Annotated in this window: 42 protein-coding genes (1 of these 42 running past the window's edge); 12 read left to right on the top strand and 30 right to left on the bottom strand. The window is 67.9% G+C overall.

Going from position 1 to position 46,013, the window contains the following annotated elements; genetic code table 11:
* Positions 1-445: 445 nt before the first annotated feature.
* The 4 genes from tyrS to ACFVTE_RS11560 all read right to left on the bottom strand — a co-directional run bounded on the left by tyrS (position 446) and on the right by ACFVTE_RS11560 (position 5,412).
* Positions 446-1,759: a tyrosine--tRNA ligase gene (tyrS, locus tag ACFVTE_RS11575; RefSeq protein ID WP_387100489.1), complete on the bottom strand. Its 1,314-nt coding sequence runs from the start codon at positions 1,757-1,759 to the stop codon at positions 446-448.
* Positions 1,760-1,851: 92 nt separating this feature from the next.
* A complete protein-coding gene (locus tag ACFVTE_RS11570) occupies positions 1,852-4,080 on the bottom strand; it encodes a HelD family protein (RefSeq protein WP_387100486.1) in 2,229 nt (742 codons plus the stop codon).
* Positions 4,081-4,206: 126 nt separating this feature from the next.
* A complete protein-coding gene (locus ACFVTE_RS11565) occupies positions 4,207-4,764 on the bottom strand; it encodes an adenine phosphoribosyltransferase (protein ID WP_387100483.1) in 558 nt (185 codons plus the stop codon).
* 9 nt (positions 4,765-4,773) lie between these two features.
* A complete protein-coding gene (locus ACFVTE_RS11560; RefSeq protein ID WP_387100480.1) occupies positions 4,774-5,412 on the bottom strand; it encodes a DNA-3-methyladenine glycosylase in 639 nt (212 codons plus the stop codon).
* A gap of 123 nt (positions 5,413-5,535) precedes the next feature.
* Here ACFVTE_RS11560 and ACFVTE_RS11555 point away from each other — a divergent pair, with 123 nt between their 5' ends.
* A complete protein-coding gene (locus ACFVTE_RS11555) occupies positions 5,536-7,191 on the top strand; it encodes a DNA-3-methyladenine glycosylase 2 family protein (RefSeq protein ID WP_387100478.1) in 1,656 nt (551 codons plus the stop codon).
* Positions 7,188-7,697, top strand: a complete 510-nt coding sequence (locus ACFVTE_RS11550) for a methylated-DNA--[protein]-cysteine S-methyltransferase (RefSeq protein ID WP_387100475.1) — start codon at positions 7,188-7,190, stop codon at positions 7,695-7,697. Before ACFVTE_RS11555 ends, ACFVTE_RS11550 begins: the two co-directional genes overlap by 4 nt.
* Positions 7,698-7,762: 65 nt before the next feature.
* Here ACFVTE_RS11550 and ACFVTE_RS11545 read toward each other — a convergent pair whose 3' ends face one another.
* The 9 genes from ACFVTE_RS11545 to argC form a co-directional block, all read right to left on the bottom strand.
* On the bottom strand, positions 7,763-8,536 hold the full coding sequence (locus ACFVTE_RS11545; protein WP_387100471.1) for a maleylpyruvate isomerase family mycothiol-dependent enzyme: 774 nt from the start codon (positions 8,534-8,536) through the stop codon (positions 7,763-7,765).
* Between the two features lie 117 nt (positions 8,537-8,653).
* Complete coding sequence (gene argH / locus ACFVTE_RS11540; protein ID WP_387100545.1) at positions 8,654-10,117, bottom strand: argininosuccinate lyase; 1,464 nt, start codon at positions 10,115-10,117, stop codon at positions 8,654-8,656.
* 26 nt (positions 10,118-10,143) lie between these two features.
* Entirely contained in the window at positions 10,144-11,349 is a 1,206-nt protein-coding gene (locus ACFVTE_RS11535; RefSeq protein WP_387100468.1) for an argininosuccinate synthase, read from the bottom strand.
* Between the two features lie 109 nt (positions 11,350-11,458).
* On the bottom strand, positions 11,459-11,995 hold the full coding sequence (locus ACFVTE_RS11530; RefSeq protein WP_387100464.1) for an arginine repressor: 537 nt from the start codon (positions 11,993-11,995) through the stop codon (positions 11,459-11,461).
* Positions 11,995-13,002, bottom strand: a complete 1,008-nt coding sequence (gene argF / locus ACFVTE_RS11525) for an ornithine carbamoyltransferase (RefSeq protein WP_387100462.1) — start codon at positions 13,000-13,002, stop codon at positions 11,995-11,997. Before argF ends, ACFVTE_RS11530 begins: the two co-directional genes overlap by 1 nt.
* The gene (locus ACFVTE_RS11520; protein ID WP_387100459.1) at positions 12,999-14,303 is read right to left on the bottom strand and encodes an acetylornithine transaminase; all 1,305 of its coding nucleotides are present in this window, start codon (positions 14,301-14,303) and stop codon (positions 12,999-13,001) included. Before ACFVTE_RS11520 ends, argF begins: the two co-directional genes overlap by 4 nt.
* The gene (gene argB / locus ACFVTE_RS11515) at positions 14,300-15,259 is read right to left on the bottom strand and encodes an acetylglutamate kinase (protein ID WP_387100456.1); all 960 of its coding nucleotides are present in this window, start codon (positions 15,257-15,259) and stop codon (positions 14,300-14,302) included. Before argB ends, ACFVTE_RS11520 begins: the two co-directional genes overlap by 4 nt.
* A 49-nt stretch (positions 15,260-15,308) precedes the next feature.
* On the bottom strand, positions 15,309-16,475 hold the full coding sequence (argJ, locus tag ACFVTE_RS11510; protein WP_387100454.1) for a bifunctional glutamate N-acetyltransferase/amino-acid acetyltransferase ArgJ: 1,167 nt from the start codon (positions 16,473-16,475) through the stop codon (positions 15,309-15,311).
* Complete coding sequence (gene argC, locus ACFVTE_RS11505; protein WP_387100451.1) at positions 16,472-17,503, bottom strand: N-acetyl-gamma-glutamyl-phosphate reductase; 1,032 nt, start codon at positions 17,501-17,503, stop codon at positions 16,472-16,474. Before argC ends, argJ begins: the two co-directional genes overlap by 4 nt.
* Before the next feature lie 166 nt (positions 17,504-17,669).
* Here argC and ACFVTE_RS11500 point away from each other — a divergent pair, with 166 nt between their 5' ends.
* The 3 genes from ACFVTE_RS11500 (at position 17,670) to ACFVTE_RS11490 (ending at position 24,123) form a co-directional block, all read left to right on the top strand.
* A complete protein-coding gene (locus ACFVTE_RS11500; protein WP_387100448.1) occupies positions 17,670-18,635 on the top strand; it encodes a quinone oxidoreductase family protein in 966 nt (321 codons plus the stop codon).
* Between the two features lie 163 nt (positions 18,636-18,798).
* Positions 18,799-22,743 (top strand): Pls/PosA family non-ribosomal peptide synthetase, encoded by a 3,945-nt coding sequence (locus ACFVTE_RS11495; protein ID WP_387100544.1) that lies wholly within the window; start codon positions 18,799-18,801, stop codon positions 22,741-22,743.
* Between the two features lie 30 nt (positions 22,744-22,773).
* Entirely contained in the window at positions 22,774-24,123 is a 1,350-nt protein-coding gene (locus ACFVTE_RS11490; protein WP_387100445.1) for a M1 family metallopeptidase, read from the top strand.
* An 89-nt stretch (positions 24,124-24,212) separates the two neighbouring features.
* Here ACFVTE_RS11490 and pheT read toward each other — a convergent pair whose 3' ends face one another.
* On the bottom strand, positions 24,213-26,756 hold the full coding sequence (gene pheT / locus ACFVTE_RS11485; RefSeq protein ID WP_387100443.1) for a phenylalanine--tRNA ligase subunit beta: 2,544 nt from the start codon (positions 26,754-26,756) through the stop codon (positions 24,213-24,215).
* A gap of 2 nt (positions 26,757-26,758) precedes the next feature.
* A complete protein-coding gene (gene pheS / locus ACFVTE_RS11480; protein ID WP_387100439.1) occupies positions 26,759-27,820 on the bottom strand; it encodes a phenylalanine--tRNA ligase subunit alpha in 1,062 nt (353 codons plus the stop codon).
* A 263-nt stretch (positions 27,821-28,083) separates the two neighbouring features.
* Between pheS and ACFVTE_RS11475 the strand changes: the two genes are divergently transcribed.
* The gene (locus ACFVTE_RS11475; RefSeq protein ID WP_387100437.1) at positions 28,084-28,593 is read left to right on the top strand and encodes a hypothetical protein; all 510 of its coding nucleotides are present in this window, start codon (positions 28,084-28,086) and stop codon (positions 28,591-28,593) included.
* On the top strand, positions 28,586-29,296 hold the full coding sequence (locus ACFVTE_RS11470; RefSeq protein WP_387100434.1) for an SIMPL domain-containing protein: 711 nt from the start codon (positions 28,586-28,588) through the stop codon (positions 29,294-29,296). Before ACFVTE_RS11475 ends, ACFVTE_RS11470 begins: the two co-directional genes overlap by 8 nt.
* On the opposite strand, the gene pcp is transcribed toward ACFVTE_RS11470, so the two are convergent.
* Positions 29,249-29,944 carry a pyroglutamyl-peptidase I gene (pcp, locus tag ACFVTE_RS11465; protein WP_387100431.1) on the bottom strand — a complete coding sequence of 232 codons (696 nt, stop codon included), beginning with the start codon at positions 29,942-29,944 and terminating at the stop codon, positions 29,249-29,251. The genes ACFVTE_RS11470 and pcp overlap by 48 nt on opposite strands.
* 82 nt (positions 29,945-30,026) lie before the next feature.
* On the opposite strand from pcp, the gene ACFVTE_RS11460 reads away from it, so the two are divergent.
* Positions 30,027-31,151: an Rv2578c family radical SAM protein gene (locus ACFVTE_RS11460; protein WP_387100428.1), complete on the top strand. Its 1,125-nt coding sequence runs from the start codon at positions 30,027-30,029 to the stop codon at positions 31,149-31,151.
* Positions 31,152-31,198: 47 nt separating this feature from the next.
* Here ACFVTE_RS11460 and ACFVTE_RS11455 read toward each other — a convergent pair whose 3' ends face one another.
* The gene (locus ACFVTE_RS11455) at positions 31,199-31,657 is read right to left on the bottom strand and encodes a (deoxy)nucleoside triphosphate pyrophosphohydrolase (protein ID WP_387100425.1); all 459 of its coding nucleotides are present in this window, start codon (positions 31,655-31,657) and stop codon (positions 31,199-31,201) included.
* A gap of 128 nt (positions 31,658-31,785) precedes the next feature.
* On the opposite strand from ACFVTE_RS11455, the gene ACFVTE_RS11450 reads away from it, so the two are divergent.
* Complete coding sequence (locus ACFVTE_RS11450) at positions 31,786-32,991, top strand: MFS transporter (RefSeq protein ID WP_387100422.1); 1,206 nt, start codon at positions 31,786-31,788, stop codon at positions 32,989-32,991.
* A gap of 115 nt (positions 32,992-33,106) precedes the next feature.
* On the opposite strand, the gene ACFVTE_RS11445 is transcribed toward ACFVTE_RS11450, so the two are convergent.
* Positions 33,107-34,060: a cation diffusion facilitator family transporter gene (locus ACFVTE_RS11445; protein WP_387100419.1), complete on the bottom strand. Its 954-nt coding sequence runs from the start codon at positions 34,058-34,060 to the stop codon at positions 33,107-33,109.
* Between the two features lie 230 nt (positions 34,061-34,290).
* Here ACFVTE_RS11445 and ACFVTE_RS11440 point away from each other — a divergent pair, with 230 nt between their 5' ends.
* A complete protein-coding gene (locus tag ACFVTE_RS11440; RefSeq protein WP_387100416.1) occupies positions 34,291-34,566 on the top strand; it encodes a GlsB/YeaQ/YmgE family stress response membrane protein in 276 nt (91 codons plus the stop codon).
* Positions 34,567-34,809: 243 nt separating this feature from the next.
* Here the strand turns inward: ACFVTE_RS11440 and ACFVTE_RS11435 are convergent, their stop codons facing one another.
* The 4 genes from ACFVTE_RS11435 to infC all read right to left on the bottom strand — a co-directional run bounded on the left by ACFVTE_RS11435 (position 34,810) and on the right by infC (position 37,714).
* On the bottom strand, positions 34,810-35,706 hold the full coding sequence (locus ACFVTE_RS11435) for a TrmH family RNA methyltransferase (RefSeq protein ID WP_387100414.1): 897 nt from the start codon (positions 35,704-35,706) through the stop codon (positions 34,810-34,812).
* 52 nt (positions 35,707-35,758) lie between these two features.
* A complete protein-coding gene (gene rplT / locus ACFVTE_RS11430; protein ID WP_314195606.1) occupies positions 35,759-36,214 on the bottom strand; it encodes a 50S ribosomal protein L20 in 456 nt (151 codons plus the stop codon).
* A 117-nt stretch (positions 36,215-36,331) separates the two neighbouring features.
* Positions 36,332-36,526 carry a 50S ribosomal protein L35 gene (gene rpmI, locus ACFVTE_RS11425; protein ID WP_076798109.1) on the bottom strand — a complete coding sequence of 65 codons (195 nt, stop codon included), beginning with the start codon at positions 36,524-36,526 and terminating at the stop codon, positions 36,332-36,334.
* A gap of 117 nt (positions 36,527-36,643) precedes the next feature.
* On the bottom strand, positions 36,644-37,714 hold the full coding sequence (infC, locus tag ACFVTE_RS11420; protein WP_387100410.1) for a translation initiation factor IF-3: 1,071 nt from the start codon (positions 37,712-37,714) through the stop codon (positions 36,644-36,646).
* 382 nt (positions 37,715-38,096) lie between these two features.
* Between infC and ACFVTE_RS11415 the strand changes: the two genes are divergently transcribed.
* Positions 38,097-38,483 (top strand): DUF1844 domain-containing protein, encoded by a 387-nt coding sequence (locus ACFVTE_RS11415; protein WP_003798723.1) that lies wholly within the window; start codon positions 38,097-38,099, stop codon positions 38,481-38,483.
* 132 nt (positions 38,484-38,615) lie between these two features.
* Here ACFVTE_RS11415 and ACFVTE_RS11410 read toward each other — a convergent pair whose 3' ends face one another.
* From ACFVTE_RS11410 to ACFVTE_RS11375, 8 genes are all read right to left on the bottom strand, one after another.
* Positions 38,616-39,914 carry an MFS transporter gene (locus ACFVTE_RS11410; RefSeq protein WP_387100406.1) on the bottom strand — a complete coding sequence of 433 codons (1,299 nt, stop codon included), beginning with the start codon at positions 39,912-39,914 and terminating at the stop codon, positions 38,616-38,618.
* Positions 39,915-39,973: 59 nt separating this feature from the next.
* Positions 39,974-40,864, bottom strand: a complete 891-nt coding sequence (locus ACFVTE_RS11405) for an SseB family protein (protein ID WP_387100542.1) — start codon at positions 40,862-40,864, stop codon at positions 39,974-39,976.
* A gap of 45 nt (positions 40,865-40,909) precedes the next feature.
* Positions 40,910-41,656, bottom strand: coding sequence for a bifunctional 1-(5-phosphoribosyl)-5-((5-phosphoribosylamino)methylideneamino)imidazole-4-carboxamide isomerase/phosphoribosylanthranilate isomerase PriA (priA, locus tag ACFVTE_RS11400; protein WP_087873510.1), 747 nt, complete (start codon positions 41,654-41,656; stop codon positions 40,910-40,912).
* Positions 41,657-41,747: 91 nt separating this feature from the next.
* Positions 41,748-41,906 (bottom strand): hypothetical protein, encoded by a 159-nt coding sequence (locus tag ACFVTE_RS11395; RefSeq protein WP_387100402.1) that lies wholly within the window; start codon positions 41,904-41,906, stop codon positions 41,748-41,750.
* Complete coding sequence (gene hisH, locus ACFVTE_RS11390; protein ID WP_387100399.1) at positions 41,907-42,644, bottom strand: imidazole glycerol phosphate synthase subunit HisH; 738 nt, start codon at positions 42,642-42,644, stop codon at positions 41,907-41,909. It abuts the gene before it with no gap.
* Positions 42,641-43,267, bottom strand: a complete 627-nt coding sequence (gene hisB, locus ACFVTE_RS11385) for an imidazoleglycerol-phosphate dehydratase HisB (RefSeq protein WP_387100396.1) — start codon at positions 43,265-43,267, stop codon at positions 42,641-42,643. Before hisB ends, hisH begins: the two co-directional genes overlap by 4 nt.
* 59 nt (positions 43,268-43,326) lie before the next feature.
* Positions 43,327-44,445, bottom strand: a complete 1,119-nt coding sequence (locus tag ACFVTE_RS11380; RefSeq protein ID WP_387100394.1) for a histidinol-phosphate transaminase — start codon at positions 44,443-44,445, stop codon at positions 43,327-43,329.
* Positions 44,446-44,532: 87 nt separating this feature from the next.
* Positions 44,533-44,958, bottom strand: coding sequence for a LysM peptidoglycan-binding domain-containing protein (locus tag ACFVTE_RS11375; RefSeq protein WP_387100392.1), 426 nt, complete (start codon positions 44,956-44,958; stop codon positions 44,533-44,535).
* A 309-nt stretch (positions 44,959-45,267) separates the two neighbouring features.
* On the opposite strand from ACFVTE_RS11375, the gene lexA reads away from it, so the two are divergent.
* Positions 45,268-46,013: the 5' portion of a transcriptional repressor LexA gene (gene lexA, locus ACFVTE_RS11370; protein ID WP_387100389.1), read on the top strand. The gene runs 1 nt beyond the window's last position; 746 of the gene's 747 nt are visible here — the first part of the coding sequence; its start codon is at positions 45,268-45,270; its stop codon straddles the right edge of the window (only 2 of its three bases are visible, at positions 46,012-46,013).

The raw sequence follows: 46,013 nt of genomic DNA, 5'->3' as shown, positions 1-46,013 counted from the left end.
CCACGGGGGTGGCGGTCCGGCAAATTCAACCAATTTAATAAAAAATCGGTATCAACAAACTTGGCACACTATTGAGTTCTCAAACAACAGACACATTCGAATACTTCCCGAAACAATTCCCGGATTAGTCATCGGAAATTTACATTTCGTATTTCTTCGCTGCGATGTTTCTAGCTTATTTCATCCATTTTCACTTTGCAAATCCGGGTTATTCACCCGATATTCACTTCAATGAAAAATGAATCCGCCCAGCACTAAGCGAAGCTTTTCTTCGTTCATTTTCGAAGTAGAAGAATTGCTTCTCAGTGTTGGGGGTCTGTCGCCACTCAGCGGCGGCGACTCAGAAGACATTACACGCTCCCCCGCGGCCGTGCAAACCGGCTGCGGAGGAGCGTGCATTTTGCCTGTTCCGGTGCTAGGCGTTCCGGTGCTAGGCCTTCGGGTGCTAGGCGCCGGACACCTGGACCGTGGCCAGGTTCTTCTTGCCGCGGCGGAGCAGCAGGTACTTGCCGTGCAGCAGCTCGGATGGGGAGATCACCGCGTCCGGATCCGTAACCTTGGCGTTGTTGACATAGGCGCCGCCCTCGCCGACCACACGGCGCGCGGCGGACTTGCTGTCCGACAGCCCCGAGGCAACCAGCAGGTCGATGATGCCGAGGCCCGTGCCGTCCACCGAAGCGGACGGGAGTTCTGCGGTCGCCGCTGCGAGCGTCTGCTCGTCGAGCACTGAGAGATCGCCGTTCCCAAAAACAGCCGCGGAAGCAGCAATGACTTTTTCGGTCGCTTCGACTCCGTGGACCAGCGCCGTCACTTCGTAGGCGAGCTTCCGCTGGCCTTCGCGGGCGAACGGGCGCTCAGCCACAGAGACGGCAATTTCCTCAATCTCGGCCCGGGTCAGGAAAGTGAACACCTTCAGCCGGTCCACAACGTCGGCGTCGGCGGTGTTAAGCCAGAACTGGTAGAAGGTGTACGGGCTGACCATGGCCGAGTCCAGCCAGATCGCGTTGCCCTCGCTCTTGCCGAACTTGGTGCCGTCTGCGTTGGTGATGAGCGGCGTGCCCAGTGCATGGACCGTCTTACCCTCCACCTTGCGGATGAGTTCGGTGCCGCTGGTGAGGTTGCCCCACTGGTCGGATCCGCCGGTCTGCAGCATGCAGCCGTAGTCGCGGTAGAGCTGCAGGTAATCCATGCCCTGCAGGATCTGGTAGCTGAACTCCGTGTAGCTGATGCCTTCCTCGGAGCTCAGCCGGGATGCCACGGCGTCCTTGCGCAGCATCGTACCCACGCGGAAGTGCTTGCCCACCTCGCGGAGGAAGTCGATCGCACTCAGCGGCGCGGTCCAGTCGAGGTTGTTGACCATCCGGGCGGCGTTGGCGCCGTCAAAGCTGAGGAAGCGTCGGACCTGTGCCTGCAGGTAACCGACCCACTCCGAAACGGTGTCCTTCGTGTTCAGGGTGCGTTCCGCCGTCGGACGCGGATCGCCGATCAGCCCGGTGGAACCGCCCACGAGGCCCAAGGGCTTGTGGCCGGCCAGCTGGAGCCGCCTCATGAGGAGGAGCTGGACCAGGTTTCCCAGGTGGAGGCTCGGCGCCGTGGGGTCGAACCCGCAGTAATACGTGACCGGCTCCCCTGCGAGCAACTTTTCCAATTCCACTTCATCGGTGGATACGTGGACAAGGCCGCGCCATTTGAGCTCCTGCCAGATGTTGGCGAAGCTGGGGTCGTTCTGCTGGGATTCGAGGTCGTTTAGTTGTGACACGCCTTCTAAGTTAGCAGGATCAGCGCCACGCCGACCCCTGTGAAGGACAGGAGGAAGGCCCGGCCGCGATCGGCCGGGCCTGTCCGGAAACCTTAACGCTCGATGCCTGCCGGAACGTCCGCGGCCGCGATCAGCCGGAGCCGCTGGGTGGGGCGGGTCATGGCAACGTACAAATCGCCCACCCTGCCGTGCTCGTGGTTCAGCATGGCGCTCGGTTCGAGGACCACGACGCCGTCGAACTCAAGCCCCTTGGCTTCCCGCGGGCTGATGACCACCACATCCTGTTCGTAGCTGCCGGCACCCGTGCCCAGTCGGGAACCGTACTCGGCACGCAGCGCCGAGGTGGCTTCCCGCAGCAGGTCGCCGTCGGCAATCACGGCGAGCAGACCGCCGTCGAGCGCTTCGAGCTCCTCGGGCAGGACCTCCACCAGCCGGTTCACGAGGCCAGAGCGCTCCACACGGTCGATGATGGGCGACCAGCGGCCTTCGCGGACGGCCTTCGGGGCGGAAACCACCAGGCCGGCGGCGTTGGCCATGCGCGCCGCCGCTTCGGCGATCTGCGACGGCGTCCGGTAGTTGACCGTGAGCTCCTCCAACTGCCAGCGGTCGCCGAACATCGGGGCGAGGGCCCCCTGCCAGGACTTCGCGCCGGCCACGGAACTGGTCTGGGCGATGTCCCCCACGATGGTGAAGGACTTGAGCGGGCAGCGCCGGACCAGGAGCCGCCACTGCATGGGCGACAGTTCCTGGGCCTCGTCGACGACGATGTGTCCGAAGGCCCAGGTGCGGTCGCTGGTGGCGCGCTCGGCCGCCGTCAGGCGCGCCTCGCGTTCCTCGTTCTGTTCAACGAGTTCCTCGGCGGACATCAGCACATCGACGCCGGCCGACTCCATGTTGACCAGGGTCTGCCGGGCGTTGGCCAGGGCGCGGGCGCGGTCCTGCTCCTGCTGGGCGAGCCCGCGGCCTGCGGCGGGATCCAGTTCACCGAGGAGTTCGGCAGCTTCGTCGAGGAGGGGGACGTCTGCTTCGGTCCACGGGGCATCGGGGGCCCGCAGCAGCAACTCGCGTTCCCTGGCGGTGAGGCCGGGGGTGCAGGCTTCGAGGAGGGCGGGCTTGCTGAGGAGCTCACTCACGAGCTTCTCGGGCGTCATCGGCATCCAGCACAGGTTCAGCGCAATGCGCACGTCGCGGGCGGTGCGCACGTCCTCGGCGAGGTAGGAGCGGTCGGCATTGTTGCCGATGTTGCCCTCCTCGACGAGTTCGGTCATCTGCTCGGTCAGCTCGCGGAGCAGGATCTTGACGAAGGTGACGCGGGCCTCGTTGTGCGGCTTGCCGGTGGACCGTGCGCGTTCGCGGGCGCGACGGACCTGCCGGGGCGTGAGGGTCAGCTTGCGGCCGTCGACCTCCAGGATCCGGTTCTCGGCCGGAATGCGCTGCCGGTTGGCCACGGCGTTGGCGATGACCTCGGCCATCTCCAGCCTGCCCTTGATGGCGGCGACGTCCGCATCCTGCTCCGGTACCGCGTTGATCCCCGGCATGAGCCTGCCCAGGCTGGCCATGACCACACCGGTTTCACCCAGCGACGGCAGGACGCGTTCGATGTATTTCATGAACGACGACGACGGTCCCACCAGCAGCACGCCGGCGGACTTCAGCCGGTCGCGGTGGGTGTACAGCAGATAGGCGGCGCGGTGCAGGGCCACGGCGGTCTTGCCGGTGCCCGGCCCGCCCTGGACGACGAGGGCACCGGAGATGGAGGACCGGATGATGCGGTCCTGCTCGGACTGGATGGTGCCCACGATGTCCGACATGCGGCCGGTGCGCTTGGAATTCAGTGCGGCCAGCAGGGCACCCTCGCCCTGCAGGGAATCGGCGTCGGAGAGCATGTCGGCGTCCAGGACGTCGTCCTCGATGGCCTTGACCTCGCGGCCCTGCAGGATCAGGTGCCGGCGCCGGCGCACGCCCTGCCGGTCAAAGGCAGTGGCCTGGTAGAAGTGGCCGGCCTCGGGTGCGCGCCAGTCGACCATGAGCCGGACGAGGTCCTCGGTGGTGAGCCCGATGCGGCCGATGTACTGCGCCTCGCCGGAGTCCAGGTCCAGCCGGCCGAACACGAGGCGGTCGTCGACGGCGTCGAGCTGGGCGAGGCGGTCCTCGTACAGGGCCGCGAAGGCGTCACGTTCGGAGACGTTCTGCATGGTGCCGACTGCTCCCGCGCGGCGCACCTGGGCCAGCTGGGCGCGCTTTTCCTCGCGCAGTTCATCAAGCCGGGCATACAGGCCGGCTACATAGTCCCGTTCGTGGGCCAAATCGGCGTCGTGCATCGTTCCCCTATCGCAAAAGACAGACCGTCCATTCTACAACCTTTTCGGCTTCCGTGGCGGCTGTTTGAGCTGCTAAAGCAGGTTATCTGACGGCGCGGCCCCGGCGCTCACGGACAAGGCCGCTGGTCAGAGGCGCAGCAGCGACCGCACACGGTGCCCGGCCAGGGCGGAGCGGCCTCGCAGCTCGCCGAGTTCCATCACCACGCCCACGCCCGAGACGTGGACCCCGCAGCGTTCAAACAGGCGGGCGGCTGCCCCGAGGGTGCCGCCTGTGGCGAGGACGTCGTCGAGGATCAGCACCCGGCTGCCGCGCGCCAGGTCGGTGGTGTGCAGTTCCAGGGTGGCGTTGCCGTATTCGAGGGCGTAGTCCTCGGAGTAGACCTCGCGCGGCAGCTTCCCGGCCTTGCGCACTGTCACCACGCCGGTGCCGGTGGCGTAGGCCGCGGCGGCGGCGAGCAGGAACCCGCGTGCCTCGACGCCGGCCACGGCGTCGAACTGCCCCTTGAACGGCTCCACGAGCGCGTCCACGACTGCCCGGAACGCGGGGCCGTCGGCGAAGACGGGGGTCAGGTCCTTGAAGGTGATTCCGGGCTTGGGGTAGTCCGGAACTGTCGCGCAAAGGCCCGTGATGAGTTCGTCCACGGGGACGGGCCTGGGGGCAGGGGCTTGTTCGCTCTGATTCACCCGTCAAGCCTACGCCCGCGGCGCACGCGCCTTCGCCGCCTTGTAGCGCGACACGGTGGGGTCGCCGGTAAGCCAGAACCGCCATGGATAATCGTGCGTGCCGCCGTGCCCGGCGACGCCGACCCGTGGCCCGCTGCTGACGTGCGCGGCGGGTGCCGGCGGCAGAACCAGGCCAAACGGCGGACCCAGGACGTCCCGCCCGCTGTCCTCGGTGGTCAGTCCGAGTGCTGTGGCCAGCCGGGCCGGACCGCTGGCCAGATCCTTGGCGGCTTTCGACGTCGGCCGCCTGGCGAGGGCGAGTTCACTGCCCTCCACGATCTCCCCGGCGCGCAGCAGGACGGCCGAGGCATGGCCGGCCGGACCGCAGACAATGTTGGCGCAGTAGTGCATGCCATATGTGAAATAGACGTACAGGTGGCCGGCGGGACCGAACATGGGGGCGTTCCGACGGGTGGGGCCGCGGTAGGTGTGCGATCCGGGGTCAGGGTGCAGTGAATCGACCGGACCCATGTAGGCCTCGAGCTCGGTGATCCGGACGGCCACGGGACCTTCAGCGCTGTGGTGCGTCAGGACAGCGCCAAGGAGCAGCGGGGCTATTTCGCGGGCATCGCCGGACAGGAACTGCCGCACAGGGCCGCTGGTGGTCATGCCCCGACTCTACCGAAGCCCCTGTTGCCCGGCCCGGGGCCGGGCAGGCCCCTCGCAAAGCTGCTGCACGGTCATGTCCGATTTCCGCTAGCACGGCCCTCGGGCGGCTGGCAGGATGGAGTCATGGACTTCTGGCAGCGCTACCGCGCCATCGACGCGCGGGACACCCGTTTTGACGGGCAGTTCTTTACGGCGGTGCGGACCACGGGCATCTACTGCCGGCCCTCGTGCCCGGCCAGGACGCCGAAGGCGGAGAACGTCACCTTCTATGAGACCTCCGCCGCCGCCCACGAGGCCGGGTACCGCGCGTGCAAGCGCTGCCTGCCCGAGGCGGTTCCGGGCACACCAGCCTGGAACCTCCGCTCGGACATTGCCGGCCGGGCCATGCGCCTGATCAACGACGGCGTGATCAACCGCGACGGCGTTGAGGGGCTCGCCGCGCGGCTGGGCTATTCCTCCCGACAGCTGAACCGGATCCTCAGCCATGAGCTCGGCGCCGGGCCCCTGTCCCTCGCCCGGGCCAGCAGGGCCCAGACCGCGCGAACGCTGCTCGTGTCCACGGGGATGAAGCTTGCTGACGTCGCCTTCGCCGCGGGTTTCAGCAGCGTCCGCCAGTTCAATGAGACCGTGGCCGAGGTGTTCGACATGACGCCGACCGGCCTGCGCAGCACCGCCCGGCACCACCCGTCCGCTCCCGCCAGCACGTCGCTCACGCTGGCTCTGCCCTACCGCGAACCGTTCGACCCCGGTGTCTTCAGCTTCCTCGCCGTCCGCGCCGTTCCGGGGATCGAGGCCGGAACCGCAACGTCCTATGCCCGGACACTGCGGCTCCCGCACGGGGACGCACGGTTCTGTGTGGAATACACCGGCCCCGGAAACGGCACCGTTGAGGGTGGAAAAGCGTTGGGCGGAAGTTTGGGGTACGACGGCGGCACGCACCGGCGCTCCCTGGTGCTCACCATCGGCGCGGTGGACCTCCGGGACCTGCCGGCCCTGCTGAGCAGGGTCCGCCGGCTTTTTGACCTCGACGCCGATCCCGTCGCCATCGACGGCGCGCTCGGCGGCGACCGCCGTCTTGCGGCATCCGTTGCGGCGGCGCCGGGGATCCGCCTGCCCGGTGCCCTCGATCCGCAGGAACTGCTCATCCGGGCCATGGTGGGGCAGCAGATCACGGTAGCCGCAGCACGCACGGCCCTCACGCAGCTGGCCGCGGCCGGCAGTCCCAGCGCCGCCGCCGGCGATGGGCTTACCCGGCTGTTCCCGTCGCCGGCGCAGATCGCCGGGGCTGGCGGGGAGCTGCTGCGGGGCCCACGGCGCAGGATAGAGTCGCTGCTGGCCGTGGCCGCGGCACTGGCCGACAAGACGCTGAACCTTGGCTACGGGGACGATCTGCCTGGCCTGTCGGCCAAGCTGCTGCCGCAGCCAGGCATCGGGCCGTGGACCGTGGGCTATGTGGCCATGCGGGTCATCGGCGCACCGGACATCTTCCTCGCCAACGACGCCGCAGTGCGCAACGGAATCCGGGCGCTGCCCGGCGGCAGTCTGCCGGGCGGCCGCCCGCCCGGAGGGAGCCCCATAACCGGTAGCAGCGCACGTGGCACCGCACCGCCGTCGGATCTGCCGTCGTCGGACGCCCCGTTCTCTGACTTCCGCGAAGTGAGCCCGTGGCGTTCGTACGCCACCATGCACCTCTGGCGGGCGGCCGCGACCAGTTCCAGAACCGCTGCCCCGCGGGGCGCAAACAACCAAATCGATGCAATGAAAGAAGCCGCGCAATGAAAGCCCAGCTCCTGACCATGACCACGCCGGACGGGCCGTTCACGATCATCGCCCGCGACGGTGTGGTGCTCGCCTCCGGCTGGACGGCCGACCGCCATGACCTCACGGGCCAGATCCATCCGGAGCTGCTGCCGGAGGCCTACGAACCGGTGGAGCACCTCGGCCCGATTTCGGCGGCTGTGGACGCGTTCTACGCGGGTGATCCGGCGCCGGCCATGAGCGTTCCTGTCCTGCAGAAATCAGGCCCGTTCCGCGCGCATGCCTGGGATGTGCTGCGCACTGTCAGCCCGGGGGCGCCGGTCACCTACACCGAATACGCGGAGCTGTCCGGCAACGCCAAGGCAGTCCGGGCCGCCGCCAGTGCGTGTGCGTTTAACGCCGCGGCGCTGTTCGTTCCGTGCCACCGAGTGGTGCGCACGGACGGCACAATGGGCGGATTCCGCTGGGGTCTGCGTATCAAGGAGAGCCTGCTGGCCCGCGAAAAGCAGGCTCTCGCCGCGGGCTGAACCAGCAGCTGAGCCGGCACCTGAACCAGCCGGCCGGTCAGGGTGCCGTGCCCTGAACCTGGGCGCTACTTCGCCGGAACCCCGGATGGCCAGGGCAGGAGTTCCGGCAGGTCCACGTCGTCGGCAGCGGCCGAGGCGCGCAGGCTGCCCAGCGACGGTTCCCGTCCGGCGAGCCAGGCGGCGATGTCCGTGACCATTCCGCTGACCACCGTGGAGCGGCCGCCGGTCCCGATTGTCACGCGAGGCAAGCCCAGAGGCTGCAGCACCAGCTTTTGGTCCTCGGGCACGCGCGCGGCAAGGAACGTGAACAGGTGCTCGCAGAACTGCCTGCTCCACGTTTCCGGGCCGCGGCCGGTGTTGAGGTCGGACGCGTGGATCACCAGCTCGCGCCAGAGCGCGAAGCCGCCGTCCAGCACCACTCCCCCGCGGTAGGAAATGGGTGCGCGCCAGCCGCCAGCACGGGCGTCAGAGCCTGTATCCGCAGCCGCGTCCCCTTCATCCAGCGAATCGAAGGCACGCAGTGCCCGCTGCAGCGCCGAGTCGAGGTCGGCGCGGTGCTGTTCCAGCGCATGTCCGGCGCTCATTTCGATGGCCTTCGTGCGGCCGTCATAGCCGCCGTCATACAGTTCCACCGTTTCCCCGCGCGCGGCGTACTCGAGCTGCCGCGCCATCGCGTTGGAGATGCCGGAGATGTGCGCGAGGACATGCCCGCGGGTCCAGCCCGGCAGTGCCGAGGGAGCCGGGACGTCAGCCTCGGTGAGTTTGGCAGCCAGGGAGGAAACGGCGTCGGCCGCCTTGTGGAGCTCGGCGAGCAAAGCGTCAGGTGTGATCGCAGTCATGCCGCAATCCTAAACTCCCCACCGGCTCCCCGCCTTCGCAAGCTCAGGCCGGGGCCCTCGCCGGCGTGGGCCCCCGCGACGGAATCTCGCACGCCGGGGCCCACTCTTTGCGATCTGCTAGCCTGCGTACTCGCGGACGCCGTTGAGCTCGGCTTCCAGCGCGGCAAGCTGGCGTTCGACGGCGGCCGGCGCCGTGCCGCCCTGGGAGTTCCGGCTGTTCAGTGACCCTTCCGTGCTGAGGACGCTGCGGACCTCAGGCGTGAGGTGCTCCGAAATGGCGGCATACTCGTCGTCCGTCAGGTCCCACAGTTCCACGTTGCGGCTCTCCGCCTGCTTCACCGCCGCGCCGGACAGTTCGTGCGCCTCGCGGAAGGGCACGCCCTGGCGGACGAGCCATTCTGCAATATCCGTAGCCAGCGCGAAGCCCTGCGGTGCCAGCGATTCCATCCGCTCGGCATTGAACTTCAGCGTGGCGATCATGCCCGAGACAGCCGGCAGCAGCAGCTCCAGCGTGTCGGCGGCGTCGAACACCGGCTCCTTGTCCTCCTGCAGGTCGCGGTTGTACGCGAGCGGCAGGCCCTTGAGCGTGGCCAGCAGGCCGGTGAGGTTGCCGATCAGCCTGCCGGCCTTGCCGCGGGCCAGCTCGGCCACGTCCGGGTTCTTCTTCTGCGGCATGATGGACGACCCCGTGGAGTACGAATCGTGCAGCGTGACGAAGGAGAACTCCTTGGTGGCCCAGAAGATGACTTCCTCAGAGATCCGGGACAGGTCAACGCCGATCATCGCGGCCACCCAGCCGAACTCGGCAAAGACATCGCGGGCGGCGGTGCCGTCGATCGAGTTGTGGACTGCGGAGAAGAAACCCAGGTCCGCGGCCACTGCCTCGGGGTCAAGGCCCAGCGACGAGCCCGCGAGTGCACCCGAGCCGTACGGCGAAACGCCGGCGCGCTTGTCCCAGTCCTGCAGACGCTGCACGTCGCGCAGCAGCGCCCAGACGTGGGCCAGGAGGTGGTGGCTGAGCAGGACGGGCTGCGCGTGCTGCAGGTGGGTGCGGCCCGGCATCGCCACGCCGGGGTGTGCCTTGGCCTGCTCCACCAGCGCGTCGATGGTGGCGAGCACTCCACGGGCGATGATCCGGGCGTGGTCACGCAGGAACATCCGGCCCAGCGTGGCCACCTGGTCGTTGCGTGACCGCCCGGCCCGCAGCTTGCCGCCCAGCTGGGTTCCGGCGCGCTCGATCAGGCCGCGTTCCAGGGACCCGTGCACGTCCTCGTCAGATTCGGCCGGAAGGTAGGCGCCGGAGGCGACGTCCTGGTCCAGCCGTGCCAGGGCATCAAGCATGCCGTCGAGCTCGGCGTCGTCCAGCAGCCCGGCCTTGTGCAGCACGCGGGCGTGCGCCTTGGACCCGGCGATGTCGTAGCGGGCCAGCCGCCAGTCAAAGTGCGTGGACTTGCTCAGCGCCGCGAGGGCGTCAGCCGGACCGCCGGCGAACCGGCCACCCCACAGCGCACCGGTGTTGGTCCCCGAGCGCACCCCAACCTCGCTTCGCTCGGCCGGGGACCCCTGCGCTCGTGGGCCCATTTCGGACTTCTGCTCAGCCACAGGGGCTACTTTCCTGCGACGCGGATGTCGCGGCGGGCGGCAACCTTGGCGGACATGCCCCACAGCTCGATGAAACCGCGCGCCATGGACTGGTCGAAGGTGTCCCCGGTGTCGTAGGTGGCGAGGTCGAAATCGTACAGCGAGGTCTCGGAGCGGCGTCCGTTGACGACCGCCTGGCCGCCGTGCAGGACCATCCGGATGTCGCCGGAGACGTACCGCTGGGTGTCTTCGATGAACGCGTCGAGGGAGCGCTTGAGCGGGGAGAACCACTGGCCGTCGTAGACCAGCTCTGCCCAGCGCTGGCCGACGGTGGCCTTGAAGCGGGCCTGCTCGCGCTCGATGGTGATGTCTTCAAGGTGCTTGTGCGCCGTGATGAGGGCCATCGCGCCGGGGGCCTCGTAGATTTCGCGGGACTTGATGCCCACCAGGCGGTCCTCGACGACGTCGATCCGGCCCACGCCCTGGGCGCCGGCACGGCGGTTGAGTTCCTTGATGGCCTGCAGCGGGGTGACCTTGACGCCGTCGATCGCTACCGGGACGCCGGCCTCGAAGGAGATGGTGACCTCGTCCGGTGCCGGCGGGAATTCCGGCGTGGCGGTGTAGTCGTAGATGTCCTTGGTGGGGGCGTTCCAGATGTCCTCGAGGTAGCCGGTTTCGACGGCGCGTCCCCAGACGTTCTGGTCGATCGAGTAGGGGTTCTTCTTGGTGGTCTCGATCGGCAGTCCCTTTTCCTCGGCGAAGGCGATGGCCTTGTCGCGGGTCAGGGCGAGGTCGCGGACGGGGGCGATGCATTTCAGGTCCGGGCCGAGGGTCTGGATGCCAACCTCGAAGCGGACCTGATCGTTGCCCTTGCCGGTGCAGCCGTGGGCCACGGTGGTGGCGCCGAATTCGCGGGCGGCCTTAACCAGGTGCTTGACGATGACCGGGCGGGAGATGGCGGACACCAGCGGGTAGTGGCCCTGGTAGAGGGCGTTGGCCTTCAGCGTGGGGACGCAGTACTCGTTGGCGAACTCGTCGGACGCGTCGGCCACGTAGGCCTCGACGGCGCCGCAGCCCAGGGCGCGCTGGCGGATGGTCTCCAGTGATTCGCCGCCCTGTCCTACGTCGACCGCCACGGCGATGACCTCGGCGCCGGTGGCTTCGCCGATCCAGCCGATGGCTACGGAAGTATCCAGGCCACCTGAGTAGGCCAGAACAATACGCTCAGTCACGGAACATGCTCCTTAGTTGTTTGTTTCTGTTTTTTTGTTTTGTCTTGAAGGTAGCTGCCGCACCCTGCCGGGCTGGTTGCTACTGGGTTGGTTGCTATCGGGCCGGACCCTATTGGCCCGCGCCGGCTTCCTCGGCGAGCTGCAGGAACCGGGCTGCCAGTTCCGGCCCGCCCAGGGGGTCCCGGGCCACGAGCAGCACGGTGTCGTCCCCGGCGATGGTGCCCAGGATGGAGGGCATCACGGAGTGGTCGATGGCGAGGGCGAGGAAGTTCGCGGCGCCGGGCGGGGTCCGAAGCACCACGAGGTTGGCTGATGCTTCGGCCGTCACCAGAAGCTCCCCGCAGAGCCGCGCCAGCCGGGCGTCGAGGATTTCCTGGCTGACCCCGCTCTTGGCCGCCCGCTCCCCGCCTTCGCCGGGGACGGCGTACACCAGCACGCCCTCCTTGCCCCGGACGCGGACGGCGCCAAGCTCCACCAGGTCACGCGACAGCGTGGCCTGGGTGACCTGCACGCCGTCGTCCGCGAGCAGCGCCGCGAGCTCGGCCTGGGAACGCACCGATTCGCCGGTCAGGATCGCTGTGATCCGCGCCTGGCGGGCCGTCTTGGTGGCCGGGCTCGCGCCGGGGGCCGCCGGGTTGGTGGACACTAGAACGTGCTCTCCCCGGTGCCCTCAACGGGGGAAAGCCCATCGACGAATGCCAGCCCGGACTGGTGCATGAGCCAGGCCATGAGCCCCTTCTGCGCATGCAGGCGGTTCTCGGCTTCGTCCCACACGATCGACTGCGGGCCGTCAATCACGCCGGCCGAGATTTCGTAGCCGCGGTAGGCGGGAAGGCAGTGCAGCACCACGGCGTCCCCGGCGGCCTGCGCCAGCGCGGCCTCGTCCACGGAGTACTCACGGAACAGCTGCATCCGTGCCTCCTTTTCGGATTCCTGGCCCATGGAAACCCAGGTGTCGGTGGCGACGACGTCGGCTCCCTTGAGTGCCTCGGCCGCGTCTGTGGTGATGAGGACCGAACCGCCGGTTTCTGCAGCACGTTCCTGGGCGGCGGCTACGATATCGGCCGCGGGCAGGTAGCCCTCGGGACCGGCGATGCGCACGTGCATGCCGGCAGTGACGCCGGCCAGCAGGTAGGAGTTGGCCATGTTGTTGGCGGCGTCGCCGAGATAGGCCATGGTGAGGCCCTTGAGCTCGCCCTTGTGCTCCTTGACGGTCAGGAGGTCCGCCAGCAGCTGGCACGGGTGGTAGTCGTCGCACAGGGCGTTGATGACCGGGACCTTGGAGTTTTCGGCCATGGCAACGAGGCCGGAGTGCGCGCCGGTCCGCCACACGATGGTGGACACCATGCGCTCGAGGACCTTGGCGGTGTCCTCGACGGACTCCTTGTGGCCGATCTGCGCCTCGCCCGGGTTGATGATCAGGGCGTTGCCGCCCATGTCCGCCACGCCGGTGGCAAAGGAGACCCGGGTGCGTGTGGAGGTCTTGTCGAAAATCACCGCAACCGTCTTGCGGCCGCTGCCTTCGGCGGCGAACGGCTGGACGCTGTACGGTGCCGCCTTCATGCGGCCCGCGAGTTCCAGGACTTCCGCCTGTTCGGAAGGGCTGAGGTCCGTGTCCTTGAGGAAGTGGCGGATGGTGCCGGTGGAGGTCACTGTGCGTCCTTTGCGGTTTGCAGGATGGCCGGAAGGGCGGCCAGGAAACGGTCCGCCTGCTCGATGGTCAGGATGAGCGGCGGGGCCAGGCGGATGGTGCGGGGACCGGGGCTGTTGATGATGAAGCCGGCGTCCAGGGCTGCAGTCACGGCGGCGGGGGCGACCTCGGCGTCCAGGTCGAAGCCGATCAGCAGTCCCTCGCCGCGCACCTCGGTGACACCGTCGACGGCGGCCAGCGCCTGCCGCAGATGCTCACCTACGGTGCGGACATTGTCCTGCACGTGCTGGCTTTCGATGGCATGCAGCGTCGCCAGTGCCGCGGCCGTGGCCACGGGGTTGCCGCCGAACGTGGTGCCGTGCTGGCCTGCGGCCAGCAGCGTTGACGTCTTCTCGCCGAACGTGACGAGCGCGCCGATCGGGAAACCCCCGCCAAGGCCCTTGGCCAGGGTGATGGCGTCCGGCACGATCCCGGCGTCCTCGCTGGCCAGCCACTTTCCCGTACGGGCGATGCCGGTCTGCACCTCATCGAGGATCAGCAGGGCACCGGCTTCGGCGGTGAACTCGCGGGCAGCCTTCAGGTAGCCGGCCGGAAGGGGCCGGACGCCTGCCTCGCCCTGGATCGGCTCCAGGAAGACGGCAGCCACGGTGTCGTCGACGGCGTTGCGCAGGGCCTCGATGTCGCCGAACGGAATGTGCTCAACGCCTCCGGGCACGGGCTCGAACGGGGTGCGGTAGGCTTCCTTCGCCGTGAGCGCGAGTGCGCCCATCGTCCGGCCGTGGAATGCGCCTTCGAGCGCGATGATCCGGGTGCGGGGCTTCCCGCCAGCCTCCCCAGCCTCCCCGGCTTCCCCGGCGGCGGTGCCGGAGTTACGGCGGGCAAGCTTGAAGGCTGCCTCGTTGGCCTCCGTGCCGGAGTTGGTGAAGAACACCTTGGACCCGGCCGGCGCTGCAGTCAGTTCCAGCAGTTTCTCGGCCAGGGCGATCTGGGTAGGGCTGGTGAAGAAGTTGGAGACATGCCCCAGGGTGGCCAGCTGGCTCGAGATCACCGAGGTCACGAACGGGTGGGCGTGGCCCAGCGCGTTAACGGCGATGCCGCCCAGGAGGTCCAGGTATTCCTTGCCGTCGGCGTCCCAGACGAGGCAGCCCGCACCGCGGACCAGCACCCGCTGCGGTGTGCCGAAGACACCCATCAGCGACGACGAGTAGCGCGCCAGCCATTCGGAACCTGCGTGGCCGCTCGTTTCAACCAGATCGGTCACCGAGGATTGCTCAACGACTGCGGATTGTTCGAAATTGCTCATGCGTTCGTCTCCTCGTCCGGGACAACCTGCGTGCCGATGCCCGCCGTCGTAAATGTTTCCAGAAGCATTGAGTGGGGCAGCCGGCCGTCCACGATGTGGGCCCGTTCAACGCCCTCGTCGATCGCCTTGAGACAGGCGGCCATCTTGGGAATCATGCCCGATTCGAGCCTCGGCAGCATGTCACGAAGCTCGGAGGCCGTCAGAGACGAAATGAGCGAGGACTTGTCCGGCCAGTTGGCGTAGAGGCCTTCGACGTCGGTCAGGATAACCAGCTTCGAGGCGCCCAGCGCGGAGGCCACGGCCGCCGCTGCGGTGTCCGCGTTGACGTTCAGGACCTGGCCGGTGGGCTGGAAGCGGGCGGTTCCCGCCACGCCGTCACCGGCATCGGTGATCTCCGGTGCGACGGTGGAGATCACGGGGATCCGGCCGGCGTCGAGGATGTCCACGATGCCGGCGGGGTCAACGCCGACCACCTCGCCCACAAGCCCGAGGTCCACCTCCTCGCCGTCAACGACGGTGCCGGTGCGCACGGCGCGCAGCAGGCCGCCGTCTTCACCGGACATGCCGACGGCGTAGGGCCCGTGTGAGTTGATCAGCCCCACCAGCTCACGGCCCACCTGGCCGGTGAGGACCATGCGCACCACATCCATCGCCTCCGGCGTGGTGACGCGCAGTCCGCCCTTGAACTCCGATTCGATGCCGAGCCTGCCCAGCATCGCGTTGATCTGCGGGCCGCCGCCGTGCACCACCACGGGGTGGATCCCCACGTGGTGGAGGAACACGACGTCCTCGGCGAAGGCGCGGCGCAGCTCGTCGTTGACCATGGCGTTGCCGCCGTACTTGATCACCATGGTGGTTCCGGCGAAGCGCTGGATCCAGGGCAGGGCTTCGATGAGGGTGCCTGCCTTGTCCTGGGCATCACTCATGGACGTTGACTGGCGGGTCTGTGTGTTCATGCGGCTGGTTCTCCAGGGTTGCCGGCGGATCTGGCTTGAGCGGGCAGAGCTAGCTCGAGTAGGCGCTGTTCTCGTGGACGTAGTCGTGCGTGAGGTCGTTGGTCCAGATGGTGGCTTCCGCCCCGCCGGCCTGCAGGTCGATCTCCACGATCACCTCGCGCGGTTCCAGGTCCACCAGCTTGCGGTCCTGGCCGATCCCGCCGTTCTGGCAGATCTGGATCCCGTTCATGGACACGTTGAGCTGGTCCGGCTCGAACACGGCGTCGGTGGTTCCCACGGCGGACAGCACGCGGCCCCAGTTGGGGTCCTTGCCGAAGATGGCGGCCTTGAAGAGGTTGGAACGGGCCACGGCGCGGCTGACTGTTTCGGCGTCGCGCTCGGTGGCGGCATTGAACGTCCGGATGGCGATATCGTGGCTGGCGCCCTCGGCGTCGCCGATCAGCTTGCGGGCCAGCTCGGCGCACACCTGGGTGAGGCCCTGGCCGAAGGTCCCGTTGGAGGGAACAGCTTTGGAAGCGCCCGAGGCCAGGAGCACCACGGTGTCATTGGTGGACATGCAGCCATCCGAGTCGGCGCGGTCGAAGGTGACGCGCGTGGCGTCCCGGAGGGCGAGGTCGAGCAGTTCCGGCTGGACGTCGGCATCCGTGGTGAGCACCACCAGCATGGTGGCCAGCCCGGGAGCCAGCATGCCGGCGCCCTTGGCGATGCCGCCGATGGTGAATTCATTTCCTTCGCTGTCGGCGCCGGTGAAGACCGCCTGCTTGGGCACCGTGTCGGTGGTCATGATGGCCGTGGCGGCTTCGGGACCGCCGTCGGTGCTCAGGGCGGCCGCCGCGGCGTCGATGCCGGGGACAATCTTGTCCATCGGCAACTGCTCGCCGATCAGGCCGGTGGAGCAGACAATGACGTCGGTGGCGGAGAGGCCCAGCACCTCGGCCGTTTTCTCCGCCGTCGTGTGCGTGTTCTGGAAGCCCTGCGGGCCGGTGCAGGCGTTGGCGCCGCCGGAGTTGAGGATCACCGCGTCGACGCGGCCGTCCGAGACCACCTGGCGTGACCAGTGGACGGGCGCTGCGGCCACCCGGTTGGAGGTGAAGACCGCGGCTGCTGCCTTGGACGGTCCGTCATTGACCACGAGCGCGAGGTCCGGGTTGCCCGAGGCCTTGAGCCCGGCGGTGACACCGGAGGCGCGGAATCCCTTGGGGGCGGTAACGGTCACGGGGCAACTCCCTGCAGGTTGAGGCCCGCGGTCTCCGGCAGGCCAAGGGCAATGTTCATGGACTGCACCGCGCCACCGGCGGTGCCTTTGGTCAGGTTGTCGATGGCGCACGTGACAATGACGCGCCCGACATGCGGGTCGAAGGCCAGCTGCATGGCGGCGTGGTTGGAGCCCTGCACGGACTTGGTGGTGGGCCACTGGCCCTCGGGCAGCAGGTGGACGAACGGCTCGTCGTCGTACGCCTCCGCCCAGGCCCTCCGCAGCTCCTCGGCGCCGACGCCGGGCTTGACCCGAGCGGTGGCGGTGGTGAGGATGCCCCGGCTCATGGGCGCCAGGGTGGGCGTGAAGGAAACCGTTACCGGCTCACCGGAGGCGTTGGACAGTCCCTGCTCGATTTCCGGCGTGTGCCGGTGGCCGCCGCCCACGCCATAGGGGCTCATGGAGCCCATGACCTCGGAGCCGATGAGGTTGACCTTCGCTGCCTTGCCGGCTCCGGAGGTGCCGGAGGCGGCGACGATGACGACGTCGTTCCCCTCGAGCAGGCCGCCGGCGAAGCCGGGCGTGAGGGCGAGCAGCGCCGACGTCGGATAGCAGCCCGGAACGGCGATCCGGCTGGCCCCCTTGAGCTTTTCGCGCTGGCCCGGCAGTTCGGGCAGGCCGTAGGGCCACGTTCCGGCGTGGTCCGAGCCGTAGAACTTTTCCCACGCGGTGGCGGACTCGAGGCGGTGGTCGGCGCCGGCGTCGATCACCACCGTTCCTTCGGGGAGCCTGGCCGCGATCTCGGCGGACGCCCCGTGCGGGAGGGCCAGGAACACGACGTCGTGCCCGGACAGGTTTTCCACGCTGGTGTCCTCGAGAATCCTGCTCGCCAGGCCATGGAGATGCGGCTGCAGTTCGCCTAGTCTGGAACCGGCGTTGCTGTGTGCCGTGATGGCTCCGATGGTGACGTCCGGATGGCCGGCCAGGAGGCGGAGGACTTCGCCGCCGGCGTAGCCGCTGGCGCCGGAAACGGCAACAGAAATAGTCATGTAGACGACTATACAGCAAGACTATGCATAGGTCCCGATATTTATGCATGGAGCGCCCGCGCCTCCTTACGCCGGGTTCCGGCCCGACTTCGCCTCCACCACGCCGGTCCCTAGGATGAGGTGAGGAAGGGTGCCGGAGGTCCCGGCCCGGAAAAGGAGAAATCCCATGACGCACGCCATCGTCGCCCGGCAGCCGGGTGGACCGGAGGTTCTGGAACTCACGGAGATTGACCGCCCCGTCCCCGGCCCAGGCCAGCTGCTGGTGAAGGTAGCCGCAACGGGCGTCAATTTCATCGAAACCTACCAGCGCAGCGGCACCTACAAGGTGGCCTATCCATTCACCCCCGGATCCGAAGCAGCCGGCGTCATCGAGGAAATCGGCGAGGGCGTCGAGGACTTCGCGGTGGGAAGCCGGGTGGCCACGGCCGAGGGAACCGCATGCTACGCCGGGTACACCGTGCTGGACGCGGCGAAGGCCCTGCCCGTGCCGGACGGCGTGGACGACCACACCGCCGCAGCGCTCCCCCTCCAGGGTATGACGGCCCACTACCTGATCAACTCCTCGTTCCGCGTTGAGCCCGGGCACAACGTGCTGGTCCACGCAGGCGCCGGCGGGGTGGGCCTGCTGCTGATCCAGCTCCTGAAGGCCCGCGGCGCCCGCGTCATCACCACCGTTTCCACCGATGAAAAGGAGGCGCTGGCCCGGGGCGCGGGCGCAGACGAGGTGCTGCGCTACGACGGGTTCACCGACGCCGTCCGGGACCTGACCCATGGTGCAGGCGTGAACGTCGTGTACGACGGCGTGGGGAAGGACACGTTCGACGGCTCGCTGGCCAGCCTGCGCACCCGCGGTTCGCTGGTGCTCTTCGGCGCGGCGTCCGGCCCCGTGCCGCCGGTGGACCCGCAGCGGCTCAATGCCGGTGGCTCGCTGACCCTTACGCGGCCGTCGCTCGCCCATTTCCTCGGCAATCCGCAGGAACGGCACTGGCGCTCCACGGAAATCTTCGGCGCCGCGGCCGACGGCAGCCTCAATGTCCGCGTCGGTGCGATCTACCCGCTGGCCGAGGCCCGCAAGGCACACGAGGACCTCGAAGCCCGGCGCACCACCGGGAAGGTTCTGCTGGTCCCCTGACCGGTCGGCGGTCCCCTAACACTGCGGTCCCGGATTAACGCAGGGGAAACTTTGTCATCTTCCGTTCATCTTGCTGAGGGAGAATCCAGCCGTGATTGAGCCCCCGCCGAGAACCCTGGACACGACCGCACCCTCTGCCGCCGGCAGACCGGCGGCAGAGGACGTGTACCCGGCCCAGGTCTATGCAGCGCAGCTGCCCCGCGCTGCCGCCGCCCCGCCGGAGCGGACCCTGGTGGACATCCTCACGGACACCGCGGCACGTTTCCCGGATGCTTCCGCGCTCGACGACGGCCGCCGCTCGCTGAGCTACGCCCAGCTCCTGGCCGCGGTTAAGGCCGAGGGCCGGCGGCTCCACCAGGCCGGCCTGGGAGCGGGAGACAGGATCGGCGTCCGGATTCCCTCCGGAACCAACGAGCTCTACGTCGCGATCCTTGCCATCCTGCTGATCGGCGCCGCCTACGTGCCCGTGGACGCGGACGATCCGGACGAACGGGCGAAGCTGGTGTTCGGTGAGGCGCGGGTGGCCGGCATTCTCCGGGCCAACGGCGAGATCGTCACTGACCACAAGCGGCCGCACCCCCACCCCGCGCCGCGCCCGGCCGCGCCCGACGACGACGCCTGGGTCATCTTCACGTCCGGTTCCACCGGGACGCCCAAGGGTGTCGCAGTGCAGCACCGCTCGTCGGCCGCGTTCGTGGACGCTGAAGCCCGCATCTTCCTGCAGGACGAACCGGTGGGGCCGCAAGACCGCGTGCTCGCGGGACTGTCCGTGGCCTTCGACGCGTCGTGTGAAGAGATGTGGCTGGCCTGGCGCCACGGCGCGTGCCTCGTGCCTGCCCCGCGGGCCCTCGTCCGCACCGGCATGGACCTAGGGCCGTGGCTGATCAACCACGGCATCACGGTGGTCTCCACCGTTCCCACGCTTGCGGCGCTGTGGCCGGCAGAGGCGCTCGAGAACGTGCGGCTGCTGATCTTCGGCGGCGAGGCCTGCCCGCCGGAGCTGGCCGAGCGCCTGGCAGTGGACGGCCGCGAGGTGTGGAACACCTACGGACCGACCGAGGCAACGGTCGTGGCCTGTGCCGCTCCCCTGGGCCGGACCGGCCCGGTCAGGATCGGGCTCCCCCTGGACGGCTGGGACCTGGCGGTGGTCGATTCCGACGGCGTCCCGGTCGCCGAGGGCGAGGTGGGCGAGCTCATCATCGGCGGCGTGGGACTGGCCCGCTACCTCGACCCGGCGAAAGACGCGGAGAAATACGCCCCCATGCCCTCGCTGGGCTGGGACCGTGCCTACCGGTCCGGCGACCTGGTCCGCTTCGAACGGGCCGGCCTGATCTTCATGGGACGCGCCGACGAGCAGGTCAAGCTCGGCGGCCGCCGGATCGAACTCGGTGAGATCGACGCTGCCCTGCAAGCGCTCCCTGGCATTGCGGGCGCCGCCGCCGCAGTCCGCACGACGGCGGCCGGCAACCAGGTCCTCGTGGGTTACCTGGCTCCTGCCGGCGGGACGGACTCCGCGCCCGGCCGGCCCGCTTTGGATTTGGCCGCGTTCCGTGAACTGCTGTCCGCCACACTGCCCGCTCCGCTCATCCCGATGCTGACCGTCGTCGACACCCTGCCCACCAAGACCAGCGGCAAAGTCGACCGGCACGCGCTGCCCTGGCCGCTGCCTGGTGCCGGCGCCGCCGCCGCGGACGCCGCGCCGCTGAACCTGCCGGAGGATGCCCAGTGGGTGGTTGACCAGTGGCAGGCCATCCTGGGCAGCAGCGTCGCCGGCCTGGACGCGGACTTCTTCGCCCACGGCGGCGGGTCATTGGCTGCGGCCCAACTCGTCTCCGCGCTCCGGGTCCGCTACCCCACCATCACCGTGGCCGACATCTACGCCACCCCGCGCATCGGCGCGCTGATCGAGGCAGCCCGCCAGTCCCTGCCGGACGGCGTCTCCGCCGGCCCGGCTCCGGAACGTCCGGTTCGCCCCACAGCCCTGAAGTCGCAGGTCTTCCAGACCCTCATGGGCATACCGCTGCACATTCTGGCGGGCATGCGCTGGCTGACCTACCTGATGGCCGCCAACAACGTCCTGTCCGCGTTTGCCGGATTCACGGCCGCACCCACCGTGTCCTGGTGGTGGGTGGCCGCGTCCTGGCTGGTCTTCGTCAGCCCGCCCGGACGGATGGCCATCTCCGTTGCCGCCGCCCGCCTCCTGCTCCGCAACGTGCGGCCGGGGAACTACCCGCGGGCAGGCAAGGTGCACCTGCGCCTCTGGCTGGCCGAACAGATCCAGGACCTGGCCAGCGCCGTCAGCCTCGCCAGCGCCCCCTGGGTGCCCTACTACGCGAGGGCCCTTGGCGCCAAGATCGGGAGCAACATCCACCTGCACTCCCTTCCCCCGGTGACGGGCTTCCTCACCCTGGGCCGCGGCTGCAACATCGAACCCGAGGTGGACCTGTCCGGCTGGTGGATCGACGGCGACATCGTCCGCATCGGCCACATCCACGTCGGAGCCGACGCCACCGTGGGAGCCCGCAGCACCCTGATGCCTGGGGCCAGCGTCGGTGCCGGCGGCCAGGTGGAACCGGGCTCCGCCGTGCTGGGCAAGGTCAAGGCCGGCCAGCTGGTGGCCGGCTCCCCGGCACAACGGCGCGGCAAGGCCAAACAGGACTGGCCCGCCGGCCAGCCGGTCAGCTCCCTTTTCGGGAGGCTCTGGTTCACGGCCTTCGCTGGCGCGTCCGCCGTCCTCGCCCTGATTCCCTACGCTTCAGCCGTGGCCGCAGCCCTGGTGGTCTTCCTGTTCATCAGGGGCAACGACTCACTGCTCAATGCCGTGCCGCAGGTGCTGGCATCTCTCCCTCTGGCCGCCTTGACCTGGTTCCTCACCAACATCCTGCTGATCCTGGTCACCACCAGGCTGCTGGGCCTCGGCCTGAAGGAGGGCTACTACCGGGTCCGTAGCCGCGTCGGCTGGCAGGTCTGGGCCACCGAGCGGGTGCTGGACATGGCACGAGACCTCCTGTTCCCGATATACGCCAGCCTGTTCACACCGGTCTGGCTGAGGCTCCTGGGGGCGAAGGTCGGAAAGAATGTTGAGGCCTCCACCGTCCTGCTGCTGCCGCGCATGACCACGGTGGGCGAGGGTGCCTTCCTCGCCGACGACACCATGGTGGCCCCGTACGAGCTGGGTGGAGGCTGGATGCACATCGCACCCGCCAAAATCGGCAAGCGCTCCTTCCTTGGCAACTCCGGCATGACCGCCGCCGGGCGCAGCGTGCCAAAGAACTCCCTGGTCGCTGTCCTCTCGGCGACGCCGGGCAAGGCCAAGTCAGGCACGTCCTGGCTGGGCAGCCCTCCTGTCAGGCTGCGGCGCACAGCGGTGGCATCGGACAGCACCCGCACCTTCCGGCCGCCGGCGAGGCTCAAGCTGGCCAGGAGCCTCTGGGAGCTGTGCCGGTTCGTGCCGGTGACCCTGACGGTGGGCCTGGCCCTTGGCGTGCTGCTCGTCTTCGACTGGCTCGCCACCGCCCTGGGTTACGGTGCGGCAGCGGCACTCGGAGGCGTGGTCCTGCTGATCGCGGGCGGGGTGGCGGCGGCCTCCTCCGTGGCGGCGAAGTGGTTGCTCGTGGGCAGGATCAAGGCCGGCGAACACCCGCTGTGGAGCTCCTTCATCTGGCGGAACGAAGTGGTGGATACCTTCATCGAAATGGTGAGTGCCCCGTGGTTCGCCCGGTCCGCCAGCGGCACCCCGGCCCTCGTCTGGTGGCTGCGGGCCCTTGGCGCCAAGATCGGCCGGGGCACGTGGTGCGAAAGCTATTGGCTTCCCGAGGCGGACCTCGTGACCCTCGGCGCCAGCTCCACCGTCAACCGCGGCTGCGTAGTCCAGACCCACCTCTTCCACGACCGCATCATGAGCATCGACACTGTTAGTCTCGAAGACGGGGCGACGATGGGCCCGCATGGCGTGATTCTGCCGCAGGCGAGGATCGGCAAGGGCGGCACCGTTGGCCCGGCGTCCCTGGTGATGCGCGGCGAGACCGTTCCGGCCGGGACGTACTGGATGGGGAATCCGGTGAGTCCGTGGACCGGGCCCGCCGTTCCGGCGCCCCGCCTTAAGTAGCCCACCATAGCTAAGGAAGTTGCACGCAGAATGAGCTCCGGAGAATCGCCCGGCCCGGCCGCCGTCCTCTCCGCCGGCGCCACGGCCACCGGCGACCCCTACGTCCCGGGCCATGGAACGGACGCCTACCGCGTTGTGCACTATGAACTGGAGCTGGACTACAGGCTGGCTAGCAACAGGTTGTCCGGCCGCGCCGTACTGGCCGCTGTGGCGGAGCGCCGCACGTCCGCCGTCGTACTGGATATGGCCCGCCTCCGCGCCCTGAAGATCCAGCTGAACGGGACCCGCGTGCGGAGGTTCACGCAGCGGGCGGAACAGCTCGTGGTGCATTGCGAACAGCCCCTCGAGGCGGGCTCCGAATTCAGCCTCGAGATCCGGTATGACGGCAACCCGCAGCCGCGGCGGGGGCTGTGGGGCGAGGTGGGCTGGGAGGAGCTCACCGACGGCGTCCTCGTGGCCGGCCAGCCCAACGGGGCGCCGTCCTGGTTCCCGTGCAATGACCATCCGCGGAACAAGGCCAGTTACCGCATTTCCGTCACCACGGATGCCGGCTACCGCGCCGTGTGCAACGGGCTCCTGGTGGGGCAAACTGTGCGGTCCAGCCGCGAGACCTGGGTTTATGAGCAGCGTGAACCGATGGCAACGTACCTGGCGACCATCCAGATCGGCCGGTACGGGCTGGTGAGGTTGCCGGACTCGGCCGGCGTGCCCCAGTTCGTTGCGGCGCCGACGGAGTTGGTGGCCCGGGCGGAGGCCGCCCTCGCCCGGCAGGAAGCCATGATGAGCACCTTCGTGAGCCGCTTCGGCCCGTATCCGTTCCCGGAATACACGGTGGTGGTCACCGCCGACGAACTGGAAATTCCGCTCGAGGCCCAGTCGCTGTCCATCCTGGGCCGCAACCACCTGGATACGGGGTGGGAGTCACAACGGCTGATCGCGCATGAGTTGGCCCACCAGTGGTTCGGGAACTCGCTTACCCTCGGCACTTGGAGCGACATCTGGCTGCACGAGGGCTTCGCCTGCTACGCGGAGTGGATCTGGTCCGAGGAGGCCGCAGTCATGTCCACCCACGAGCGGGCGCGTGGGGCCTGGCAGCGGCTCAACGCAGACGCGCAGGACCTGCTGGTGGGTGACCCCGGACCTGAGCTGATGTTCGACGACAGGGTCTATAAGCGCGGTGCCCTCGCGCTGCACGCCCTGCGCCGGCGCTGCGGCGACCTCGCCTTCTTCGCGCTGCTGCAGGAATGGACCCGAACGCACGCCCACCGGTCCGTGTCGACGCCCGAGTTCATCCTCACGGCCGACCGTGTCACGGGGCTGGACACGGAATCGCTGCTGCATCCCTGGCTCTACGAGGAAGACCTGCCGCCGCTGCCGTAAAGTACGTCCGGCAAAAAAGGTTCCGGGCATCCGGTTCCGGGCATAAAGAAAGACCACGCCAAACGGCGTGGTCTTCCTTTATGCCAGGTCTAGCGCTGGACGGCACCGAACCGCTCGGCGGCGGTGGCGACGGCGCGTTCCCGCGCCTCCGATGCCTCGTCGGCCGTCAGTGTCCGGTCGGTGGCGCGGAACCGCAGGCCGAAGGCGAGCGACTTCTTGCCGTCCTCGATTCCCTTCCCCGCGTAGACGTCGAACAGGGCAACATCCTCGAGCAGCTCACCGGCGCCTTCACGCAGCGCTGCCAGCACGTCGTCGGCGGGGACGTCCTGCGGCACTACGAGGGCGACGTCCTGCGTCGCCACCGGGAAGGTGGAGATGTGGCGGGCCACCACGACGTCGGCCGCCGCCTCGAAGAGCGCGTCCGCGTTGAGTTCCAGCGCGACGGACCGTGCCGGCATGTCGTTCGCAGCCAGGAGCTTGGGGTGCAGCTCTCCGGCGTAGCCCACCACCTCGCCGGAGCGCAGCGACAGCTGCGCGGCGCGGCCCGGGTGGAAGGCCTGGTGCCGGCCCTGGGTGACCACGAGCTCCACACCAAGGACGTCACCGGCCAGGCGGGCGATGTCCAGGGCGTCGGCCCAGTCCCACAGCCGCGGAGCATGGCCGGCGGCGGCGGGCGAATCATGGCCGGTGAGGACGGCGGCGACGTGCAGCGGCTGGTCCGGAACGCCGTTGTACAGCGCGTCCAGCACCTCATCGCTTGGCTTGACGCCCAGCGGAGGAATGGACGGCGTGCCTAAAGTGTCACCGGGCAGGAAGACCAGGCCGGCTTCGAAGACGGCGAGGTCGCGGAAGCCGCGGGAGTGGTTGCGCTTGGCAATTTCCAGCAGGCCCGGCAGCACCGACGTGCGCAGGTAGCCGTGCTCCTCGCTGATCGGGTTGGCAAGCTTGACCGCAGTCCGGGGCGCACCCTCCTCGGCCACGCCAAACGTCTCGTTGGCGGCCTTCGACACGAAGGGGTAGGCCAGGACCTCGGTCAGTCCTGCATCAGCCAGCGCCTGGACCAGGCGGCGGCGCTGCTGCTGCACCCGGGTCAGGCCGCGGCCGGGAGGCGCCACCGGCAGGGTCGCGGGGATCTGGTCGTAGCCCACCAGGCGGGCCACTTCCTCGGAGAGGTCCTCCTTGGTTTCCAGGTCGTTCCGCCAGCTCGGCGCCGTGACGGTCCAGCCGGTGCCTGTCTTGTCCAGAACGGCACCGAGGTCCTCAAGGGACGTGACGATCTGCTCTTCGGTGAAGTCGATGCCGATCCGGGCCGCGGGGAACTCAGCCGGCAGCGCGATGGTCACCGGGTCCGGGGCGGTTCCGACGTCGGTGCCCGCGTCGTCGGCGGTTCCGCCGGCCAGTTCCACGAGAAGGTCGACGGCGCGCTGGGCCGCGATGTTGGCGACCTGCCAGTCCACGCCGCGTTCAAAGCGCTTGGAGGCTTCGGACGGGAGCTTGTGGCGCCGGCGCGACCGGGCGATGGAGACTTCCTCGAAGTGGGCCGCCTCGATCAGGACGGTAGTGGTGGCGTCGGAGACCTCGGTGGACGCGCCGCCCATGACGCCGGCGACGCCGATGGGGCCGGAGGCGTCGGTGATCAGCAGGTCCTCGGGGTCGAGCGAGCGTTCCTTGCCGTCGAGGGTGGTCAGCTTCTCCCCCGCCACGGCCCGGCGCACCACGATGTCGCCGGACAGCTTGTCCTGGTCGTAGAAGTGCAGCGGCTGGCCGAGTTCGAGCATCACGTAGTTCGAGATGTCCACGGGGAGGGAGATGGACCGGATGCCGGCCAACCGAAGCCTTGAGGACATCCACGGCGGCGTGGGCCTGGTGGCGTCGACGCCGCGGACTGTGCGAGCCACGAAGCGGTCGCAGCCGGGCTTGCCGTAGATCGGCGCGTCGTCGTTGATTTTGACGCCGTAGCCACCGGACAGGACGGCCGGGGCGTTGACCTTCGACGCGGGATCCGTGAACACGGTCCCGGTGGCGTGGGCGTATTCACGGGCCACACCGCGGATGGAGAAGGCGTAGCCGCGGTCCGGGGTCACGTTGATTTCGGCGGCCTGGTCGTAAAGGCCGAGCAGCTCCATGGCGTCGGTCCCGATCTCGGGGTCCAGGCCGATCCGGGAAAGCACCAGGATGCCGTCGTGGTCCTCGCCGATGCCCAGTTCGCGGACTGATGCGATCATGCCTGCGGACATGTGGCCGTAGGTCTTCCGTGCCGAGATGTGGAAGTCGCCGGGCAGGACGGCACCCGGCAGGGTAACAACCACCTTGTCGCCCTCGACGAAGTTGTGGGCGCCGCAGACGATGCCCTGCACGCCGGACGGATCGATGCCCTTGCCGGTGAGGGTCTGCTCCTGCCCCTCGGGGACAACGCGGACCTGGCACCAGTTGATGGTCTTGCCGTTGGACTGCGGTTCCTTGACCAGGCTCAGGACCTGGCCCACCACTACGGGTCCGCGCAGGGCGTCCGTGGGGCGGTGGACCGTTTCCTCTTCGAAGCCGACCTTGACGAGTTCCGCCATGACGTCTTCGGCCGTGGCTCCGGCCGGTACCTGCGCGAATTCACGCAGCCAGGAAAGTGGGATACGCACTGTTAGATCTCCATCCCGAAGTGCTCGCTGAAACGTACATCGCCCTCGATCATGTCGCGCATGTCGCCGACCTCGTTGCGGAACATGAGCGTCCGCTCGATGCCCATGCCGAAGGCAAAACCTGAATAGACGTCCGGATCGATGCCGGCGGCCCGCAGGACGTTGGGGTTGACCATGCCGCAGCCGCCCCATTCGATCCAGCGCGGGCCGCCCTTGGCGCCGGGGTGGAAGATGTCCAGCTCGGCGGACGGCTCGGTGAACGGGAAGTAGTTGGGGCGCAACCGGATCTGGGCTTCGTCGCCGAACATCTGGCGGGCGAAGTGCTCCAGGGTTCCGCGGAGGTCAGCCATGCTGAGCTTCTTGTCGATGGCCAGGCCCTCGAACTGGTGGAACACCGGGGTGTGGGTGGCATCGAGCTCGTCGGTGCGGAACACCTTGCCCGGGCACAGCACGTAGATGGGCAGCTCCCGCTCCAGCATGGAACGGACCTGCACCGGCGAGGTGTGGGTGCGCATCAGCAGGTGTGCTTCCGGCGGCTCCACGAAGAACGTGTCCTGCATTTCGCGGGCCGGGTGATCCGGCTTGAAGTTCAGTGCGTCGAAGTTGAACCATTCCGATTCCACCTCGGGGCCTTCGGCGATTTCCCAGCCCATGCCCACGAAGATGTCCGCGACGCGGTCCTGCAGCGTGGACAGCGGGTGGCGGGCTCCGGCCCTGCGGCGGCGCGGGGCTGCCGTGACATCCACGGTCTCCTCAACCAGGATGCGGGCGTCGTTCTCCGCTTCGAGCTCGGTGGTGCGGTCCGCGAGCGCCTTATTAACACGGCCGCGCGAGGAACCCATGAGCTTGCCGGCGGCGGCCTTCTGGTCCTTGGGCAGGCTTCCGATCCCTCGGTTGGCCAGGCTCAGCGGTGACTTCTCACCGGTGTGGGCCAGGCGCACTGCCTTGAGTTCATCGAGCGTGGACGCGCCGGCAATGGCGGCGACGGCCTGGTCCACGGCGGCGTTGATGGCGGTTTCATCCAGAGGGTTCGGGACGGCGGCGCCCGGCAAAGTTTCAGTCATCTACTGTTCTTAGCTACGAGTCGGGTGGTGCCAGCGGCCGGTGCAGCCGCGCCGGTTCCCCGGCCGCGCGTCCGTCGCTGGCACGTCATTGCAGAAAGTCATCCAAGGACGCCGCCCAGAGACGCCATCCAAGAACAGGGGCAGGCTCGCCGGCGCATGGCCGGCAGGCACTGTTCCCAGTCTAATTGACACCACCGGGCTAATTGACAGCAGGTGCCTGGGGGCGCCTGTATTGCTCGGGCGCCCGCGGCTAGCATGGCCCCATGATGCATGGCCCACTTACGCATGGCCGCCGGACGGGAGGCCCGCTGACGCGAAAACAGCGCCTGCGGCAACTCGCAAACGTGCTGAATGCCTCCACACCGCTGGGTCTGGTGCTTGCCGGGCTGGCCGGCACCCGGACGTTCCGGGGTCCCCGCGGCCTGATTGTGGCCACCGGCTACCACTGGCGGCTGCCGGTGGCTGGCGCTTTCACCGTGGGCAACGTGGTCATCTTCCGTGCGGACGCCGACACGGCTTCGACCGGACACGCGCTCATGGACCACGAGGAGCGGCACAGCACCCAGTACGCGTGCCTGGGGCCGCTCTTCCTGCTGTTCTATTTCGCGGCCGCCGCCTGGTCGGCCGTGCGGTACGGCGATCCGGCGTCGGGAAATCCCTTCGAGCGGCATGCCGGTCTGGAGGCCGGCGGCTATGTCGACCGGAAGCTCCAGGACAGGAGGCGGTGGCATGACCGGAGCCGCGGGCCCGACCGAGGGCACAGGCATGAGTGAACGCACAGGCATGAGTGAACTCACGGCGCCGGCGGACGCCCGGACCGTCACCGTCACGGGTTTTGGGACCGCCGAGGCCGCACCGGACCTGCTGACGCTCTCCATTGGCCTGGAATGCCGGCGCGACAACGCGGGTGATGCCTATGCCGCCGCCGGAGCAGCGTCCGCTGCCGTAACGGGCGCACTGCGCAGCCGGGGCGTGGGGAACCGGGACATCAGGACGTCGGGGCTCAACGTCCGCGCCGACGTCGTCTGGCAGGAGGGCCGGGGCCAGCAGGTCACCGGCTACGTGGCATCCAGCATGCTCAGCGTCCGGCTCCGTGATCCCGCCGCGGGCTCGGAAGTCATCGCGGCGGCCGTGGAGGCCGGCGGCAACGATGTGCGCCTGGACGGCGTGCAGCTAGGTTTTGCCGATGCCGCAGCCGTGATGGCGCTGGCCCGCGACGCCGCCTGGGCCGATGCGCGGGCAGCAGCAGCCCAGCTCGCCGCGCTGGCGGGCGCTGGGCTCGGTCAGGTGCTGGCCGTACGGCAGAACCCTGTTCCGTCCGCGCCCATTCCGTTCGGCGGGATACAGCGGGCCTTCGGCGGCGACTCCATGACGGTCGAAACCGGTGAATCCAGCGTCAGCACCAGCGTCACGGTTGAGTGGCAGCTGCTAGTGGATGCGGCCGGCGGCGAGCGCGACGTCGGCGGGCAGCGTTAGGTCGGATGGCTGGGTCAGGTCGAATGGCTCTGTCAGGTCGGATGAGTAGCTAAGCGAGGTCCGGACGACGGCGGCTATCGCCTCCGCCATCGAGTCAACAGCCAGTGAGGGGGCACCGCTCCCCTGCTCCACCTGCTCCGGCGCGAACGGCACGTGGACGAATCCGCCGCGGATGCCCGGACGGGACGCTACCTCATGCATGAGCGCATAGAAGGTGTGGTTGCAGACGTACGTTCCCGCCGTCTGCGAAACCTCGGCGGGAATACCTGCCTTTTCCATGGCAAGAAGGGCTGCCTTGACCGGCAGCGACGTGAAATAGGCGGCGGGGCCGCCCGGCACCACCGGCCGATCCACCGGCTGGTTCCCCGCATTGTCCGGAATGGGTGCGTCGTCGCAGTTGATGGCGACCCTTTCCAGGGACACCCGCCCACGGCCTCCGGCTTGCCCGATGCACACCACCAGTTCCGGCTCCAGCTCATCGAGAGCCTTCCGCAGCACCTTCCCTGCGGCACCGAACACACACGGCAGTTCCACCGCCTCCACTGCGAGACTGTCCGCCCGGAGCAGATCCCGCGCGGACAGGGCGGCCGCCCACGAAGGATTCATCGACTGGCCGCCGAAAGGTTCAAAGCCGGTGAGCAGAATCATGGACCCCGCGTAGCCGCCAGGCGGCACGAAACGCCGACGGCGGACCTTGACTTAATTTCGAACATACCTTCGAATGGAGGTCATGAGATGGAACGCGCAGGCACTCAAACCGGCACAGGAAGAAATGCCCGGGGCTGCACCGCTGCTGCCCCTGGCGGGCCTGGTGCGGTCGGTGTCCACGCCCGAGTTCGCCGGCGTCACCTTTCATGAGGTCACCGCCAAATCGGTGCTCAACAAGGTGCCCGCCGGCTCCCGGATGCCGTTCGAGTGGACCGTGAACCCGTACCGGGGCTGCAGCCACGCGTGCGTCTACTGCTTCGCCCGCAAGAGCCACACCTACCTGGACTTCGATGCCGGACTCGATTTCGACAGCCAGGTGGTGGTGAAGATCAACGCGGCGGAGGTGCTGCGCAAGGAGCTGGCCAAGCCATCCTGGAACCGGCAGCAGGTGGCACTGGGCACCAACACGGACCCCTACCAGCGGGCCGAGGGCCGGTACCGGCTGATGCCCGGCATCATCGGTGCACTGGCCGACTCCGGGACCCCGTTGTCCATCCTGACCAAGGGCACTTTGCTGGCGCGCGACATTCCGCTCCTGAAGCACGCCGCGGCACAGGTGCCGGTGGGCATTGGGATCTCGCTCGCCATGACGGACGAGCAACTCTCCGAGGCCATCGAGCCCGGCACACCCGGCCCGCGGGCGCGGCTCAAGCTCGTGTCCAGGCTCCGCGAGGCCGGCCTGCCCTGCGGGGTGATGGCCATGCCCATCCTGCCGTGGCTCTCGGACAGCGACGAGGCACTGGACTCGCTGTTCGGCTCGCTGGCCGCCGCGGGTGCCACCGGCGTCACGGCCGGAGCGCTGTACCTGAAGCCGGGCACCCGGGAATGGTTCATGCAGTGGATCGCCGCCCGGCATCCGGAACTCGTGGGCCACTACCGCAGGCTGTACGGCACGGGCTCGTACGCCTCCAAGGAATACCGCACCTGGCTGGCCGGCAGGGTCCGTTTCTTCAAGGCCCGGCACGGCTTCTCCAACTCGCACGGGTTCAGCCACCGGGACGTCAATGACCACCAGGCCGACGATCCCCGCGGCGAGGAAGCCGCCTACCCCGAGGGAAGCATTCCGCAAGGCCCCGCAGGCCAGGGTATGTCAGGCCAGCAGGCACATCACAGCACAGCCCGGACGTCCCAACCCACGCTGTTCTGAGCCCGCAGCCATACCGCCCCTGCACCCGGGCGCCGTCTTTCTTGCTGCTACTTTCCGGGGACGAAGTCGGCACGGCCCGCGGAGGCGACGCTGGCGAGCAGGGCCTGGACAATCGGGAGATCGGCCGGGATCCAGGGCAGGCTCAGAGCTTCATCACCTTCGCGGATGCTGACCCAGCGAAGCTCATCGTGGTCCTCGAGCGGCACAGGGTCGCCGTCCACCACTTCCGCGAACCACACCCGCATGACGGCCTTGGCATTCAGGGGCCAACCTTCCGGCCCCGGCGCTTCCAGCTCCGCACCAAGGACGACATCGATGCCGAGTTCCTCGCGGAGCTCCCGGTGCAGCGCGCTCTCGGGGGCTTCGCCCGGTTCCACCTTTCCGCCCGGGAACTCCCACATGCCGGCAAACTGCGGAGGGGCCGTGCGGCGTGCCACGAGAAGGCGGGCGGGAGCGGAGAGCGAGTCCAGTACGGCCCCGCCGACGACGTTGATCAGTTCAGTCACCGGTCCAGTCTATGAGGGCGGCGTCTCAGCCCTCCGCCGGAATATCCATCCCGCCGCGAAGCTTGTTAAAATCAGACATAACAGTGGCAACGAAGCCTACTCCGTAACTCCCTTCGAAAAGCAGGCACATGACTTCCACTGTCCAGGCTCTCCGCACGCCCAAGTCCACCACGCGCATCGGTCCAGCCATCCTGGCCCTGGCCATGGGCGGCTTCGGCATCGGGGTCACCGAATTCGCCATGATGGGGCTGCTCAAGGAGGTCGAAGTCGGACTCCGGATCAGCACTCCCGAGGCCGGCCACCTCATCTCTGCCTACGCCCTCGGCGTCGTCGTAGGAGCTCCGGTCCTTGCCGCCGTCGGCGCGAAGCTGCCGCGCAAGTTCCTCGCACTGGGTCTGATGCTGTTTTTCAGCGTCGCCAACCTGTCCTCGTTCATCGCCCCCGATTACGCGAGCATGCTCGTCTCCCGGTTCGCCGCCGGCCTGCCGCACGGCGCATTCTTTGGTGTTGCCGCCGTGATCGCTGCTTCCCTGGTGGCGCCCACGAAACGCGGCTGGGCCATCTCCATGGTCATGGCGGGACTCACCGTTGCCAACGTGGTCGGTGTTCCGTTCGCCACCTGGCTCGGCCAGACCTTTGGCTGGCGGCTGCTCTTTGTCCTGGTGGGAGTGCTGGGTCTGGTGACCCTGGCACTCATCTGGAAGTTCGTTCCGTTCCAGAAGGCGCACGCGGACGCCAGCATCCGCAGGGAGCTGGGCGCCCTTAGGCGGGCACAGGTCTGGCTGGCGATCCTCATCGGCATCGTAGGCTTCGGCGGGTTCTTCGCCACGTACACCTACATCTCCCACACGATGACCTCCGTTGCCGGGATTCCCGCCGCCCTGCTGCCGTTCGTGGTGGCCCTGTACGGTCTCGGAATGGTGGCCGGCAACATCGTCGGTGGCCGGATCGCGGACAAGTCTGTGATGGGGACCATCTACCGCGTCCTGCCGGGAATCGCCGTCGCACTCGTGGTTTACGCCGTTGCTGTGCACTGGCCGTGGTCAGCCTTCGTCATGGTGTTCGTGGTGGGCGGTGCCGGGTCCATGCTCGTCCCCGCCCTGCAGACCAGGCTGCTGGACGCATCCCCCGACGCGCCGTCGCTGGCCTCCTCACTCAACCACGCTGCGCTGAACGTCGCCAACGCCCTGGGCGCCTTCCTCGGCGGCGTGGTGATCGCCTGGGGCTGGGGCTACGTTGCGCCCGCGCTGGTGGGTGCCGTCCTGGCGATTCTCGGCCTGATGGTGGCACTGCTCAGCGGCCTGCTGGAGCGCAAAAAGCCGCTGGCCCCGTAACAGGAGTCACGGAGCCAGCGGCTCAAAAAATTCACCGGGCCAGGCGGCCCAACAAACACAGGGCCGGCGGCCCCAGTAGCGCCGGGCTGGCGGCCCGACTTCTTATTGCAGGCGGCTACGTGCCGGGGTCGCCCGCAAGGGCGGGCCCGCTGGCCACCTCTGCACGGCGGATGTCGGGCTCCAGGTAGATGACCCGCGCAATGGGAACTGCCGAGCGGATCCTTGCTTCGGCGTCGTCGATGGCCTTCGCAATACCCAGCCCGGAATCGTCGGCTCCCACGCTGATCTTGGCTGCAACGAGCAGCTCCTCCGGACCCAGGTGCAACGTCTTGAGGTGGATGATGGCGGTGCCGTCCGCCTCGATGGCGCGCCGGATGCGGGCGACGTCGTCCTTGGTGGCCGACTCCCCCAGCAGCAGCGATTTGGTCTCCATAGCCAGGATCACGGCAATCGCCACGAGCAGCAGGCCAATCATGCCGGTCCCGATCCCGTCCCAAATGCCGTCGCCCGTCAGCAGGGTCAGCCCGACGCCGAACAGGGCGAAGACCAGGCCCAGCAGGGCGCCGAAGTCCTCGAGCAGGATCACCGGGAGTTCAGGCTGCTTGGCGGTCCGCACGAAGCTGATCCAGCCCTGGCTGCCGCGGATATGGTTGGCTTCGATGATGGCCGTCCGGAACGAGAATCCTTCGGCGACGATGGCACCCACAAGCACGGCCAGGGGCACCCACCAGAAGTCACCCTCAATCGCGTGCGGGTGCTGGATCTTTTCCCATGCCTCGTACAGCGCGAACAGGCCGCCGACGCTGAAAAGCACGATGGAAACGATGAACGCATAGATATACCGTTCGCGTCCGTAGCCGAACGGGTGCTCCGGGCTGGCCGCGCGCTGGGCGCGTTTCCCGCCGACCAGGAGCAGGACCTGGTTGCCAGAGTCGGCGACCGAGTGGATGGCCTCAGCCAGCATCGATGAGGAGCGTGTCAGCAGGAACGCGACGAACTTCAGGACGGCGATGGTCAGGTTGGCGGCCAGTGCCGCGACAATCGCCTTGGTACCGCCATTTGCAGCCAAGGGAGGCTCACCTCTTCATGTGGGTATATCAACGGATGGGACAGGGCGGGATGGAACCGCCGTCTAGTAAATACCGTACCCGTCCGGCCCCGAACAGACACCGCGCACGGCCTCCGGACGCCACGAAAAGCCAAAACTAAGCCTGCTGACAAAGAAACGCACGCTGTGTTAGCTTGAACCCATATCGGGACTGATAAGAATCGATCCCGACGAATATGAAGGAGCAGACAATGGGTTTTCTTGCTTGGATTATTCTCGGCCTGATCGTAGGCGCAATTGTTAAAGCCGTCATGCCCGGACGGGTCGGCGGCGGCTGGGTCACCAGCCTCGTTCTCGGCGTCGTTGGCGCCATCGTCGGCGGCTGGATCGGCAGCCTTCTCTTCGGCAAGGGTGACCTGGCGTTCTTCGACCTTGGCACCTGGATCCTCGCCATCATCGGCGGCCTGGTAGTCGCAGGTATCTACGGCGCCATCGCCGGCCGCAACCGGACCACCCGGGCACCATAACCGGCCAGGACCATATGCACTGGGCCCGCTGACAAGCCCAGTCCCATAACAGACAAAACAGACAGGAGCGGGGGCTCACCAGCACGGTGGGCCCCCGCTCCTTTTTCAGGCAACACGGCCGGCCATGCACGACGGCCCTCGCTGTCTTGGAATGGAGTTTTTGTCCAGATATCGCGACTTGGAGGGCCTCCAGCGGCCGATATCTGGACAAAAACTCCAGAGGCGAGGCGGGAACTCCGGACCCTAGGCGGGCTGCTGGGACCTCGCGCTGGCGTAGAGGCAGACGGTGGCGGCGGTGCCCAGGTTGAGGCTCTCGGCGGCGCCATACACCGGCACCGCCACGCGGTGGTCGGCCAGGGCGAGCTCGTCGTCGGAGAGGCCCTGGGCTTCGTTGCCGAAGAGCCAGGCCGTGGGGTTCTCGAGGGCGTAGTCCGAGCCGGCGGTCGATGCGCCAAGCCGGCGTGCCGCGTTCTCGTCCTGCAGTCGGTCAAGGTTCAGCTGCCCGTACCCGTCCGCGGCGAGCACGCCGATCCCCCGGTCCTTGCACAGCGCCACCAGCTCATTGACGTCCGCGCCGAGGACCACGGGCAGGTGAAACAGGGAGCCGGCAGTCGACCGGACCGCCTTGGGATTGTAGATGTCCACGCTGGAACCGGTCAGGACCACGGCGTCGGCACCGGCGGCATCGGCAGCCCGGAGCACCGTCCCGGCATTGCCGGGGTCCCGGACCTGGCACAGCACGGCAATCAGGCGGGGCCCGGCCTCGAGCACGTCCGACAGCGAGACATCCACGAAATCACACACCGCAACGATCCCCTGCGGGGTGACGGTGTCCGCCATGGCGGCCAGGACATCGTCCGTCGCGAGCCGGGCGCTGGTTCCCACGGCCAGTTCCTCGAACTCGGGGTACCGGTCCAGGCAGGCCTCACTGGCATACACCTCGCGGACTATGCCCGGCTGGCCGGCCGCAATCCGCTTGCCGTGGAGCACCAGGGCTTCGCGTACCGCCTGGGGTCCTTCGGCCAGGAACTGGCGGCGCTTTAAACGGGCCGGGCGCCCTGCAAGCTTTGCCACATCCCTGACCCGATCTGCGCGGGGATTGGAGAGTGGAAAGTCTTGCGGGCGCCCGGTTTCGTTCATATAAGAACCTTAGTGGCTGATGCCACCGGTCCTTGAACTGGGAGCTGTCTGCTTACTCAGCAGCTGCAGCGGCCGGCTTCTTCGCCGCGCGTGCGCGGGTAGCCTTGGCCTTCGGTGCAGCCTCGGCCTTGGCGGCCGGAGCGGAGGTGTCAGCAGGCAGGGAGTCTTTGGCAACCTGGACCAGCGCAGCGAAGGCGTTGGCGTCGGAAACGGCGAGCTCGGCCAGCATGCGGCGGTCAACCTCAACCTCAGCAGCCTTCAGGCCCTGGATCAGACGGTTGTAGGTCAGGCCGTTGGCGCGGGATGCAGCGTTGATGCGCTGGATCCACAGGCGGCGGAAGTCGCCCTTCTTCTTCTTGCGGTCGCCGTAGCTGTACACAAACGAGTGCAGCAGCTGCTCTTTTGCCTTGCGGTACAGGCGTGAGCGCTGCCCACGGTAACCTTTGGCGCGTTCGAGGACAACCCGGCGCTTCTTGTGGGCATTTACCGCCCGCTTCACACGTGCCACGTGCGTACTCCTTCAGAATTCTTGTCCCAAGCATCTTTCGCCGGCGAACCGGCTGGCCTGAGAAGGCTTTATTGGTGGGTGGCTGCTGCCTGGTGGCGGCAGCCTAAGAGCTTGGAACTAGATGCCGAGCATCTTCCGGATGACCTTGGCGTCGCCCTTGAAGACGATCTTGTCGCCGGCGAGGCGACGGGTCAGGCGGGTGGACTTGTGCTCAAGGTAGTGGCGGCGGTTGGCCTGCTGGCGGCGCAGCTTGCCGGTACCGGTCAGCTTGAAGCGCTTCTTAGCACCACTGTGGGTTTTCATCTTCGGCATGGGAACCGATCTCCTAACGTATCCGCAGACCATGTCTGCAGTCTTTCGCGCAGCCGGCCCGGGGGACGGCGTGCTGGTTGCTGACTGCCTGAAGGGGACGCCTTCCGCAGTTTCGAACTAGTTGGTCTTCTTGCCAGCCGGCTTCGGCGTGGGCCGGGGTGCAGCAGGACGTGCCACCGGCTTCGGCGCAGCGGGCCTGGCCACCGGCTTCGGCGGGGCAGGCACAGCTGCAGGCTTCGGCGCTGCCGGGGCAGGCGTTTCGGCCTGCGGAGCCTTGGGCGCAGTTGCCTGGGCGGCAGCCTTTGGGGCAGCAGCCTTCGGCGCCGCGGGAGCCACCGGGGCGGCAGGTGCAGCAGCCTTGGGGGCAGCAGCCTTGGGCTCGGGAGCTGCGGCAGGTGCCGCAGCCGGAGCTTCGGCGACGGGAGCCTCGGCAGGCGCCGAAGCCGTAACTTCGGCGGCCGCAGCAGCCGGAGCCTCAGCAGCCGGAGCTTCGGCCGGAGCCGCTGCCTCAGCCTGGGCCGGAGCTTCCTGCGTTGCCGTTGCCTCGTCGCCGGCGTCAGCGGAAACCTTGAAGCCCTCCGGCAGGAGGTCGCCCAGCGACTGCGTCATCGGCTCCTGGTCCTTGCCGGAGACGTCAACGCGGCCGGCGGCCTTGGCCTCGTTCTGGGCCTTGGCCTCGGCGCGCTGGGTCGCGCGGCGGGCTTCGGCCTTCGCCTCGGCCTTGTTCTTCAGCGGACCGATGACCATGACCATGTTGCGGCCGTCAATGCGCGGGCTTGACTCCACGACACCAACTTCAGCCACGTCCTCAGCGAAACGCTGCAGGAGGCGCAGGCCCATTTCGGGGCGCTGCTGCTCACGGCCGCGGAACTGGATCATGGCCTTGACCTTGTCCCCTGCTCCGAGGAAGCGCAGGGCGTGCCCGCGCTTGGTCTCGTAGTCATGGGTGTCGATCTTCAGGCGGAACCGGATTTCCTTCAGAACCGTGTTGGTCTGGTTCTTCCGGGCCTCACGGGCCTTGACTGCGGCTTCGTACTTGTACTTGCCGAAGTCCATCAGCTTGCACACCGGAGGCTTGGCCTGCGGTGCAACTTCAACGAGATCCAGGTCGGACTCGGCAGCCAGACGCAGGGCATCCTCGATACGGACGATCCCTACCTGTTCGCCGGCAGGGCCGACCAGCCGCACCTCAGGGACGCGGATACGCTCATTGATTCTTGGCTCGCTAATGTTAAAGCTCCTGTGTTTGTAATGGGTGTTCCACCGGCAAAATAGAGAAGGCCCCCAATTGCCGGAGCAATCGAAGGCCTCAAAGATCGGATGTGCACCTCCCGCAGGGGCTGCACGCACTTCACTGGGCTCCTGCCCGGTGAACCGCCCGACCGTTACCCGGCAACCTTGCTGCCCTGAACCTTCCAGGGAAAACGGCTGACGCGGGTGGGAGAGAACTCCGCTTGCAAACTGAGTATCAATTCTACAGAAAGATACCCGCTTACCGCACATTTGCGGCAGTGGGTCTCATCCACGGCAAAATAACGACATCCAGTCGGTCTGTGACAAGCTTACCAGTATGAGCACTCCAGACAGCAATTCACACGTCTACCAGGCGCCCGGCGCCGGGGACGACGTCACGCAGCAAATCCGCGACATCTCCGAAGTTCCCGCGATCGAGGTCATCACCACGGCCGCAGTGCACCTCATGAGTGCCTCCGCCGTGAAGCTCGGCCTGGCCGCTGAGGAGAACGCCGCTGAGCTGAAGGACCTGGACGAGGCCCGCAAGCTCATCACCGCCCTCGCCGGCCTGGTGACGGCAGCCGCCCCGGAGATCGGTTCCCAGCACGCGGGCCCGTTGCGCGATGGCCTGCGCTCCCTGCAGCTTGCCTTCCGCGAAGAATCCATCATCCCGGATCCCCCGGGCAAGGGTCCGGGTGAGAAGTTCACCGGTGCGGTGAACTAAAAGTTGACGTTCGACGGCGGCGGGCCGGCTCTTCGGGGCCGGCCCGCCGCCGTTTTTTGTCGTGCGGCTGTCCCCCGGTTACCGACCGCCCCTTGGGGCCGTCCTCCGGTACCCCTTAGCCGTGAGGGGGCGTCAGGAACCAGCGGCGCGGCGCCGGCGCTGCTGGAGGACGAGCCCCACGACGCAGAGCAGCACGCCTGCCACGCCGACGGACACGAAGCCTCCCGCCGGCCCGATACCGTCGATGAAAAGTCCGGCCAGCGGGGCCCCCAGTGCCACACCGGCGGTCAGCGCGGACCCGTACCAGCCCATGGCCTCGCCCCGCCTTGCCTCGTCCACCAGTTCGGCCACCTTCTCGGAGGCCGCAGAAAGGACCGGCGCGCAGAGGAGACCCGGCAGCAGCGACAGCATGCTGAGCGTCAGGGTGTCGCTGGCGAAACCCATGGGAATGGTGAGCGCAGCCATGCCGAGCAGCAGCAGGATCGGGGAAACGGGCCGGTGCATGGCCCCGTACACGAGACCGCCGATCACCGACGCGGCGCACCAGAAGAGGAACACGACGCCGATCTCGCCCTGGCGGCCGCCGGTCTCCAGTGCAGCCACGATTCCCACGTCGGTGCCGCTGAGCACCATGCCGGCGCCTGCGGCCACCGCGAAGACCGCGGCTACACCCCCGGTGAACCAGGCAAAGCTGTGGGCTACCCTGCGCTTGAGGACTGCCCGCCGCCGGCTGCCCGCAGACGCCGGACCGAGCTCAGCCGCTGCCTCCTGCAAGTGTGCGGGGGCGGCAGCCACAACGGCTATCTCTGCTGCTTCCTGCTCATCCGCCTCGCAGGATTCGGAGCGGACCGCGCTGCGGGTGGGCGGGTTGAACCACATCAGGAAGAGCCCGGCCAGCGACGTCGAGACACCAACGGCGGTCAGTCCAAGCACGGAATGGCCGCTCGTCGCCACCACAGCACCTGCGGCCGGGCCGATCATGAATACCAGCTCGGTGCTGACGGCATCCAGTGCGAAGGCGGTCCTGCGCTGGTCGCCGTCCGCCAGGACCCCCAGGGACTGGCGCACCACGCTGAAAATGGGAAGCGTCAGCAGGCCGCCCACGAACACGAGCGGCAGCAGCCACTGGTAGGACACGTGCGGCACGATCGACCAGATGACGGTTTCCGAAATCACGGAAGGTATCAGCGCAGTGCGCAGGCCGGCGGTATCCACCCGGCGTCCGCGCCAGGGTGCGCCAAGCGCGATGCCGATGGTCATCACGGCCGCCGCCGTTCCGGCGGCAGCATAGCCCTCGCCGAGGGTCAGTACGATGTGCAGGGTCAGCAGGACGCCCGCCGCCGAATGGGGGATGCGGGCGATCATGCCGACGGCCAGGAGCCGGCGGATCGGCCGGACGGCCAGCAGCTCCCGGTACAGGGTGAAATTCACAGGTGGGTCCTCGGTTCAGCCGCCGGACAGCAACGGAACGGACCTCCACCGGTCGGCGGTTACTGCGCGGCGCGCCTTAGTTTGACTTCGATCGAATCAACGCGCTCACCAAACAATACATTCCGGCTCCACTCAGCCTGGAGGCCGGCAACGAGGTTCTGGACCGCCGCCGCGTCCAGTCCATCCTCAAGGTAGAGCACCACCCGCAACTCCGGTCCGGCTCCGCCGCCTTCGACCCGGCTGCCGGAGGCTGTGGCAGTGGCCACTCCCCCGCCGGGAAGGACGTCGAGTCCCCGGACCGCGGGGTTGCCTTCGGCTCCGGCGCGAAGCACTGCCGCCAGCTCGCTGTCCAGGTAGGCGGGCACCCACTGCCGCTGCTGCGCGAGGGCCCAGACGCCAGGGCGCCTGACCACGAAGGTCACGTCAGAACCGGGGTCCACGACCAGGAGCTCGGCCCCCTCGGAGACGGCGGACAGCGCGGCCCTCGCGGCGTAGACGGCCACCGGCCGCGCCTCCGCGTGCCAAGCAGACAGGGCAGCCGCCGACGTGAACACCGGCATGGCAAGGCGGCCGTCCGGTGCCTTGAGCGTCACTAGCGCCATGTCCGCCTGCTTGTCGGCGTGCACCCCGTGGGCACCCTCGGCCTCCTCCGCCAACCGGGCGACCACGGGGACAAAGACCCGGGCGGTAGCCAGCGAGGCGACCACCGCGGCCTCGTCGCCGTCGCCGGAAACGAGGGCAGAGAGTGCCGTGAGGTAGCCGGCGTCGGCAGTGCCGTCGTCGTCCTCGAAGTTGTGGATCTTGGCGTCATCCCCGGCGAGGCTGCGTCCGGCCCAGGGCTGGCCCGCCGAATCGGCGGCGCCGCCCGCGCCGGAGAGGGCGGCCTCGATGTGACCGGGCAGCCGGCGTGCCGGCGGAACCTCCGTGCCCGGGACGCCCGTGCCCGGCACGCCGCCGTCCGCGGAATTGCGCTGCTGCTCGGTCACGGCGATGCCTTAGCGGCGGCCGGCGACGTCGAGGGCTTCGGGCAGGGTGAAGGCTCCGGCGTACAGGGCCTTGCCCACGATGGCGCCTTCGACGCCGAGCGGCACCAGGGAGCGCAGCACCTTCAGGTCGTCGAGGCTGGAAATCCCGCCGGAGGCCACGACGGGTTTGCCGGTCTTCTCCACCATCTGCCGCAGCAGTTCAACGTTCGGTCCCTGCAGCGTGCCGTCCTTGGTCACGTCGGTGACAACATAGCGCGCGCAGCCGGCCTCTTCAAGGCGGCCCAGCACGTCCCACAGGTCCCCGCCTTCCTTGGTCCAGCCGCGTCCGGCCAGGGTGGTTCCCCGGACGTCGAGGCCGACGGCGATTCGGTCACCGAAGCGGTCGATGGCCCGAGCGGTCCATTCCGGGTTCTCCAGGGCGGCGGTGCCGAGGTTGACCCGGGCAACGCCCAGGTCCAGCGCCTTCTCCAGGGACTCATCGTCCCGAAGCCCGCCGGAAAGCTCCACCTTGATGTCCAGCCGGCCTACCACTTCGCGCAGCAGGTCCGCGTTCGAGCCGCGTCCGAAGGCAGCGTCCAGATCCACCAGGTGGACCCATTCCGCGCCCTGCTGCTGCCAGTTCAGGGCCGCCTCCAGCGGCGTGCCATAGCTCGTTTCACTGCCGGCTTCGCCCTGGACCAGGCGTACGGCCTGGCCGTTCACGACGTCGACGGCGGGAAGCAGTTCAAGTACCGGCAGCTCGTTTTGGCTGGTCATCGGAGGTTCCTCAGTTCTTGTAGGCGCTCTGGTTCTATGAACCCTGTTCCTGTGCGCGGGTTCTTCTGCGGGCGCACGGCGGGCTGGATGGCTATTTGCCGGGGAGGGTCAGCAGGTAGGCGGCCAGCAGCGACATGGCAGCCAGCACGTAGAACCCGACCTGGATCCAGAGGGGCTTGCGCTGCTGCCTGAAGGACAGGCCGCCGCCCACCAGGAGGCCGGCCAGCCCCATCAGGAGAATTGACCACATTTAAGCGTCGGCCGACTGCCGGGAGTGCGGACCGCGGAGCCCGTCGACCCAGTTCCTGAGCAGCCTGGCACCGGCGTCGCCTGACTTTTCCGGGTGGAACTGGGTGGCACACAGGGGGCCGTTCTCGACGGCGGCGATGAACGGGCCGCCGTGCTCTGACCACGTGACCAGGGGCGGCGCCATCCGGGGCTGGATGACGTCGAAGTCCCAGGTCTGGACGCCGTACGAGTGCACGAAGTAGAAGCGCTCATTCTGGACACCGTCGAACAGCCTGGAGCCTTCCGGGACCTTGACCGTGTTCCATCCCATGTGCGGCACCACTTCGGCCGGAAGGAGCTCCACCTTGCCGGGCCACTCGCCCATGCCTGCGGCTTCGGTTCCATGTTCCACACCGGCTTCGAAAAGCACCTGCAGGCCGACGCAGATGCCGAGCACCGGACGTCCGCCGGCAACGCGGCGGCCAATCATCCGGATGCCATCGACGGCCTTGAGTTCGCGCATGACGGTTTCAAAGGCGCCGACGCCGGGGACGACCAACCCGTCGGCGTTAAGCACGTCCTCGGGCTTGGAGCTCAGGATGACCTCGGCACCGGCGCGTTCCAAGGCGCGCACGGCCGAACGGACGTTGCCGGAGCCGTAGTCCAGGACGGTGACGGTGGGCTTGCCCTCCGGGGAGGCCGGCTTCAGCGTGGCCGAGGGGTCGATGATCGCGCCCTCGCGCAATACTTTGCCGGTCACAGTGCTCCCTTGGTGGACGGAATGCCTTCGACGCGGGGGTCCGGCTCGACGGCCGCGCGGAGTGCCCGGGCGAAGGCCTTGAACTGGGCTTCCACGATGTGGTGCGGGTCCCGGCCCGCGATGACGTTCATGTGCAGGCAGATGCCGGCGTGCAGCGTGATTGCCTCGAAGACGTGCCGGGTCAGCGACCCCGTGAAGTGGCCGCCGATCAGGTGGTACTCCTGCCCGGCGGGCTCGCCGCCGTGCACCAGGTAGGGCCGGCCCGAGACGTCGACGACGGCGTGTGCAAGGGCCTCGTCCAGGGGCACGGTGGCCTCGCCGAAGCGGCGGATGCCTGCCTTGTTGCCCAAGGCGGTGCGCAGTACCTCGCCGAACGTGATGGCAACGTCCTCGACGGTGTGGTGGACGTCAATGTGGGTGTCCCCAGTGGCCTTCACGGTCATGTCGATGAGTGAGTGCTTGCACAGCGCCGTCAGCATGTGGTCGTAGAACGGGACCGAGGTGCTGATGTCCGACACTCCGGTGCCGTCGAGGTTGATCTCCACCAGCACGGAAGATTCGCTGGTGGCACGCTCCATGCGTGCAGTGCGTGCCTCGGCAGCCTTGGTTCCGGTGTCGCTCATGGTGATAGATGTCCTTTGACGAAGGATGTGGGCGGACCTGACCTGGCCCATGTTCAAGTTTAGGCCGGAAGTGCAGCTTGCCGGGCCAGGATGCCTTCCAGTGCTTCCAGGAAGGCTGTGGTTTCCGTCTCAGTGCCGGCGGTGACGCGCAGGTGGCCGGCGATGCCGACATCCCGGACAAGCACCCCCGCGTCCAGCAGTTCCTGCCAGACCCCGTGGGGATTCTCCAGGCCGCCGAAGAAGACGTAGTTCGAGTCGGACGCCGCCGGCCGCAGGCCCATCCGCGTCAGCTCCGAGACAATCCGGTCGCGCTGGCGCTTGATGTCCTGAACGTCGGCCATGAGCGCCTCACGGTGCCGCAGCGCGGCCAGGGCGGTGGCCTGCGTGACGGCCGAGAGGTGGTAAGGCAGGCGCACCAGCCGGAGGGCGTCGGTCACCTCCGGGGCCGCCGCCATGTACCCGAGCCGGGCGCCGGCCAGAGCGAACGCCTTGCTCATGGTGCGGGAGACGATGAGCCGCTCCCGGCCGGGCAGCAGGGTGAGTGCGCTGGGCGTGCCGTCGTGCGCAAACTCGTGGTAGGCCTCGTCCACGACGACGACCGCCTGGCTGGCCTCGCCTGCCTCGTAGACGGATTCCACCACATCCAGGCCCAGGCCGGTGCCGGTGGGGTTGTTCGGCGAGCACAGGAAGACGATGTTCGGCTGGAGTTCGCGCACCTGGCTTGCGGCCGACTCGGCGCTGAGGCCGTAGTCATCGGCGCGCTTGCCGGCGATGTAGGCGGTGTCGGTACCGCTGGCGAGCAGCGGGTACATCGAATACGTCGGCGGGAAGCTCAGGAGCGAACGGCCCGGCCCGCCGAAGGCCTGGAGGATCTGCTGGAGGACCTCGTTGGAGCCGTTGGCTGCCCAGAGGTTGTCCGCGCTGAGCCCGTGGCCAAGGTATTCCGCCAGGGCTTCGCGGAGTTCGGTAAATTCGCGGTCAGGGTACCGGTTGAGTCCGGTGGCGGCCTCGCTTACTGCCGCGGTGATGGCCGCCCGAACGTCGGCGGGCACGCCATGCGTGTTCTCGTTGACGTTGAGCAGGATCGGAACATCAAGCTGCGGGGCGCCGTAAGGGGACAGCCCCCTCAGGTTGGTCCGCAGGGGCAGTCGGTTCAGTCGCTCAAGCTGGTCAGTCACCTAGACAGTTTAAGTAACACAGTGGGCTGGCCGGAAACTGTGACGGTTCCGGCCCCGCAGAACCGCGCGCTTGTTGGGCACGGGGCGTTACTTGTTGGGCACAAACAGCTGCTGCCCGGGCATGACCTTCCCGGCCTGAAGGTCGTTGAGCTGGACGATGTCCGCAATCACGTCCCGGGGGTCGCGGTCCGGGTCGACTTTTCCGGCGATGGCCCAGAGTGACTCCCCGGGCTGCACAGTGACCGAAACAGCTGGCGTGACGGACAGGCCACTGGCACTGTCCGCAGCCTTGGCCGGCGAGTTCAGGAGCCCGGCCAGCGACAGAATCAAGGCGGCGAGCAGGACAAGGGGCAGCCCGATCAGGACAATCCGGCCACGGCGGGTAAGGCGAAGGCGCGGCGGCTTGCCCGGCCGGGACGCTGCCTGGGACTGGTGTACAGAGCCGTGCTGGTACGCAGAGCCGGACTGGTGTACGGCGCGGGACTGGGTTAGTGCTGCTGTTGAAGCTGACATGGCGTGAGCCCTCCTGGACCAAGTTGTACTGCCTCGCGTTCGAACAATCAGTTCGAACACCGGGCTATCAAGCAACCCTCACTAGAACACATGTTCGAACTTTGCTTTTTCTAGTTTTAGCACCTATCAACGAATTAAGTCGAGACTCGCTAGAACAAATGTTTGAAAAAGCCGTATGGCTGGCCTACGTTGGAAAACACAGAACAACCACATCTGCAGTTGATCAGCAGGGTCTGACATTTTTCAGGCCGGAAGTTCCCGGCCTCTGCAGGTACCGCGGCCGGGAGGAACGGAAAGGCGTTGGCGAACATGGCAGCACAGGCCTCTGACGGCAAGGCTCCCCAGCGCAGCCCGCGGTCTCAGCGGACCCCCAAGGGACTTACACTCCGCCAGAAAAAGATCCTGGAAACCATCCAGCGTTCGGTCAACGAGAACGGCTACCCGCCGTCGATGCGGGAAATCGGCGACACCGTCGGCCTGGCCAGCCTCTCCAGCGTGACCCATCAGCTCTCACAGCTGGAAAAGCTTGGCTACCTGCGGCGGGACCCGAAGCGGCCGCGCGCCATGGAGGTCCTGATGCCGCTCACCCTGGATGCGGGCACCGCGAAATCCGGTGGCGCTGACAAGGCCCCGGCCCTGAGCGCGGCAGGCGCCTCCGTGTCTGAACTGCCCAGCGCAATGGACACGGCCATGGTCCCGCTGGTCGGCCGGATCGCCGCCGGCGGCCCCATCCTCGCGGACCAGATGGTGGAGGATTTGATGCCGCTGCCCCGCCAGCTGGTGGGCCACGGCGAACTGTTCATGCTCAAGGTCGCCGGCGACTCCATGGTGGACGCCGCCATCTGCGACGGGGACTGGGTTGTGGTCCGGCGGCAAAGCGACGCCGTCAACGGTGACATTGTGGCGGCGCTGCTCGACGACGAAGCCACGGTCAAGACGTTCCGGCAGCGCGACGGCCACACCTGGCTGCTGCCACAGAATACACAGTACGAACCCATCCTCGGCGACCACGCCGTTGTCATGGGCAAGGTGGTTTCCGTACTCCGCTCGCTGTA

Source organism: Arthrobacter sp. NPDC058097 (genome assembly GCF_042884885.1).
Lineage (GTDB): Bacteria > Actinomycetota > Actinomycetes > Actinomycetales > Micrococcaceae > Arthrobacter.
This window is presented reverse-complemented; position numbering and strand designations above follow the sequence as displayed.

Coding starts and splice junctions, on each gene's coding strand:
- ACFVTE_RS11570 (WP_387100486.1), bottom strand. CDS start 4,080: ATGCACGACGCCGATTTGGCCCACGAACGGGACTATGTAGCCGGCCTG.
- ACFVTE_RS11560 (WP_387100480.1), bottom strand. CDS start 5,412: ATGACCACCAGCGGCCCTGTGCGGCAGTTCCTGTCCGGCGATGCCCGC.
- ACFVTE_RS11555 (WP_387100478.1), top strand. CDS start 5,536: ATGGACTTCTGGCAGCGCTACCGCGCCATCGACGCGCGGGACACCCGT.
- ACFVTE_RS11550 (WP_387100475.1), top strand. CDS start 7,188: ATGAAAGCCCAGCTCCTGACCATGACCACGCCGGACGGGCCGTTCACG.
- ACFVTE_RS11545 (WP_387100471.1), bottom strand. CDS start 8,536: ATGACTGCGATCACACCTGACGCTTTGCTCGCCGAGCTCCACAAGGCG.
- argH (WP_387100545.1), bottom strand. CDS start 10,117: ATGGGCCCACGAGCGCAGGGGTCCCCGGCCGAGCGAAGCGAGGTTGGG.
- ACFVTE_RS11520 (WP_387100459.1), bottom strand. CDS start 14,303: ATGAGCAATTTCGAACAATCCGCAGTCGTTGAGCAATCCTCGGTGACC.
- argB (WP_387100456.1), bottom strand. CDS start 15,259: ATGAACACACAGACCCGCCAGTCAACGTCCATGAGTGATGCCCAGGAC.
- argC (WP_387100451.1), bottom strand. CDS start 17,503: ATGACTATTTCTGTTGCCGTTTCCGGCGCCAGCGGCTACGCCGGCGGC.
- ACFVTE_RS11500 (WP_387100448.1), top strand. CDS start 17,670: ATGACGCACGCCATCGTCGCCCGGCAGCCGGGTGGACCGGAGGTTCTG.
- ACFVTE_RS11490 (WP_387100445.1), top strand. CDS start 22,774: ATGAGCTCCGGAGAATCGCCCGGCCCGGCCGCCGTCCTCTCCGCCGGC.
- pheS (WP_387100439.1), bottom strand. CDS start 27,820: ATGACTGAAACTTTGCCGGGCGCCGCCGTCCCGAACCCTCTGGATGAA.
- ACFVTE_RS11475 (WP_387100437.1), top strand. CDS start 28,084: ATGATGCATGGCCCACTTACGCATGGCCGCCGGACGGGAGGCCCGCTG.
- ACFVTE_RS11470 (WP_387100434.1), top strand. CDS start 28,586: ATGAGTGAACGCACAGGCATGAGTGAACTCACGGCGCCGGCGGACGCC.
- pcp (WP_387100431.1), bottom strand. CDS start 29,944: ATGATTCTGCTCACCGGCTTTGAACCTTTCGGCGGCCAGTCGATGAAT.
- ACFVTE_RS11460 (WP_387100428.1), top strand. CDS start 30,027: ATGAGATGGAACGCGCAGGCACTCAAACCGGCACAGGAAGAAATGCCC.
- ACFVTE_RS11450 (WP_387100422.1), top strand. CDS start 31,786: ATGACTTCCACTGTCCAGGCTCTCCGCACGCCCAAGTCCACCACGCGC.
- ACFVTE_RS11440 (WP_387100416.1), top strand. CDS start 34,291: ATGGGTTTTCTTGCTTGGATTATTCTCGGCCTGATCGTAGGCGCAATT.
- ACFVTE_RS11435 (WP_387100414.1), bottom strand. CDS start 35,706: ATGAACGAAACCGGGCGCCCGCAAGACTTTCCACTCTCCAATCCCCGC.
- rpmI (WP_076798109.1), bottom strand. CDS start 36,526: ATGCCGAAGATGAAAACCCACAGTGGTGCTAAGAAGCGCTTCAAGCTG.
- ACFVTE_RS11415 (WP_003798723.1), top strand. CDS start 38,097: ATGAGCACTCCAGACAGCAATTCACACGTCTACCAGGCGCCCGGCGCC.
- priA (WP_087873510.1), bottom strand. CDS start 41,656: ATGACCAGCCAAAACGAGCTGCCGGTACTTGAACTGCTTCCCGCCGTC.
- ACFVTE_RS11395 (WP_387100402.1), bottom strand. CDS start 41,906: ATGTGGTCAATTCTCCTGATGGGGCTGGCCGGCCTCCTGGTGGGCGGC.
- hisB (WP_387100396.1), bottom strand. CDS start 43,267: ATGAGCGACACCGGAACCAAGGCTGCCGAGGCACGCACTGCACGCATG.
- ACFVTE_RS11375 (WP_387100392.1), bottom strand. CDS start 44,958: ATGTCAGCTTCAACAGCAGCACTAACCCAGTCCCGCGCCGTACACCAG.